Raw genomic sequence first — 55,916 nt, 5'->3', positions numbered from 1 at the left:
GTCACCGACCCGTGGACGGCGCACGCCGCCTCGCTGGACGGTGGCGCCGCGGCGCAGCAGACTTCTCTTTCCGCATCCGACTTCACCCCGGGAGCCCCCAACTGAACGCCGCGCCCGCCGATCAGATCCGCCTGCTCGACGTCCAGGCCCTCGACACGCGCCTGAGCCAGCTCGCGCACAAGCGCACCACCTTGCCCGAGCACGAGGAGATCCAGCGGCTGGAGGCCGACCTCGCCCAGCTGCGCGACCTGCTGGTGGCCGCCCAGACCGAGGTGAGCGACACCGCCCGCGAGCAGACCAAGGCCGAGCAGGACGTCGACCAGGTACGCCAGCGCGCCACCCGGGACCAGGGCCGCCTGGACTCGGGCATGGTCACCAACCCCAAGGACCTGGAGAGCCTCCAGAGCGAGATCGCCTCCCTCGCCAAGCGCCAGGGCGACCTGGAGGAGGTCGTCCTGGAGGTCATGGAGCGCCACGAGTCGGCCCAGGAGCGCGCTGTCGAACTCGGCGGGCGCGTCGAGTCCGTCGGCGCCCGCCTCCAGGAGGCCACCGCGCGCCGGGACGCCGGACTGGAGGAGATCGACGGCGAGCTGGAGCGGGTGCGCAAGGAGCGTGAGACGGTCTCCGGCGCGGTCCCCGAGGACCTCCTCAAGCTCTACGACAAGATCCGCGACCGCGAGAACGGTGTCGGCGCCGCCAAGCTCTACCAGCGCCGCTGCGAGGGCTGCCGCCTGGAGCTGAACATCACCGAGGTCAACGACGTGCGCGCGGCCCCCGCCGACGAGGTGGTGCGCTGCGAGAACTGCCGCCGCATCCTGGTGCGCACCCCGGACTCCGGACTGTGACGGCGGCCCGCCGCGTCTTCGTCGTCGAGGCCGACGGCGGCTCCCGGGGCAACCCGGGCCCCGCCGGTTACGGCGCCGTGGTCAAGGACTCGGCGAGCGGCGAAACCCTGCGCGAGACCGCGGAGTTCATCGGCCGCGCGACCAACAACGTCGCCGAGTACCGGGGCCTGCTGGCGGGCCTGCGCGCCGCCCGCGAGCTGGACCCCGAGGCGGCCGTCCTGGTGCGCATGGACTCCAAGCTCGTGGTCGAGCAGATGTCGGGCCGCTGGAAGATCAAGCACCCCGACATGCGCCCCCTCGCCACGGAGGCCAAGACGGTCTACCCGCCCGAGGCCGTCACCTACGAGTGGATCCCGCGCGCGGAGAACAAGCACGCCGACCGGCTCGCCAACGAGGCGATGGACGCGGGCAAGCGCGGCGAACAGTGGGACCCCGGCTCCTCCAGCGCCGAACTGGCCGCAGGAGCCCCCACGTCGGCCGGATCCGCCGCGGCGGCCGATTCCGCCGCGCCGGCCGCGACCGGCCCCGGCTCCGCATCCGGCTCCGGGCCCGACCCCGCCGCCGAGCGCGAACAGGCCGCGCCCGCGCCCCGCGTGGGCTGGGGACCCGACCTGGGCACCCCCACCACCTTCGTCCTGCTGCGGCACGGCGAGACGCCGTTGACGCCTGAGAAGCGCTTCTCCGGCAGCGGCGGCTCCGACCCCGCACTCTCCGCCGTGGGACGCCGGCAGGCCGCCGCCGTCGCGGAGTCGCTGGCCGCGCGCGGCACCATCCAGGCCGTCGTCGCCTCCCCGCTGCGCCGCTGCCAGGAGACGGCCGCCGCCGTCGCCGAGCGCCTCGGCCTGAGCGTCCGCACGGAAGAGGGCCTGCGCGAGACCGACTTCGGCGCCTGGGAGGGCCTGACCTTCGCCGAGGTCCGCGAGCGCCACCCCGAGGACCTCCAGGCGTGGCTCACCTCCACCGCCGCGCGGCCCACGGGCGGCGGCGAGTCGTTCGAGACGGTCGCCGGACGCGTGGCCCTGGCCCGCGACAAGCTGCTCGCCCGCTACGCGAGCCGCACGGTGCTGGCCGTCACGCATGTGACCCCCGTCAAGACTCTGGTACGCCTCGCGCTCGGCGCGCCGCCCGACTCGCTGTTCCGCATGGAGCTGTCGGCCGCCTCCCTCTCGGCCGTCGCCTACTACGCGGACGGCAACGCTTCTGTGCGGCTGCTCAACGACACGGCACATCTGCGCTCCTAGCGGAACCTGAAACCCGGCCCCGGGTGGGCCTCGCCGCACCCCGGGCCGGGGGTCCGGGGTCCGGCCAGGCCCGGGGTCCGGGTGCTGAACCCCCGCTCCGGTCGCCGCGCGTGACCGTCCGGCTGCCCCGTGTCGCGCGGGTGCGCGTGCTTCCGGCGCCCGGCCCGGCGTCCCCCGGCATCCCGCCCGGCCGCCCTCCGCCCCTCCCGCCACCTGCCCACCTGGCACGCCTCACGCTGCGCGACGGTACGGGCATCCGGCGCGCCCGCCGCCGAGATGCGGGCGCGAGGCGGGCCCCGCACTCTGGATCCCGATGGCCTCCTGAGAGAGGGGCGGCGGAAACAGTGGCGGAAGCGGAAGCGGAAGCGGAGGCGGCGGGCACCCCGGGCGGGAGCCGGCGGGCCACCGGATGGCGCGCACTGGCCGACGAGACCGCGAAGTTCGGCCTCGTGGGCGGCCTCGGCGTCTTCGTGAACTTCGCGGCCTTCGACCTGTGCCGTGCGGTGACCCAGCTGAACGTGCTGGCCTGCGGAGTCGTCGGCACCGCCGTCGCGATCGTCAGCAACTACCTCGGATTCCGGTACTTCACCTACCGGGACCGCGACAAACAGCGCCGGGCACGGGAGTTCACCCTGTTCGTCGCGTTCAGCGCGGCGGGCCTGGTCATCGAGAACGGAACGCTCTACGCCGCGACCTCCGGGCTCGGCTGGCAGGACCCGCTCCGGAGCAACCTCGTCAAAGCCCTGGGCATCACGGCCGCCACCTGCTTCCGCTTCGTCACCTACCGCACCTGGGTCTTCCGCCGGGCCGGGAGCCCCGGCCCGGCGCCGGCCCGCGCCGCCTACCGCGCCCGCGCCCCGGCCGCGCGCGATCCGGACCAGGGGGCCCTGCCCCACCGCGCCGACGATGCGGAACGAGAAGCGGAACGGAGGCAGGAGATGGACGCGGCAAAGGCGACACAGGCGGCGGACGGGGCGCCGGACGCGGCCCCGGTGACCCAGGCGCTGATCCTGGCGGGAGGCCGGGCCACCCGGATGCGCCCGTACACCGACGACATGCCCAAGGCGATGGTCCCGGTGGCCGACTCGCCCATCGTGGCCTACCAACTCGCCTGGCTGGCGCGGCACGGGGTGACGTCCGTGACGATCAGCGGCGGCTACCAGCACGAGATGATCAGGGAGTACACGGGGGACGGCGCCCGCTTCGGCATGGACATCCGCTACGCGATCGAGAGCGAGCCGCTGGGGCGGGGCGGCGGCCTCAAGTTCGCCGCCGCCTCGCTGGCCGACGCCGACGCGCCCTTCTTCGTGCTCAACGGCGATGTGATCACCACGTTCCCCCTCGCCGACCTGTCCCGCTACCACAGCAGCCGGGGCGGGATGGTCACCGTCGCGCTGACCGCCTACCGCTCGCGGTGGGGCGTCGCCGAACTGGACGACGGCGACCGCATCCGCGGCTTCGTCCAGTCGCCCGAGCTGCCGTACTGGATCAACGCCGGGGTCTACGTCTTCGACCCGGAGGTCCTCGGCGAGCTGCCGGAGCGGGGCGACCACGAGGAGCGCACCTTCCCCCAACTGGCCCGCGACGGCGAACTGTTCGGCTACCGGCTGGCGGGCTACTGGCGCGGCATCGACACCGTCAAGGACGTCCAGGAGGCCACCGAGGAAGTCCCCGTCTCGGTCGGCGCGCTGCCGCCCGCGTTCCGCACGGCCCGCCCGCGCGCCTGACGGAGCTGCCATGGCCACGGACTCCACGGCGACCCTGCGCTGGGCCGTCAGACGGTGGGCGGCCCCCGGCCGGGCGCTGTCCGACGCCGTACCGGCCGTCGGCGTCTACGCCGCGATCCGGCTGACCGGCTTCCTCGCGGTGGCGGGCTACGCCTGGGCGGCCGGTGAGGAGCCCAGCCGTCTGCTCGGCCGCACCTGGGACGCACGCTGGTACGCCTCGATCGCCGAACACGGCTACGGGACCACCGCCCGCTCCCAGTTCAGCGACCTGGCCTTCTTCCCCCTCCTGCCCGGCCTGGAGCGCGGCCTGACCGCCCTCTCCCCCCTGGGCACGGCCCAGGCAGGCGTCCTCCTGGGCTGGCTGTCGGCGCTCGCGGCGGCCTGGGGCATCCACGCCGTGGGCCGCCGCGTCTACGACAACCGGACCGCGAACTGGCTGGTCATCCTGTGGGGCCTGTGGCCCAACGCGGTCGTCGAGACCATGGCCTACACCGAATCGATGATGACCGCCTTGTCGGCCTGGGCGCTCTACGCCGTGCTCACCCGCCGATGGCTGTGGGCCGGCTCCCTGGCGCTGCTCGCCGGGCTGTCCCGGCCCAACGGCTTCGCCGCCGCCGCGGCGGTCATCGTCGCCGCAGCCGTGGCGCTGTGGCGCGAGCCCGCCGACCGGCACAACCCCCGGATCTGGGCGGCCCCGGCGCTGGCCCCGCTGGGGTGGCTGGCGTACGTCGCCTGGGTCGGGGCGCGCACCGGCAGTCCCACGGGATACTTCGCGGTGCAGCGGGCGTGGGGCTCGCAATTCGACTTCGGGCTCTACAACCTGATGTTCCTGGTGCGGATCGCGGAGCCGGACCGGGTGGCGTCGCAGTATCTGGCGGCGGCCGTCGTCCTCGCGGCCCCCGTCGCGCTGCTGCTGCTGATCCGGGAACGGCCGCCGCTGCCGCTCGTGGTCTACGGCGTCACGCTGACACTCGTCGCGCTGGGCGGCGCGCACTACTTCGCCTCCCGGCCGCGCTTCCTCATCCCCGCGTTCCCGCTGCTGTTCGTCGCCGCGCGGTGGGCGTCCCGCGCCGGCCCGCGCGCGCTCGCGCCGGTCCTGGTCGGCTGCGCGGGGCTGTCCGCCGTCTACGGCATCTACCTGATCAGCGTGTCCCCCGTGGCCCCCTGACGCCCCGCTCCGGGCGGCGGCTGTCCGGCGGCGGCTATCCGGCGGTGCGCAGCGCCGCGGCCTCGGCCGCCAGCGCGCGGACGCGGTCCCAGTCCCTGGCCGAGAGCGCGTCCGGGGGCAGCATCCATGTGCCGCCCACACAGGCGACGTTGGGCAGCGCCAGGTAGTCGGCCGCGTTGCCCGCGCCGATGCCGCCCGTCGGGCAGAAGCGGGCCCGGGGCAGGGGAGAGGCCAGCGACTTGAGGTAGGGGAGGCCACCGGCGGCCTCCGCCGGGAAGAACTTCATCTCCGTCACCCCGCGCTCCAGCAGCCCCAGCACCTCCGAGGCCGTGGCCACCCCCGGCAGGAACGGCAGGCCCGACCCGCGCAGCGCCGCCAGCAGCGCGTCCGTCCACCCGGGGCTGACGAGGAACCGCGCCCCCGCCTCGGCCGCCGTCCGCACCTGTGCGGCGCCCAGGACCGTACCGGCGCCCACGACCGCCTCGGGAACCTCGGCGGCGATGGCCCGTATCGCCTCGTGCGCGGCCGGCGTCCGCAACGTCACCTCGATCGCCGGCAGCCCCCCGTCCACCAGGGCGCGCGCGAGCGGCACGGCATCCGCCGCGTCCTCCAGGACGACGACGGGGATGACGGGAGCGAGATCGAGCACGGACGGGCCCGGGGCGGCGGAGGCAGTCATGTGCGTATCCTGCCCGCCGGGCAGCAATACCCGCAATGGTGGTTGCGCATATTGCAACGCCTGCGCGCGAAGGGGCGCGACCCGAAGGGGCGCGAGGCTGTGTCATGTATGCGGCTCCGCCGCGTGGGCGTGCCCGGCCTGGGGGTACCTCCCTGCTCGAAGAGTTCGGGAGAGACCCGCACCCCGCCCGGCACAGACAGGGGCACCACTTCCCGAGCGCCACGAAAGAGGGCAGCACAAGGATCTGCCGGACAGGTCGCAGCCGGGACCTGCGGCGGAGCCGCTACAGCTCTGTGACGATGACGTCCAGCGCCGTTGCGCCCGGCTCTCCGTCGCCCTCCACCGCGTATCCCAGCTCGCGCAGCGTCCCGGCCAGCTCCGCCGGGGTCTTCGGGGCCGCGCCCGCCTCCAGCAGGGCGCGCACGATGCGGCCCTTGGTCGCCTTGTTGAAGTGGCTGACCACCGAGCGCTTCTCCACCCCGTCCACCAGCCGCGACTGGAGCACCCGCACCGTCGCCGTCCGCCGCGCCTGCTCGCCCTTCGGCTTCCACATGTTCGCGTACGCCGAGGAGCGCAGATCCAGCACCAGGCCCCCGCCGGCGGCCTCCGGCAACGCCGACTCCAGCGGGCCGCGCCAGTAGGCGCCGAGCGGCCCCGTCCCCGGCAGCTTCACGCCGCCCGACAGCCGGTAGGAGGGGATACGGTCCTTGATCCCGACCGCGCCCCACAGCGCCGAGAAGACCAGCAGCGAGCGCGCCGCGCGGCGCTTGGCCGCCGGACCGAGCGTGGCCAGGCCGAGCGCGTCGTAGAGGACACCGGTGTAGATCTCCCCGGCGGGGCGGGCGGGCGCCGTGCGCAGCGCCGCGTTCTTGACGACTTCGCCGCGCAGCCCCTCGCTCAACCCCAGCACCTCACGGGCCTTGGCCGTATCTTCCGGGGACCCGGCGGGCCCGGGGGCTCCGGCCGCCCCGGAGCACAGGGCCACCAACTCGTCCAGCACCCGCTCGCGCGCCGGCGTCAGCCCCGGCAGCGAGAGCGACGCCAGGTCCAGCGGACGGCCCCGGCCGCCCTCGGCCTTCCCCTCGGACGGCGGCAACAGCACGAGCACGGCGGAACTCCTCGGTACGTACGACGACGGTAGGCGCCCCAGCGTACGGGCCCGGCTCACAGGAAGACGGGGCCGTGGTAAGCGGAGGTCACAGCGTCTGGGGGGTGGCGAAGAGGCGGTCCGGGTCGTAGAGGGCCTTGAGTTTCGTCAGGCGGTCCGCGTTGGCGCCGTAATAGGCGTGCCGCCAATCCCGCAGCGCCGGGTCCGGGTAGTTCTGGTAGGCGCCCGCACCGGCCCAGCCGTGCATCGCCGCGTGGGTGCCATCCAGCCATTCGCGGTGCTCCGCGACGGCGGGGGCCGGTGTGCGGTCCGGCCAGGACGTGAAGTAGCGGGCGAGGAAGCGCGCGTCGCGGTGGACGAACGCCGTCGCGTCCGGCCGCACCCGGCTGACGGCCCCGCCCAGCGCGTCCAGCGCGACCATTCCCGCGCCGCCGCCGCTCAGCCCGGCCAGCCGCTCGACCCGGGCGAGCAGGGCGCGGATTCCGGGGGGCGGGAGCGGGCGGGTGAAGAAGTGCGAGCGCGCCGCGTACGACTCGCGCACCACCCGCCCCCGCTTCGTCCGGCCCGGCAGGGTGCCGCGCTGGTGGGCCTGGGCCAGGGTCCAGCCGGAGACGCCGCCCATCATCTTCATGGCGTCGAGGAACGAGTGCCGCCGCAGCGACACATCGGAGGCCGGTACGCGGATCCGGCCGGCGAGCCGGTCGAGCTGGTTCTCCAGTTCGCGGCGGGCGCCCAGCGACAGCCCGCCCACCCGCACGCTGCCGGGCCTGCCGCCCGCGGGTGCCGTCAGATGGAGGTTGGCGCCGATCTCCTCGGGGGCCATCGGGGCCCAGCGCTGCCATTCGCGCAGCACGGCACCGGCCGTGGACCACGGCCAGTGGAGGAAGAACGTCACGCAGGGGGGCGCCACTTGAGTGCGGAAGTCGAGCGAGGTGACCACGCCGAACTGCGCGTTCCCCCCGCCGCGCAGCGCCCAGAACAAGTCGGCCTCCGCTTCGGCGCCGGCCTCGCGCAGCCTGCCGTCGGCGGTGACGAGCCGGACGCCCGTCACGCTGTCGGACGTCAGCCCGTAGGCGCGCGAGACCGCGCCGATTCCGCCCCCCAGCGCCAGTCCGGAGACCCCGAGGGTGGGACAGGTCCCGGCCGGTACGGTGCGCTTGTGGGCGCTCAACGCGCTGTATACGTCGATGAGTTTGGCGCCCGCGCCGGCCGTCGCCGACCGGCCCGAGGCCGTCACCTTCGCCATCATCTGCACGTCGATGACGAGCCGGTCCCGGCCGCTGGACCAGCCGGCGGGGGAGTGGCCCCCGCTGCGGACGGAGACGGGTATCCCGTGGCCGCGCGCGAAGGCCAGGCACTCGGCTATGTCGCCGGGCCCCGCGCAGTAGGCGACGGCGGCCGGACGCACCGCGTCGAAGCGGGAGTTGAACAGCTTGCGGGCCGCCGTGTAGTCGCGGTCGCCGGGGCGCAGCAGCGTGCCGTCCAGGCCCGAACCGAGCGCGGCCCACGCGGCGCCCTTCGCGTCACCGTATGCCCTGATCCCCGTCATGCCCGCCGTCCCCGCCATACCGGTAGTCCCCGTCATCCCCGTACGCCCCGCCGTCGCTGCCCGTCTCGCCGTGGGCGTCGGTCGCGGCCGTGTGCGCATCGGTGTCCTCGTGTGCGTCGGCATCATCGTGTGTGTCGGCGTCGGCATGTGCGTCCGCCCCTGTCTTGCCCCGGGACAACTGGCGGGCGCCCGCGCCGTGTTCCCGCTGACGTCCGGTCAGGTGTACCCGGTCCGCGGCCCGGGCGCGGTCACCCGGCGCCGCCCCCGGGTGCGGGCTGCGCGAAGCAGGCCGTGGCGGCGGTGCGGAAGCCGTGCCGGGCGTAGAGCTGGGCGGCTCGTTCGTCGTTGGCCGTCAGGAAGACCGTGGTCAGGCCGAGCCGACGCGCCTCGGCGACCAGCGCGGCGGTGACGGCCGCACCCAGCCCGCGACGGCGTACGGCGGGCAGCGTGCCGATGCCGACCAGCTCCGTGGTCCCGCCCAGCGGCAGCAACTGGCCCGCGCACAGGGGCACTCCCGCGTCGTCGAGCGCGGCGGCGACGACGGTGTGACCCGCGCGGACGCGGTCACGGGCGCGGGCCAGCGTCCACGGGGTGACATACAGCCCCACGGCGTCCTCCAGCCGCAGCGGACTGCCGCGTCCGCCGCCGGGCGGCGCCTCGGCGAAGGCGAGATACGGCACGGCCAGCGCACCCGGCAGCGCCGGATCCCCGGCCCCCAGCACCCGCACCACGGCCCCCGGCACCGAGCGGCCGCATCCAGGCACCTCGGTGCCGAGCCCAGGGCCCTCGGCGCCGAGCCCCGGCGGAGCGGCAGCGTGCGCGTCGGCTCCGGCGGTGTCCAACACCATCAACGGCCGCTCCCACACCCGCAGCCCCGCCTTCCCGGCGGCGGCGCGCAGCCCCGGCGCGTGTTCGCCGATCCACTCGAAGCTCTCCGGCACCCCCAGCCGGCGCTGCCGCTCGCGCACCCGCCACACGTCATCAGGGCCGGGGCCGGGGTGTGCGACACGGCCGGGAGCGACCACGGCGGGCCGCGCGCAGTAGGGGAACGGGGCGCCCTCGTCGGCCACGAACAGGGTGAGCGGACCGAAGTCCTCCGCGCGGCCCGACACCCGCGGCACGGCATCCAGATAGGTCTCGACACGGCGCAGCGGATCAACGGCAGACGTCACCCCCGCACCCAACCAGCACCCTCCCGCACCCGCCACTCAATTCCCGGCTCTCCGGTTACAGTCGGCGGCATGACTGATGTGACCGGGTTTTCCGCACGAGGAGATGTGAGCCCGCCCCTGGTGGACGGCGGGGAGAGCGAGACGCTGAGGACCTTCCTCGGCTATCTGAGGGAAGCGGTGATCGCCAAGGCCGCCGGTGTGACGGACGAGGTGGGGCTGACCCCCGGCGTCCCGTCCGGCACCAGCCTGCTCGGGCTGATCAAGCATCTGACGGTGGTGGAGGAGAACTGGTTCGAGTGGGCCTACGCCGGAAAGGGCGAGGGCGGACCCGCCTCCGACAGCGAGCCCCCGGCGCCGGGCGAGACGGCGGCGAGCCTCATCGCCGCCTACCAGGACGCGAGCCGCAGGGCCGACGAGATCGTCGCGGCCTGCGACGACCTCTCCCGGCCCGGCGCCCGTTCGCTCCGTGACAGCCCGCCGCCCTCGCTGCGCTGGGTGCTCGTCCACATGATCGAGGAAACCGCCCGCCACGCGGGCCACGCGGACATCCTCCGCGAACAGACGGACGGGGCCACCGGCCGCTGAGCGGCGCGCCGGGCCCCGCCGTCGCCACCCGCTCGGCGCGCCCCGCGCGCTGTGTGCGCCTTGCGTGCTCCGTATGCCTTGCGCGCTCCGTGTGCCCTGCGCCCGTCGGCGGGTGTCACATCGAACCGAACGTCGGCCGCCCCTCGGGGACGTAGGTGTGCACGGCCACGCCCGCCGGGGTCGTGTCCGACTCCAGCAGGCGCAGGGCCGTGGGCACCGCGCCGTCGGCGAACAGGTGGCGGCCCCTGCCCAGGACCACGGGGTAGACCAGCAGGCGGTACTCGTCGATCAGGTCGTGCTCCATCAGGGAGCGGGCCAGGGCGCCGCTGCCGTGGATCTGCAACTCGTCACCCGGCTGCTCCTTCAGCCGGCGTACGGCCTCCACTGTGTTACGGGTGTCATCGGCGTTCCCGGCGAGGGAGCCGAGCAGCGTCGAGCCCTTCCAGTCCAGGTGGTCCAAGGTGGTGGAGGCGACGTACTTGGGCAGCGAGTTGAGGCGCCGGGCGACCACCGGGTCCTCCTCGTCGCTGACCTGCGGCCAGTACGCCGCGAAGATCTCGTAGGTCACCCGCCCCAGCAGGAAGCCGCCCGCACGGCCGAACCACTCGGCCACCTGCCGCCCCATGGCCTCGTCGGCGTACGGCACCAGCCAGCCACCGAGATCGAACCCGTCGCGGGGATCCTCCTCGGGGCCGCCCGGCCCCTGCATCACGCCGTCCAGCGACAGGAAGGTGGTCAGTGTCAGCTTCGCCATGGTCGTCTCTCCTCGCTCCGCGTCCAGAAGGGCGGGCCCCTTCCGTGCGGACCCCTCCATACGGGTCCGTACGGGGAAGAGACCCGCCCCACGAGCAGAACTCATCGCGCCCGCCGGATCCGGCGGCACGCGCGCGCCGACCGCCGGATTCAGGCGACCGGCGCTCCCTCCTCGGCGGGCAGCGTGTCCATGAAGGAGCTGACGGAGAAGACGGCGCGGCCCGCGCCCGCCGGACCGTATCCGGGCGGCGAGGACAGCCCGTGCCGCTGCATCGCCGAACGGTAGGCGTCCAGCAGCCGGATGTGGTACTCCAGCGGCGCGCCCTGCGGGTTGGTCCTGCCCAGCGGCGTCGTCGGCTCCGGGCACCAGGTGGTGAAGCGGGGCGTGATGCCGTGCGACATGAAGAAGTCCAGGCCCTCGGTGGTGGAGGCGATGGCCTCGTCAACCGTCCCGAAGCCGAACGGCTCGGCCATCTCGATGCCCGCCACGAAGTTCGGGATCACATTGCGCGCGCCGAAGACGTCCGCCGAGTCGAGGATGCGCCGGTGCCACTCCTCGCGGCCGACGTAGCGCTCCTTGCCGGGGCAGTGCAGCTGGAAGAGCCGCTTGTCCCACACCTCGAAGTTCGGGTGGTAGATCTTGATGCCGTAGTCGTGGAAGCGCTTGACGTCCTCCTTGGGCAGCGCCTGCGCGACGACCTTGCCCGTCCAGCGGTCCGGGAAGCGCTCCTCGATGGCCTTGGCGTACTGCCCGTAGAAGTCCGCCTCGTCCTTGCCCTGCACCTGCGAGGTGATCGAGCCGCCGGTGAGGGTGTAGGCGCGGGAGGCGCCGAGGGTGTCGTGGTCGGAGATGATCTGGAGAGCCTCCAGCACCTCCTCGACCGGCTTGACGCCCGTGTACGGCCGTCCGGCCGCCTTGTGCTGGCGCCAGTTGTGGTTGATGTCGCAGTACTGGCACTCCTCCTTGGCGCCGAAGTACTGGCACACCCGGAAGACCGTCAGGTAGATCAGGTAGCCCCACTGGATGGTGGGTGCCACCTCCATCACGGACTTGCCGTTGGCGAGCGTGTGCCGGTAGTAGTCCGGCATCGGCGGCAGGCCGACGTCCGCGATGCGCGTCCCGTCGAGGTAGAGGCCGAGCGAGCCGTCCTCGCCCGCCCGCACGCGGTAAGGCGAGTCCGGGTTGACCCGGACCGAGACCACGGTGCGGCGCAGGTCATAGGCGCCGCCGGTCAGCACGATCTCCTCCGGCGGACGGCGCAGCGCGGCCTCGCCCAGCTCGGGCAGGGTGCGGTGGTCGAAGGAGAAGATGAAGTACGACTTCGGTTTGACGTCGCCGGACGCGGAATCACTGGAGTCGCTGAGAGCCGACTCGTCGAAGGCCATCCCGCCCCGGAGCAGATCCTCCTTGATCACCGCCTCGCGAGGGATGTGCGGGAAGCGCTCCATCAGGTCTTCGATCAGCGCGGTCCGGTTGTCCTGCTGCGTGGACGGCTTTGGCGGCATGGTGTGTCAGGCTCCTCACTTCGCGGCCCTGGGGGGCTCCCACGACGGTACTCCGGCGCCTGACCGAGCCGTACACCTGCCTCCCCCGCCCGCGCCCCCTGGTCCAGGGTCTCTCGTTCGGATCTTCGTGGGTCGGGCCGCGGCGTCGGATGCGGTGCCTCGCAAGGCGGAGGCGCTTCCTCCTACTGGGCGTATTCGGATGCTCCGACAACGCGGCGAGGTGCCGTAGCTGTCGTCGCGGACCCGGAGATCCGGACGAGAGACCCTGGCCCTGGTTCAGCTCCACACTTCCGGGCCGCCGCCCCGCCACTCGATGAGGTTGGGATCGTCGAGCTGGATGTCCGAGAGGTCGAGCCCCGCCCGCCGCAGGAACTCGACCACGTCATCGGGCTTGTGCGCGAATCCCAGGCTCTCGGCATGCGCGGTCACGCGCCGTCCCCCGCTGCCCGACGGTGGGTGTACGACGATCGGTGGAGTCATACCCCCCAGCGTGCGCCCATGGCCAACGCATCGCATCCCCGGGGTCCGCGGGAACCCCCGGGGGCGCGCCGCCGCCGTCTCCCGTTCGGGCGAAGGAGACGAGGGCCGCCCGGGTGAAGCAGCCCCGGCCCCCGAATGCCCACCCCGCCCCCTGGGCAAGCCCGCCCCTGTTCCGCCCGACCCCCGGCCCCGGACCGCCCGCGCCCACCCGGACGCGAACCGGGGCCGAGGACCACCCGACCTCGGGCGCGGCACCTGAGCACGAGATCCGAGTTCCGAGACAAGAGACAAGAGACAAGAGAAAGGCACCCCATGCGCAAGCGCACGGCCCTCGCCGCCGCGGCACTGACCGCCACCGCACTGCTCGCCGCCGCGGGCACCGCGGCGGCCTGCCCCGGCCACGACCACGAACAAGGCCGCGACCAGACCCACAGCGCCACCCCCGCCTCCCCCCACCCCGCGAACGCCCCGGCGAACGCCCCCGCGCAGGGGCCGGCCCAGGGCCCGTCCCTCGGCCAGGCGCCGCCCACGCCGAGCGCCCCGGAGGCCGAGAAGGACCCGTACGACATCCTGCTGGGGGGCTGAGCGCCGGTCTCCTGGACAAGGCAAGACCCGCCTGGCAAGGGCGCGGCCCGCACGTTCCCCGGGGCCGCGCCCTTCGACATGCCCTGGGGGCCGTGCCGGAGCCCTCCGTACCCGCGCACGGGTGGGCCCCGCCTCGACCCCGCCGTCAGGCCCCCCGCCCCCTCCGCCCCCGGCCCCGCCGGACCGAAATCCGCTGGTGCCCGGTGCGGGGCGGGGCTAAAGTCCTGCCCCATGTCCGCCTTCGCCGCGTGCGGGGCAGCCTGCGCTGCCGCTACCGCCTTCATGAGGATCCGCCGCTCCTAGCGGCGGTGCCTCTGTCTCGTTCGTAGAGAAGAGTTCCGCCGCTTCAGCGTGTACGCGCCGGGCGGCGCCTTTGTGCTGCCCGGTTCCTTCCGAAGCAGCGGAGAACCTGTGCCCAGGCACCATGAAGGCCGTCATGAACTCGGCCAGAACTTTCTCGACGACCCCGCCACGATCCGCACGTTCGTGGACCTCGTGGCCCGCACCAGCGGGCCGATCCTGGAGATCGGCAGTGGGGACGGTGCGCTGACCCTGCCCCTGCAACGGCTGGGCAGGACGCTGACCTGCGTGGAGATCGACCGCCGCAGGGCCGCGCGGCTCGACCGGCGGACGGACGCGGCGACCACCGTCGTCGGCGCCGACTTCCTGCGCTACGCGGCCCCGCGCAGCCCCCATGTCCTCGTCGGCAACCTGCCGTTCCACCGCACGACGGCCATGCTCCGCAGGATCCTGCGCGCACCGGGCTGGACCGACGGCGTGCTCCTCGTCCAGTGGGAAGTGGCCCGGCGCCGCGCGGGCGTCGGTGGCGCGACGATGATGACGGCGCAGTGGTGGCCGTGGTACGACTTCACGCTCGTCGCCCGCGTGCCCGCCGCCGCCTTCCGGCCCCGGCCGGGCGTCGATGGCGGTCTGCTGACCCTCACCCGCCGCGTCGAACCGCTCCTCGCGCCCGCGCACCGGGCCGCCTACCAGGACTTCGTCCACCGCGTCTATACGGGCAGGGGCCGTGGCATCGCGCGGATCGTCGCCGCCGCGGCACCCGGCGTGCCCCGCCGCCGGCTCCACACCTGGCTGCGGGATCAGAACCTGCGCCCCACGGATCTCCCCAAGTCTCTGACGGCGCCCCAGTGGGCGGAGCTGTATCTGCTCACGGCCACGGGCGGGGGAGAGGGAAGGCGAGGGGACGGGCGCGCGGCACCGGACGGGGGCGGGGGGCGGAGCGGGGACGTCAGCCGCCGTTGACTGCCCTCGCCGTCGGCTGACCGTCCCTGACCTGCGGTGACGTACGGGCTTCGGGGGATTGTCAGTGGCCGCTGCCAGACTCGCGGTATCCGAATCCATCATGCTGGCTGCGTGTGGACGGAAGGCCCCGCCGACAGCGCGGCGGGGCCGCCACCGCCCCTTCCCCTCCCGGCCCCTTCCCCTCTCCTTCCCGGCCCCTTTCCCCTCCCGGCCCCCGACCCTGGCCCGTCCTGCGCCGTGCCCCCGCTGTATCCCGCCGATCCGGTCGGCCGGGCGCGGGCTTCAAGCGCTACCGTGTGGTTCAAGAGGGCTGTGGTGCGCGGGAGTTGCGCCCGGCCGGGTGTGGGAGAGGACGAGGGAGCAGGCGTATGTCGGGCTGTCGCCGGGTGAAGTTCCGGGCCGTCACGGCTTTCCAGCGGCGGATCCTCAACCCCGTCACCGTACGGATGCCGGGTCAGATCCTGCTGGAGACCACCGGCCGCGTCTCCGGGAAGCCGCGCCGCACCCCGGTCGGCGGGCGCCGCACCGGCGCGGAGTTCTGGCTGGTATCCGAACACGGCGACCAGTCTCACTACGTACGCAACATCAGGGCCGACCCCCGCGTCCGCGTCCGCCTCAAGGGGCGGTGGTACACCGGCACCGCCCACCCGCTCCCCGACGACGACGCCCAGGCCCGCCTCAAGGCCCTCCCGTCCTCCAACAGCGCGGTGGTCCGTGCGGTGGGTACCAGCCTGCTGTCCGTCCGCGTTGACCTCGACGACGCGGAGCCCGGTCCCGGGCGGGAGAGCTGACCCCATGGCTGACCCCCTGCTGACGGGCCGGCAGCCGGCCGGTGGGGGCCGCGTCGTCCCGCTCAGTCGAGGACCGCGGTGGCCTCGACCTCGACCAGGTGCTCGGGTACGTCCAGCGCCGCGACACCGAGCAGCGTGCCCGGCGGTACGGGGGTGCCGCCCAGCTTCGTGGCCGCTCGCGCTACCCCTTCCATGAACTGGGGCATCTTGTCGGGGGTCCAGTCCACGACGTAGACGGTCAGTTTCGCCACGTTGTCGAAGGAGGCGCCCGCCCCGGCCAGTGCGGTGCCTACGTTGAGGTAGCACCGCTCGACCTGTGCGGCGAGGTCACCTTCGCCGACCGTCACCCCTTCGGCATCCCAGGCGACCTGCCCGGCGACGAAGACCAGTTTCGAGCCGCTCGCGACCGATACCTGGTGGTAGGCGCCGACTTCCGGCAGTCCGGCGGGGTTCACCAATGTGAGTGCCATGGTGTCTGTCTCCTCGCGACGGGAGCCCGCGGGCTCACTTCCCCGAGCCGTGAGCGTGCGGCCCGGGGCTTCTTGTGCGTACGGAAAGACCGTAGGAGGGCGGGCGCTGTCCGGGAAGAACGCACTTTTTCGTTACCGGGTCACCTGACGGTGACCCAGCAGCTCGCGGCGGCATCCGCCTGTTCACGGCCGCGCCGGGGGGCCCGACAGGTAGGTGCCGTTCCTGTCGTACGGCCACGGGTTCGCCACGCAGCCGTGCAGCCCCTTGATCTGCTGCATCATCGCGGGAGCGGGCTTGCCCTTGCCGGGGCAGCCCAGGTGCGGGAAGCCGAGGAAGTGGCCGACCTCGTGGTTGACCGTCAGCGCGTGATAGTCGGAGAGGCTGTGCTGGTAGTACGGGTTGGCCAGCAGCCAGCGCTTGATGTTGACGATGACGTTCTTGCCCACCCGGCAGTTGACCTCGCCGCCGGTGTCGAGACCGCCGCGCCCGCACATGCGGTCCACGGTGCCGGGGGTGGCGACGACCACGGTGAAGTCGTGGGACCCGCTGGTGACCTGCTGGAAGGACGCTTCGTTGCGGGCCGTCCAGCCGCGCGGGTCGGCGAGGACCCGGCGGACCTCCTTGGAGACCCCCTCCGGGGTCTGCGCCAGGTTGTCCTCCACGGTGACCTTGTAGCGGAAGAGCCGGCCCGCGCTGCCGATGCGCGTTCCGGAGACGGCCGCCGTGCGGAACTCCCCGGGGCCGTCCGCCGGGTACTTCGCGTCCGGGTCCACGGCGTCGCTGCTGGAAGAGGGGGAGTTGCTCGGTGACGGCTTGTGGGAGGGGCGATCCTTCGGCTTCGGGCTGCTCGACGGTGAGGCGTCCTTCGCCACGTCACCGGATTTACCGGACTCGCCGGATTCGCCGGACGCCGAGGCCGCCACCTTGTCGCCGTTGCCGCCTCCGTCGCCGTGCTCGGGGAGCAGGCCGCTGCCCAGGAGCGCGGCCACGGTGACTGCGGTGATGCCCGTCACGGCAAGAACCACGGAACGTGACCGCGAACGGCGCCGACGGCGGCGTCCGCGTCCCCGCGGCGGCGTTGCGTGCGAGGCCGTCGCATGCCCGCGGGGCCGTGCCCTGCTCATCTCGGCAGCTCGGCGTGGGGTATGAGGCCGGCGGCGGCCACCTGGAGAAACGATCCCGCGCCACCGACCCGCCAAGCGGTTCGCCCGCGCACCCCGGAGGTGCGGGCGGTCCGGTTGTGGCCGTGTTGGTCGTTCATCGTGCTCTGTCCCATCTGCGGAGGGTGCTTCTCCCCCTGCGGAAGGTCAGATGCTCGCACACCCGTAAAAGTTCACGGTGAGTGGTCTCGGATCGGTGCGAGGGCGTGCGGCCCCACACAGAGAGTGATCACTTCGGGGTGGCGGCTGGGCGGGTGAGCTGTCGCGGAACAAGCGGGGGCCCGGCGTAGTCGCCAGGGCATGGATACGCACCCGGGGGCGGCTGCCTCGACCGAAGTGCTGCGCTGCACGGCCTTCTCCGCCGATCCGGACGGCGGCAATCCGGCCGGGGTCGTGCTCGACGCGAGCGCGCTCGACGACGCGGCGCGGCTGGCGGTGGCGGCCGAAGTGGGTTATTCGGAAACGGCGTTCCTGACGCCCGCGCCGGAAGGGGCCGAGGGGGTACCCGAAGGGGCGCCCGAGGGGCGTGCCTTCACGACGCGGTACTTCAGCCCGCTGGACGAGGTCGCCTTGGGGGCACCTCCCGGCCGTAGGCCGGGGGAGGACACACGACGATCGCGACGGCCGTGGCGCTGGGCGAGCGCATAGGCCCCGGTGAACTGCTGTTCCTCACCCCCGCCGGGCCGATCCCCGTCACCGTCACGGCCGACGGCGAGGGCGGCGTGCCGAGAGCGACGCTCAGCAGCGTCGAACCGCACAGCAAGCCCGTCGAGGACGGCGACCTGGCTGAGGCGCTGGCCGCGCCGGGCTGGGCCGAGAGCGACCTGGACCCGGCAATTCCTCCCCGTATCGCCTTCGGCGGCAACGACCACCTGGTGCCCGCCGTCACCACCCGCGAGCGACTGGCCGCGTCGGACTACGACTTCGAGCGGCTGAAGGACCTGATGCTGCGGCTCGGCCTGACCACGCTCCAGCTGGTGTGGCGGGAGTCCGCCGGCGTCTTCCACGTGCGCGACCCCTTCCCCGTGGGCGGCGTACGCGAGGACCCGGCCACGGGCGCGGCGGCGGCCGCCTTCGGCGGGTACGCGCGTGAACTGGGCCTCGTCCCGGCGGAGTCCCGCTTCACCCTGCACCAGGGCGAGGACATGGGCGGCCGCCCCGGCGAGCTGACCGTCGAGTTGCGCGCGGGCGACCCCCGCGTCCACGTCTCGGGCACGGCCGCCCGCATCGGCTGACCCCGGGGAACGGACCCCGCCACCGCCGCCGCCGAGCCCGGAACCCGCACCCGCGCCAGCGCCCGCCCCCGCGAGGTGGACGAGGCCCGGCGGCTGCCTGGGCCGGGGGCCCGCGCAACCGTCCCGGCCGAGACGGAGATCACGTGGTGGGGCGGTCGCGGTGGTGCCCTGCGGGGCGGCGCGCAGCAGGCTGCGGGGCGCGGTGGCGCGGCGCACGCGCCCCGCTGCGCGACCGCAGGCCCTACGCCGAAGGAGCCGCCGCCCCGTGCCTGTGCCCGAGTCCGAGTCCGCGCCTGCCCCCGGCCCCGCCCGCCGGGCCCCCGCCCCGCCGCGGTGAATGTCGCGAACTACCAGAACGAGATCCATCCGCACGGGCTGGAAGGCCGCGTGGCGCCGTTCACCAGCGAGGCGACCGCGCTCGGCGTCTCGGCCCGTGACCACCTGGACGCCGGGGCCCTCGGCTACGTCGCGGGCTCGGCCGGATCCGGGGCCGCCCACCGGGCCACCGCACCCCGGCGGAGCTGACCCCGGACGACCTGTGGCACCGTCCCTGACGCGCCGACGGTACGATGGAGGGCACGGCGGACGAGCCGGCCGGACGGCCGCGTCGGGGGGTGCTTCGCACTCTCCGCCGAGGAAAGTCCGGGCTCCACAGGGCAGGATGGTGGGTAACGCCCACCCGGGGTGACCCGCGGGACAGTGCCACAGAAAACAGACCGCCGGGCCCGTCTTCGGGCGGCGCCCGGTAAGGGTGAAACGGTGGTGTAAGAGACCACCAGCGCCCAGGGTGACCTGGGCGGCTAGGTAAACCCCATCCGGAGCAAGGTCAAGAGGGGCCGTGGCGACGCGGCCCTGCGCGGATGTTCGAGGGCGGCCCGTCCGAGTTCGCGGGTAGACCGCACGAGGCCGGTGGCAACACCGGTCCTAGATGGATGGCCGTCTCCCCGGCCACCGCGAGGTGCCCGGGAGACAGAACCCGGCTTAGAGGCCGACTCGTCCGCCGCCTCACCGCCTCACCGCCTCACCGCCTCGCCGCGCGTTGCGCGCGGTCCGTTCCCGCGCCGGGTCTGCCGGGCCGCCGGGTCCGCTGGGCGTTCTCCCCTCCCGGGTGGGTCAGCCGCGGCCGATGTAGGGCATTTTCGTGGCCAGCACGGTCGCGAACTGCATGTTGGCCTCCAGGGGGAGTTCGGCCATGTGCAAGACGGTGCGGGCCACGTCGGCGGCGTCCATGGTGGGTTCGGGGGCGTGGCCTCCGTCGGCCTGGCGGACACCGTGGGCCATGCGGGCGGTCATGTCCGTCGCGGCGTTGCCGATGTCGATCTGGCCGCAGGCGATGTCGTGGTGGCGGCCGTCCAGGGAGAGGGACTTGGTCAGGCCCGTCAGGGCGTGCTTGGTGGCGGTGTAGGCCGCGGAGTCCGGGCGCGGGGTGTGTGCGGAGAGGGAGCCGTTGTTGATGATCCGGCCGCCGCGCGGCTGTTGCTCCTTCATCAGGCGGAACGCGCCCTGGGCGCACAGGAAGGCGCCGTGCAGGTTGACGTCCACGACGGCACGCCACTCCTCCCAGGCCAGCTCCTCCAGGGGCACGGCGGGGCCGAACCGGCCCGCGTTGTTGAAGAGCAGGTCGAGTCGCCCGTAGCGCTCGCGTACGGCTTCGAAGAGCGCGGTCACCGCCGCCGGGTCGGTCACATCCGTGGGCACGCACAGCACGGACGTCCCGTTCCCCGCCAGTTCGGCGGTGGACTCCAGCGGGCCGGGCGTGCGGCCGGCCAGCACGAGGGACCACCCGGCGTCCGCCAGCGTGAGCGCCACGGCCCGCCCGATCCCGGAGCCGGCCCCCGTCACCAGGGCCGTCCGGATCCGGTGCCGGGACCCTGGGCCCGCTGCCGCCCGCGCCCCGGGCGCCCTGGATGCCTCGGGCCCCTCGGGAACCCCATATGTCTCCTGCGTCATGCGCGCAGCGTACGCGGGCGCCCCGCGCGCCGAGCGGCACACGGACGCCTCGCGCGCGGAGCGGCACACGGACGTGGAGTGCTCGGGCCCGGACGCATGGTTGTCCGCCGACGCCGGCCGCGCGGTGGTGAACCTGGGCTTCCGCCCGGCTGAACACGGGGTGGAGGGGAACAAATGTGTGGGCCGGGGCAGGAATCCCTGGGAGAATGTCCACGCCGCTGACAATCTCCTGGAGAGGTGCATGACCAACCCCGGCCCCCAGCAACCGGCCGCGACAACCGGCGAGAACGCACACCCCGCAACGGATCCCCCCGCGACCCCGCACCCGGGGATACCGAGTCCAGCGGCACCGGACCCGGCGGCACCGGACCCCGCCCCCGGGCGTGAGGCGGACCGGAGCAGTGCCGACGCCGGGCCGGGCAGGGAAGCCCAACCTGCCCCGGGTGAACGGCCGTTGACGCCGCGCGGCCGGGCCGGGCTGCTGGTCACGCTCATCCTCGGCGGGCTCACCGCGCTCCCGCCCCTCTCCATCGACATGTACCTCCCGGCCCTCCCCGAGGTCGGCGGCGCCCTGCACGTGTCGGCTGCCGGGGCGCAGCTCACACTCACCGCCTGCCTGATCGGGCTCGCCGTCGGCCAGCTCGTCGTCGGACCCATGAGCGACCGCTTCGGCCGCCGCAGACCCCTGCTGATCGGCATGAGCGGCTATGTGGTGGCGGGACTCGCCTGCGCGCTGGCGCCCACCGCCGGGACGCTGACCGGGTTCCGGTTCGTCCAGGGCTTCGCGGGTGCCGCCGGCATCGTCATCGCGCGGGCCGTCGTACGCGACCTGTACGACGGCCTCGCCATGGCCCGCTTCTTCTCCACCCTGATGCTGATATCCGGCGTGGCACCGATCCTGGCCCCCGTCCTGGGCGGGCAGGTGCTGCGCTTCACCGACTGGCGCGGGATCTTCTGCATCCTCACCGCCATCGGCGTGCTCCTCATCCTCGTCGTCGTGCGCAAACTGCCCGAAACCCTGCCGCCGGCCGACCGGCACACCGGGGGGCTGCCCGACGCGCTGCGCACCATGCGCGGGCTGCTCGCCGACCGGGTCTTCGCCGGCTACCTGCTGGCCGGCAGCTTCGCCTTCGCCGCGCTCTTCTGCTACGTGTCGGCCTCGCCGTTCGTCGTCCAGGAGATCTACGGCGCCTCGCCGCAGACCTTCAGCCTGCTGTTCATGGTCAACTCCATCGGCCTGGTCCTGTTCGGCCAGCTCAACGGCAAGATCCTGGTCGGCCGGGTCCCACTGGACCGGGTGCTGGGCTTCGGCCTGTGCATGATCGGGCTCGCGGCCCTCGCCCTCCTGCTGATGACCGCCGGAGCGTTCGGACCGGTGGGCCTGGGACCGCTCGCCGCGGGCCTGTGCGCGCTGATGGCCGGCATGGGACTCGTCATGCCGAACGCCAACTCGCTGGCGCTGATGCGCACCCCGCACGCCGCCGGGTCGGCCTCCGCGCTGCTGGGGACCACGCAGTTCCTGGTCGGCGCGCTCGCCGCGCCGCTGGTCGGCGTCGCAGGTGAGCAGACGGCGGTGCCCATGGCCCTGGTCCAGCTCAGCGCGGTGCTGCTCGCCGCGCTCGCCTTCGTGGCACTCTGCCGCCCATGGCGCGCACGCGACTGAGGAGCGCGGCCTCCCTGGACGGCGCCGCGCGCCGCCGCTTCCAGGAGAAGGCCGGGCTCGACGGCGACCACCTGGCGGCACTTGTCGGCGATGCCGACGCGCTGCCCGGCAGCGGCTGGTGCGCGGGCGCCGTCGTACTGGCCGGACGCGGCCCCTGTGTCGCGGTCGAGCACGCCACCGGCTGGGCGCTGCGCTACGCCGCCTACGACCCCGGCACCGGGCGCGGCGTCGAACTGCCGGCCGACCAGTGGCTGCCCATGCGCACCGACACCGTCTTCGACCTGGCCTCCCTCACCAAGCTGTTCACCGCCATCGCCACCGTGCAGCAGGCCGAACGCGGCACCCTCGACCTGGACGCGCCCGCCGCCTTGTACGCCGACCCGCGTGCCGGACTGGTGACCGATCACGGCATCACCGTGCGCCACCTGCTCACCCACACCTCCGGGCTGCGCGCCGAACTGCCCCTGTACGAGCACAACACCGCCGAGCACACCGCGCTGCTGTGGTCCGAGAAGCCGCTGACCGAACCCGGCAGCACCCACCTGTACTCCGACCTCAACCCGCTGCTGCTGGAGCGGATCCTGTGGCAGGCGACGGGCCGGCCGCTCGACGCGCTCATCCGCGAGGGCATCACCACACCACTGGGCATGGAGCGCACCCGCTTCAACCCGCCGCGCACCTGGCGGCCCCGCATCGCCGCGACCGAGGACCAGCGCAGACCCTGGGCCAAACTCAACCGGGGCCTGGTGCACGGGCGCGTCCACGACGAGAACGCCTACGCCATGGGCGGCGCCGCCGGGCACGCCGGGCTCTTCTCCACGGCCCGTGACCTGGCCGTACTGTGCCGCACCCTGCTCTCGGGCGGCGCGTACGGGCCCGCGCGCATCCTGGCGCCCTCGTCCGTGACGATGCTGCTCGCCCCGCCGGGCCTGGGCTTCCAGACCGGCGCCGAGTGGTTCATGGGCGAGCTGGCCGGCCCGGCGGGGCGCGCCGCGGGGCACACCGGCTTCACCGGCACCAGCCTGGTGCTCGACCCGGTGACCGACACGTTCCTGGTACTGCTGGCCAACACGGTCCATCCGGTTCGGCACCCCGCGGGGAGCGCGCCGCGCGCACTGGCCGCCACCCACCTGGCCCGCGCCGTACGGTGACCCGCTCCCCTTCCGCGGTGACGGTGGGACGCGGGACGTCCCGGCCCGGCGGTGCCCCGCCGTGGTTGCCGCCGGAGGTGGGTTCGGCACCGCCGGTGCCGTCGGAGGGGGTGCGCGCCGTCGCGGCGGGAAGAGGTGGGACGGGAACGGGAAGAGGTGGGACGGGAAGAGGCGGGAGGGGACCGGCCGGGTCCCGGGCGGGCGGAGGGCTTTCTAGACTGGTGGGGTGATGGAGCAAGAGCTGCGCGGAGCCCTCGCCGCGCTCGTCGAGGGACTGCCCGCGCGGCAGGCGACAGCCGCCGTGGAGCGGCTGATCGCCAGCTACCGGGGCCGCACCCCCACCGAGTCCCCGGTCCTGCGGCACCGCGCGGACGTGGCGGCGTACGCCGCCTACCGCATGCCCGCCACCTTCGCCGCCGCGTCCGCCGCGCTGCGCGCGCTGGCCTTCCGTATCCCGGGCTGGGCGCCGGGCAGCCACCTGGATGTCGGCGGCGGTACCGGCGCCGCGACCTGGGCGGCGGCCGGGGTGTGGGGGGCGCCGCGCGTCACCACCGTGCTCGACTGGGCCGAGCCGGCGCTCGACCTCGGCCGTGAGCTGGCGGCCCGCGCGCCCGCCGGACCGCTGCCGGACGCGGAGTGGCGCCGTGGCTCGCTGCGCGGCGGCGGCGCCGAGCTGGCGCCCGCCGACCTGGTGACGGTCTCGTACGTGCTGGGCGAGCTGGCCGAGGAGGACCGGCGCGCGGCCGTGGACGCCGCCGTGGGCGCGGCGCGGCACGCGGTCGTTCTCGTCGAGCCGGGGACGCCGGAGGGGTACGCGCGCGTCATCGAGGCCCGGCGTGCGCTCATCGCCGCCGGGCTGCGGGTTCTCGCGCCGTGCCCGCACGACGGGGCCTGCCCGATCGTCCCGGGCGAGGACTGGTGTCACTTCTCCGTACGAGTCAGCCGTTCTTCTCTGCACCGCCGCGTGAAGGGCGGCGAACTGCCTTACGAGGACGAGAAGTTCAGCTATGTCGCGGCGGTGCGCGACTTGGGGGGCGCCCCGGGTGTCCCGGCGCCCGCGCGGATCGTCCGCAAGCCGCAGCTGCGCAAGGGCCAGGTCCTCCTGGACCTGTGCGAGCGGGAGGGCTCCCTCGCCCGCCGCACGGTCACCAAACGTGAGGGCCCGCGCTACCGCGAGGCCCGCAAGGCCGACTGGGGCGACCCCTGGCCCCCGGAGCCGGGGGATGCTGCGGCGGACTGAGGGGGCGGCGCGGGCGCCGGGCGTCGCGCGGGTGTCAGGTGCGCAGTTCCGCCGTCACGCACTTGACGCTGCCGCCGCCTTTGAGGAGTTCGGTCAAGTCGATGGGGACCGGGTCGTAGCCGCGCGAGCGGAGCGGGACGAGGAGGCCGGTCGCGGCCTGGGGGAGCAGGACGTGGTGGCCGTCGCTGACGGCGTTGAGGCCCAGCGCCGCCGCGTCCTGTTCCTCCGCCAGCAGCGCCTGGGGGAACAGCCGGGCGAGGACGGCCCGGCTGCCGGGGGAGAAGGCGGGCGGGTAGTACATGACGTCCTCCCGCTCGGGGTCGAGGACGCACAGCGCCGTGTCCAGGTGGTAGTAGCGCGGGTCGATCAGGTCGAGGCCGATGACGGGACGGCCGAAGAACTCCTGGGCCTCGCCGTGGGAGAGCGGGCTGCTGCGGAAGCCGCGCCCGGCCAGCAGCCACTGCCCGGTGACGGCGAAGTCGCCTTCGCCTTCGTTGATGTGCACAGGCTCGGTGACCTCGCCGAACCCGTGCGCGCGGTACCAGGCGCGGTGTGCCGCCGCCTCGTCCGCGCGCTCGGGATGCGCGAACCGGGCGCCCAGGACCTGGCCTTGGACGACGGTGGCGCCGTTGGCTGCGTACACCATGTCGGGCAGGCCCTGGACGGGGTCGAGGATCTCGACGGTGTGCCCGAGCGCGCGGTAGCGGTCGCGCAGGTCTTCCCACTGAGCGTGTGCGAGCCGCAGATCCACCGGCTTGCCGGGGTCCATCCAGGGGTTGATGGAGTAGGTGACGCGGAAGTGAGCCGGGGGGCACATCAGATAGCGGCGAGCTGCGTACAACGAAGGCTCCTCACGGGGTCGGTGCGCCTGTGCGGCCCATAGTCCTCCGGGAGGAGCCTTTTCGGGCGGAATTTGGCTGGATTATGGCGACCTCCCCGAGGGAGGAGCGCTCGTTCCCGCAACTCCGGCGATTGCTGTGATTACTGTGATTTCCGCGTGGGCTGTGTTGTCGGCGGCTTCGGTGTTCTAGGCGTTCTAGGCGTTCTAGGTGTTCTAGGTGTTCTAGGTGTTCTAGGTGTTTTCGGTGTTTTCGGTGTTTTGCAGCGCATCGCGCGACTCCCGCAGTCTGCGCAGGAGTTCGCGCTTCTGGGCGGCCGGATCGGCGCCGCCGCCGGGGCCGTGCCCGTCGTCCTGCCGCCCGCCCCGCAGGGCCTTGCGCGACATCCGCGTGCGTGTGCCGCCGACGCCCAGCATGTTTCCCGCACGTCCCTTGACCATGGGGTCTCCTCTCCTCGCTGCTTTCGGTTGCCGGTGCCGCCGGTCTTCCGGCCGGCAGGGTGATGCGCACCGAGACGGTTCGTCTCGTATGCGGTGTCGCCAGCATGCGCGAGATGCCTCGTTCAGTCAAGACGGTTCGTCTCGTCTCAGGCCCCTGTTAGATTCGGGGCATGTCCTCCACGCCTCAGTCACCCCGGGCCGCCCGGGCCCCCCGAGCCAAGGTTCCCGACACCACGCGCCGCAGCGCGCGCTCCCGCGCGGCGATCCTCGACGCCAGCATGGAACTGGTCGGTGAGGTCGGCTACAGCCGGCTGACCATCGAGGCCATCGCCGCCCGCGCCGGGGTGGGCAAGCAGACGATCTACCGCTGGTGGCCGTCCAAGGCGGCCGTGCTGCTCGACGCGCTGACCGCCGTGGTGGACGACGACGGGTACGCCGCGGCCCTCCCCGACACCGGGGACCTGGCGGCCGACTTGAAGGAGGTACTGCGCGCCACCGTCGATGAGTTCACCGATGCCGCCTTCGAGGCGCCCTACCGCGCGCTGGCCATCGCCTCGGCCGCCGACGCCCAACTGGCCGCCCAGTTCAACGAGCGGCTCCAGGAGCCGGGGCTGGCGGTCTACGCCGCACGGCTGCGCGCCGCTCAGCGGGCGGGCCAGATCGACGCCGACCTCGATGTGGGCCTGGCCGTCGAGATGCTGCTCGGCCCCTTCCAGCAGCGCTGGCTCGCCCGTTCGGGCCCGCTGACCTACGAGTTCACCGACCGGCTGGTCGAGATGTGCCTGCGCGCCTTCACGCCGCGCGGCACCCCCTGACGCCCGGCGTGCCGGTCCTCCCGAGGCGCCCGCCCCGGCAGCCCGCGCCGCCCCGCCCCCCGCGCCGCCCCTGGCACTCCGCGCCGGGCCCCGTGCGCCGTGCGCGCCCCGCCCCGCCCCGACTGCGGGAGTCCACCCCGACCGAGCGCGACGCGCGCTCCGTGCCGTACTCCTGCCGTGCCCGGAGCCGGCCGCCTCCGCCCCGCCCTCCGGCCGCTCGGCCCGCCCCCGCGCCGCTCAACCCCGCCCCCGGCCCGTCAGCTTGCCCGGCGCGTCCGTGACGATGCCCTTGAAGCCGAGTCGCAGCATCCGGTCGCGCGCGGCACGGGTGTTGACCGTGTGTGACCACACGTACCGGATGCCCGACGTCACTGCCTTGCGGGCATTCCGGTCCGACGTGCGGTAGTCGACGCTCAGCATGGTGACGTACCGCCTCCAGCGGTCCGGGTGGTCGCTCTTGAGCTGGCGGGGCGAGCGCCACACCGCCGTGCGCAGCCCCAGCCGGTGGGACGCGGCGGCCAGGGGCAGCCTGTTGGTCTCCAGGAGCACCGAGCGGGTCAGCTTCCGCTCGCGCAGCATCCGGTGCAGCCGCGTCAGTCCTGCCGGGTCCTTGAGTTCCAGCATCAGCGCGGTGCGCCCGCCGAAGCGGTCCAGGATCTCCGCGACGGTCGGCGGACGCTCGGCCCGCCAGCGGCCCGGCAGCCCGCGCGGGGGCCGCAGCCGTACGCGGTTCCAGCCCGCGCGGTCGAGCGCGGCGACCGGGCCGTGCCGGTTGGTGGTGCGATCGAGGGTCGCGTCGTGCATCGCGACGAGTGTGCCGTCCCGCAGCATCCGGATGTCCACGTCCAATACCGGCGCGTAACGCTTGGCGTAGGTGGCCGCCAGCCCCTGCATGCTGTTCTCGGGCACTTCGAGCGCGCCGCCCCGGTGCGCGGTGTAGGCGATCGGGGGCAGCCGGTCGAGCAGCGGGGCACCCCGGGGGGCGGCGCGCGAGGAGCCGGCTCTGGAATCCGCCGATGCGGCGGAGCGCGCGGCGGTGTGTGCGGGGGCTGCGTGCGCCGGGGCCGCGGGGGAGACGAGGGTCAGCGACATCAGTGGGACGAGAAGCGCCTTGGTGACCATGGCCACCAAGCTAAAGGCGCATATGCGGATGTGCCGGGCGGATCGTCCGCACGAGTGGCACGGTGGAGTGACGCGGAGGACCCCGCGTACCGGATCGCCCGCGAGGGGGCGCAGGATAGAGCAGAGACATCCGTGATCCGTGGATTCCGGCCTCAGCGCGCCTCGTAGCTGCGTACCCTCGGTATTCACGGTTCCCGGTCGCGGAGTGAGGCGGTAGATGGAACGCGAGAGCAGGATCGCCCAGTGGTTGCGCCGGAAGGCCGCGCGGCCTTCCACGGCCAAGGGCAAGGGGACCCGCAGGTGGGGTGCGCGCGGCGACCGGCCCGCAGCGCTCGCCGAGGCGGCCCGCGACCGAGAGTCCCTCCTGCTCACCGCCGCCGAGGCCGGATTCCCGCTGGCCCCCGCGGCCCACCCGTCCGGATACGGCTGTTCCTGCGTCCGGATCGGCTGCCCCACCCCGGGCCGGCACCCCGTCTCCTTCGCCTGGCAGACGCAGGCCACCACCGACCGGGCCCAGATCGAGCGCTGGCTGCACGCCGAGCCGCAGGCGAACTTCATCACCGCCACCGGCCGCTCCCACGACGTGCTCGACGTCCCCACCGAAGCCGGGTACGCCGCGCTGGACCGCCTCGAAGAGCTGGAGAAGACCGCCGATCCCGGGGAGCCGGCGCTCGGCCCCGTCGCGCTCGTGGGGGAGGACAGGATGCTGTTCTTCACCGCCACGCGCGGCACCCCGGAGGACGAGGACGAGTGGTGGCCCTGCGAGCTGGACTGCCACCCCGAGACGATGGACGAGCACCCCGGGCTGCGCTGGCACTGCCGGGGCAGCTATGTGCTGCTGCCCCCGGCCCGGCTGCCCGACTACCCCGACGACGAGACCGGGGTGCGCTGGCTGCGTCCTCCCGAGCCCGGTGCGGTGCTGCCCGAGCCGCTGGTGCTGCTGGAGACGCTGACCGACGCCTGCGTGGAGTACGCCATCAGCATCGAGGGCCGGGAAGAGGCCGCGCCCTGGCCCGTCCGCTGAGCCCGGTCGCCTCTCGGCGGCCCGTCCGCTGCGCCCGGCTCCGCCTCGGCGCTGAGCCTGCCCCGCCTTGCGGCGTGACGGGCTCAGCTGCCCCGGGCCGCCGTCAGGCCCTCGATGCGGCTCAGGAAGGCGATCTTGCCGTTGGACTTCTTCGGGGGGACCTTGACCGCCTGTTCGGAGATCCGCATGAACGTCACCGACTGCTTCGGTGTGCCCGACATCAACGCCTTGACCAGCGGCTCTTTGATCTTCGGATGGTAGCCGCGCGGCAGCGTCTGCTTGTGGTGGTGGCGGGAGGTGAAGAAGGCCAGCGCGCCGCCGTCCGCCGTGCGCAGCCCGAACGGCGCGAACTGCGGTGCCTCGGCCGTCTGTTCCGCGAACTCGTTGCGCACGTCCGTGCGCTTGCCCAGCTCGACGCGCCGCTCCCGCAGCCGGGTGGTGTGCACCCCGGAGGTGAAGTCGTCGCCCGCGCCGTCCTGGAGGTAGCGCGTGTAGGTCCTGCTCAGCTTGTCCGGCGCCAGCGTCAGCCCGGAGGCGCTGCCGGTCGGTACGGCCTCGACGTTGCCGTCCTTGTCGCGTGCGAACCGGGGCAGCGCGCGGGGGGCCACCACCGCCAGGTAGGACGCCTTCCACGGGCCCTGGGCGCGATCGCGCTGGAAGACGAACAGCCAGCGGCCGGGCCCCTGGCGGTTGCTCCGGGAGTCGGTGACGAAGAACTTCGGCCAGCCCGCCTGCTTCGGGATCAGATAGCGGGTGTCGGTCAGCTTCAGCGGCCGGTAGTCCGGGTTGCCCTTGGGGTGGACTTCCTTGCGGGACTTGAGGCCCGCCTGGTCGATGGCGCCGAGCGCGCCGGTCTCGATCGAGGCGTTCAGCTTCGTGTCGTACGCGGTGTTGGCCCGGTTGTTCTTGACCGTGAAGGTCTCCAGGATCTTCACGGCCTCGCCCTTGCTGACGGCCGGGATGACCGCGTCCTCGCCGTGCACCGTGACACAGCCGGTGAGCGAGGCGAGCAGCGCCCCGGTTGTCAGCGCAGCGGCCAGCGGTATGCGCGGGGCCTTACCGGCCCTCATCCCCTTCACCTGGTTCCACCCTCCCCGACTGTCGGCGAAGGCACCCTACCCTGCGTGGTCTGGCGCGCGGCGCGGCGGCTGGGCACAGTAGGCGCGGCGGGCGGGGCCGGAGGCCCAGTCGGGACCACGGGTACGAAGGTGCGAAGCGGTCGAGTGGCCGAGTGGCGAGGGAAGGGCGAGGGGCCTCATGGGGCAGGGGAGCGGATCCGGTACGAGTGGGTCCGGTTCGGGCGGATCCGGTACCGGCGGGTCCGGTGCGAACGGATACCGGGCAGCGCTGCGGGAATTACGCGGCGCGCAGAAGACGGCGAAGGGCGTCTCGCTCTACTCGCGCCACATCAACCGGCCGTTGGGCCGCGTGTTCGCGGCGGCGGCGCACCGCGTCGGGCTCGGGCCGAACCAGGTCACGCTGCTGAGCGCGGCGTTCAGCTTCGCGGGCGTCACGGCCGTGGCGCTCGTGCGGCCCTCCTGGACGCTGGGGGTGTGCGTCTACGCCGCGCTCGTCGTCGGCTTCGCGCTGGACTCGGCCGACGGGCAGCTCGCTCGGCTGCGCGGCGGCGGCAGTCCGGCGGGGGAGTGGCTGGACCATGTCGTGGACTGCGCCAAGATCGTGGCCCTGCACTCCGCCGTGCTGATCTCCTTCCACCGCTTCGCCGCGCTGCCGGGCGAGGGCTGGCTGCTGCTGCCGCTCGGCTTCCAGCTGGTCGCGGTGCTGATCTTCTTCGGCGGGCTGCTCACCGACAAACTGCGCCCGCGTCCGTCCGCCCCACCGCCCGCCGCGGGGGGCCCCGACGCCGTCCCGGGCAGCCCGGGCCCCTCCCGGCTGCGGGCGGTCGCGCTGCTGCCGGTCGACTACGGCGTCTTCTGCGCCGTCTTCCTGCTGCTGGGCGGCCCGGGGCCCTTCCGGGCCGCCTACGCGGCGCTGTTCGGGTGCTACGCGCTCTTCCTGGCCGCGTTCTGCGTCAAATGGTTCCGGGAACTGTCCCGCGGCTGACGGACTCGGGCGGCGCCAGCGTGTCCAGCACGCGGCGCAGCTGAGTGCTGGAGGTATGCACGGTGTACGGGAAGTAGACGACTTCCACGCCCACCGTACGGAAGTCGGCCTCCAGCCGGTCACCTTTGGGCGTACCCCGCCAGTCGTCGCCCTTGAAGAGGACGTCGAAGCGGACCTGCTGCCAGGTCTCCAGCTTGTCGGGCACCGTCTCCACGAACGCGCCGTCCACGAAGCGGATGCTGCGCACGATCTGGAGCCGTTCCACGAGCGGGATCACCGGCGGGCGGCCCTTGGCGCGCTCGGCCATCTCGTCCGAGACCACACCCGCCACCAGGTAGTCGCAGTGGGCGCGGGCGTGCCGCAGCAGGTTCAGATGGCCGACGTGGAACAGGTCGTAGGCACCGGGCGCGTAGCCGACGGTGTGGGCCGTACGGGTCATACAAGTCCCCCCAGGACATGAGCCGTTGACGTACGCGTCGGCCCTCCCCAGGCCGTCGCGTCGCTGAATGCAACCACAACGAGGCGAAAACGGGGACATGTTGGGGAAATGATGTACGACAGGCGTTAGGCTGCGCGAGGGGAATCAAGGGGACGTATGGGGGGATCCATGGGGAAGCGCAGCGGTGTGCCCGCACGCCGTGTGGTGCTCGTGTCGACCAACTACGCACCGGAGCGGGCCGGAATCGGCCCGTACGCCGCCCAGCTGGCCGAACACTGGGCGGCCCGGGGTGACTTGGACGTCCATGTGCTCGCCGGGATGCCGCACTACCCCGCCTGGCGCACCGATCCGGCCTACCGGGGCCGCTGGCGGCTCACCGAGGAGCGCGCCGGGGTGCGCGTGCACCGCCGCAGGCACACCGTCCCCGCCCGGCAGAGCGCGCTGCGCCGGGTGCTGTACGAGGCGTCCATCCTGGGCCACGGTCTGCTCGCGCCGCCCCGCACCGGCGGCCCGCCCGACCTGGTCGCCGCCCAACTGCCCAGCCTCGCAGGGGGGATACTGGCCGCGCGCCTGGCCCGCGCGGCGAAGGTGCCGTTCGTGCCCGTCGTCCAGGACCTCATGGGCGCGGCGGCGGCCCAGAGCGGCATCCGGGGCGGCGACCGGGCCGCCGCCCTGGCGGCCTCCGTCGAGCGGCGGGTGCTGACCTCCGCGACCCTCGTCGGTGTCATCCACGAGAGCTTCGTCGAGCGCGTCACCGCGCTGGGCGTGCCGCGCTCCCGCGTGCGCACCGTCCCCAACTGGTCCCACATCGCGCCCCCCACGCGCCCGCGCGCCGAGACCCGCGCCCGCCTCGGCTGGGCCGAGGGCGAGACCGTCGTGCTGCACTCGGGCAACATGGGCCTCAAGCAGGGCCTGGAGGTGCTGGTCGAGGCTGCCCGCCTCGATCCCGGGCTGCGCGTCGTCCTGATGGGCGACGGCAACCAGCGACGGCAGCTCGCCGCGCTGGCGGCGCCGCTGCCCAACGTCGCACTGTTGCCCCCCGTGCCCGAGGGCGAGTTCCCCGAGGTGCTGGCCGCCGCCGATGTGCTGGCCGTCACCCAGCGCGCCGCCGTCCTCGACATGAGCGTCCCCTCCAAGCTCACCTCCTACTTCGCCGCCGGCCGCCCCGTGATCGGCTCGGTCGCCGAAGGCGGCGGCACGGCAGGGGAGTTACGCCGCTCGGGCGCCGCGCTGCTCGTCCCGCCCGAGGACCCGCGCGCACTGGCCGACGGCATACGCACCCTGGCCGCCGACCCCGCGCACGCCGCGGCGCTCGGCGAGACGGGCCGCGCCTACGCCACCGAGCGCCTCGGCAGCGCGGCCGGACTCGCCCGGCTCACCGCCCTGCTGGACGAGGCGCTGGCCGCCCCCGGCCAGGGGCCCGCCCCCGGCGCGGGCCCCGCGTTCCGGGGGGCTCGCGCATGAGCGCGGGTGCCGCGGCGGCGCCGGGCGGGGCGCGTTCGGCTCCCGCGCCCGCCCCTGCCCATGACGAGCCCGACCTGCTGCGCGACCAGTTCCGCCAACTGCTGCGCTACCGCTGGCTGATCCTCCTCGGCGTGCTCCTCGGCGTCCTGGGCGGCGGCTGGCTCGGCGTCAGCGGCGGCGACTCCTACACCGCGACCACCGAGATCACCGTGCGGCTCCTGCCGACCGACGGCGCGGGCGAGGACCGGCCGCGCGGCGAGATCAGCATGGGCTCCGAGCGGCGCACCGCGCTCAGCAGCGTCGTCGCCGAGCGCGCGGCCCGCGACCTGAAGACCCGTACGGACCCGGGCGAGCTCGCAGCGCCGCTCCAGGTCACCAACCCGCCCGAGACCCAGATGCTGCGCTTCGCCTACACCGCCGCCGACCCGAAGACGGCGGCCCGCGACGCCAACGCCTTCGCGCAGGCGTACCTCGGCAACCGCGAGTCCGACGCCGCCGCCGGTCTCGGCCGCATCGTCCACGCCTACGAGAAGCAGCTCGAACCGCTCGTCAAGGAGCGCGACCGGCTCGCCGACGAGATCGCCGGGGCCGGCGAGCGCGGCGCCCTGGACGGCACCGTCTCCGCGCACTCCTCGGCCGTCACCCGCATCGCGGAACTGAGCAGCAGCATCAGTTCGCTGCGCGCCCAGGACACCACCCCCGGCCGGATCGTCACCAAGGCCACCCCGCCCGCCGCACCCGCCGGGCCCGGACTCGCGCTGATGCTCGGCCTCGGGGCCGCCGTGGGCATCGGCCTCGGGCTGCTCGCCGCCTGGGTACGTCTCGTCTTCGACCCGGCGGTACGCACCCCCGGCGACGTCGTACGCGCCCTGCACGCGCCCGTGCTGGGCACACTGCCGCGCCCGCGCCGCTTCGCGCGCCTCGCACGCGGCGCGCGCGCGGACCGGGACCGTGACGGGGGCCGGGACGGGGGGCGTCCCGGCGGCCCGCCGCGTGGCCGCCCCGCGCGCGGCTCGCTGCTCGCGGACGGGCGGCGGGCCGAGGAGTACCGGTCGGTCGCCTTCCGGCTGGCCTACGACGAGACGTTCGCGCGCCGCCGCCGGATCCTCATCGTCTCGCCGCGCGGCAGCATCGCCACGGCGCTCGCCACCTCCGTCAACCTGTCGGCCTCGTTCGCGGAGATGGGCAAGGACGTGCTGCTCGTCGAGGCCGACCTGCGCACACCCTCGCTCACCGAGCGGCTCCAGCAGGCCGACGGTGTCCGGCCCGGGTGGGCCCGCCCGCCCGGCCACGGCACCATCGGCTGGCCCGCCGGGCTGCGCGTGCCCATCGACGCGGGGGAGTCGGGCGTCTTCGACCTCGTGCCCGGCCACCGCGTCAGCAAGGTGCCCCGCGCGCTCACCTCCTCGGCCGCCACCCAGCTGCTCGCGCACGCCGACCAGGGCGGCTCGGTCGTCGTCGTGCTGGCCCCCGCCGTGCTGTCCTACGCGGACGCCATCGCGCTGATCGACCGCGTGGACTGCGTGCTGATCGTGTGCGACCCCAGGGAGGTGCGCCGCGACGAGCTGGTGCGGGTACGGGAATTGGTGGTGGGGGCCGGGGGCGTGGTGCTCGGCGCGCTGCTGCACTCGCACGGCGCCGCGAAGAGCCGACCGCCCAAGAGCCGTTCGCCCAGAGGGCGTTCGGCCAAGGGGAGTTCGGCCGACGGGCGGGCCGAGCCGCCGCTCCCGCCGTCCCGGGCGGCCCCGCCCGGCCTGCATGTGATGGACCGGTGACGGTCCCCGCACCACCCCCGGCCACCCTCACCGGGGTACGGGTCGCGGAAACGGCACCGCGCGCGGTCCTCTCGCGCGCGCTGACCGTACCGCTGGTCCTCGGCCTGGTGGCCGTCCTGCCCGGCGCTGTCGCCACCGCGCCGGGGCCGGGCCCGCACGACACCGCCTACTGGCTCCAGTTGGCGACCTGCGCCTACGCCGGTACCCGGCTGGCTGCCATGGTGCTGACGGCCCGGCGCCGGCTGATCCAGAGCGCCTTCTGGCTGTTCGTCTACATCGCCATGGGCATCGCCCCGCTCGCCCAGACCGTGCTGGACGCCACCCCCACACCCGTGGTGGGCCCCCGGGCCGACACGGTGCTGGCGACGGCGCTGGTGCTGGCGGGGCTCGTCGCGTTCGATGTGGGCGCCGTGCTGGCGCGGCACCGGCCGCCGCTGCGCAGCAGGCTGCACGAGCGGCACCGTCCGGCCGCCACCGTGCACCGGCCGCGCCTCTACCTCCTGGTGGCCGTGGCACTGGTGGGCAGCGGACTGCTGGTCGTGCGACTGGGCGGGCCCGCCGTCTTCTTCAGCAACCGGCAGGAGATCAGCGAGAGCGTCGCGGGTGCGACCGCCGGGGCGGGCGCGGAGGCGGCGTCCGAGGCGGGCTCCGCGTTCTTGCGCGGGTTCGGTACGGTGCCCGCGCTGCTGGCGCTGCTCTTCCTCACCCGGTGGCTGGTCACCTCGCGCGCGGCCCGCCGCCGTCCGCTGGTGCCGCTGCTGTGGCTGGCGATGTTCGGACTGAACGCCGTCGTCAACAACCCGGTGTCCAACCCGCGTTACTGGTTCCTGACCGTACTGTTCTCGCTGCTGTTCACGGCGTTCCCGCGCAGCCCGGTGATGTACCGCGCCGCGCTCGCGCTGGGGGTGGCGATCGCGCTGGTGGTCTTCCCGTTCGCGGACAAGTTCCGCTACGAGGAGGGCGCAGACCGGCCCCAGCCCAGCGGCTCGCTGCTGGAACCGCTGACGATGAAGGACTACGACCAGACGGGCATGCTGGCCAACACCATCACCTTCGTCGGCTCGGGCGAGGGCCACAGCTACGGCAGGCAGCTCACCGGGACCGTGCTGTTCTTCGTGCCCCGCTCGGTGTGGACGGGCAAGCCGCACGATCCGGGCACGCGGGTCGGGCAGTGGATGGGCATGCCCTACCCCAACCTCTCCTCCCCGCTGTGGGCCGAACTGTGGCTGGACTTCGGCCCGTTGGGCATGGCGCTGGGCTTCGCCGGGGTGGGCTACGCCGCCGCCCGCGCGGACCGCCGCTACGCGCGGCGCACGGAGGAGGAGGGCGCGGCCCGGGACGCGGGAGAGGCCGGGAAATCCGGGGGCCCTGACGGTTCGGGCGGACCCGGCGGGCCGGTGGAGGGGCCGGGCAGTGTGCTGGCCGTCGTGGTGCCGCTCGTGGCCGGTTACAGCTTCATCCTGTTGCGCGGCTCTCTGCTCCAGGGGATGGGCAGGGTGGGCATCGCGGTGGTGTGCGTGCTGCTCGTCACGACGTTCCGCCGGGGCCGGGAGTCGCAGCCGCGCTGAGCCCGCCGCCGTCGTCGGCCGTGCGGCCTTGACCGAGGGTGCCGCCTTCGCCGGCCGCGCTGCTTTCGCCGGCCGCGCCGCTTTCGCCGACGGTGCTGCTTTCGCCGAGGGGGCCTCCTTCGCTCACCGAGCCGCCTTCGGCCGCGTCGGCCTCGCCTGCCCCGTCGGTCTCGCCTGCCCCGTCGTCCGCCGGCTCCGGTGTACGCAGCACCCGCGCGGCCCGCAGCCAGCTCGCCGCGCACTTGGCGGCCGAGCCCAGGCACAGGCCCCACGCGGCGCCCAGCACTCCGCCGAGCGCGTACCCCGTCAGCATGCAGCCCACCGACATCAGCGAGAAGACGAGCTGGATCGGCAAGGTGGTGCGCGGGCGCAGTACCCGCAGTGTCAGCAACCCGCAGGTGCCCAGCGCCATCGCCGCGTACTGGCTGCCGGTGGCGGGCAGCAGATGCGCGGCCGGGCCCCAGGTCTCACCCAGCAGGGCGCGGCCGTAGCGGTCCGGCAGCAGCACCAGCACCCCGGTCCACCCGGCCGCGATCCCGGCCAGCACGCCGCCCGCAGTGAACGCGGCCCGCGCCGCCCGGCGTTGGCCGGGAAGGCGGTTCAAGAGGGGCGGGCCGAAGCCGGTCGCGGCGTTGAACAGCACGTTCATGGGGCCGTAGAGCGTGCCGGCGCCGCGCAGCGCGCCCACCGCCAGCGGGTTGGCGATCAGCCCGAGCCCGATGACGGCGAGCTGGGTGCCCGCGTTGCCCACCCCGAACTCCACCGCGAACCTGCGCCCCAGGTGGCCCCGCCGCAGATAGCGGCCCGCGCCCGGACCCGCCGCCTCGTCCGCATCCGCCGCCCCCGCCTCGGCGGTTCGGCCGTGCAGCAGCCACAGGGCCAGGCCCAGCGCGGGGAGCGCCGACAGGCCCCAGACGGCGATCAGCCGCGCCGCGCCCGCGCCGTGCGGTTGCGCCGCGAGCGCGGGGAGGACGGCGGCCATGCGCAACAGGTCGGCGCTGAGCGCGTGGTGGGGCAGCCGCAGGGTCGAGAAGGCGTAGCGGGTGGTGTCCTGGGTGAGCACGATCGGCAGCATCAGAGCGAGGGCGGCCAGGCCCGTCGGGGTCTCCCCGCCCACCGCCCACAGCGCGGCGGCGGCCGGGAGCCCCACGGCGGTGGCGGCCGTCGCGGTGAAGGTCACCGCCGACCGGCACGCGCGCGCGACGGCGGCGGGGGAGCCGTTCTCCAGCACGAGGACCTGGCCGACGAAGGCGACGGTCAGGCCGAGCAGCACCGTGAAGACGGTGTAGACGACGGAGAAGGTGGCGAAGGCCGCCGCGCTGGATTGCCGGGCGGCGACGACGAGTACGGCGATGTTCGTCGCGGCGGCCACTCCTTGGTCGGCGACGGAGCTGAGGACGGCCGCCTTGCGCCCCCGCCCCGCCCGGCGTCCCGCCGGGCGTCCCGGCGTGCCCCTCATGTGCGTACACCCCCCGCCGCCCCTGTCGCCGTCCCGGTCGTCCTCGTCCCCGTTCCTGTCCCTGTCCCTGTCCCCGTCCCCGTCCCCGTTCCCGTCTCCGGGGGCGGGAACAGAACCGAACAGGGCACGTTTTTCGGGATATCAGCTACTATTCCCCCCACGCGCCCGGCCAGGGCGCACTCGTGAGGGGGGCTCACCATGAGGGCGCTGCACGTCGTCACGCTGCATACGCCGACACACGATTTCGGGGGGCCCACCAGGGTCGCCCTCAACCTGTGCGGGGGTCTGCGCGCGGCGGGGGAGCAGGCGGCGCTGGTCGCGTTGGGGGACGGGTTCCCCGCCGGGCCGCTCCCGCGCGAGGTGGACGGCGTTCCGGCGCGGCTCTTCCCGGCGCGCCATGTGCTGCCGCGCTTCGAGGTGAGCGGCATCACCTCCCCGTCGATGCTGGCCGGTGCTCCCGCGCTGCTGCGCTCGGCGGATGTCGTCCATGTGCACCTGATGCGCGATCTGGTGACGCTTCCGATGGCGTTGCTGGCCGCGCGGATGGGCCGCCCGCTGGTGCTCCAGACGCACGGCATGATCGATCCGACCCACAACCGGGTCGCGCGTGCCGTGGACGTGCTGGGTCTGCGGTGGGTGCTCAAGCACGCGGACGCGGTGCTGCATCTCACCGACACGGAGCGGGAGTTGACCCGCGCGGTGGTGGGACCCCCGGCGACGGCCCCCGCGATGGCCCCGGCGTACCGCCTCGTCAACGGCGTCGCGCCGCAGGCCATGCGCCCCCCGGCACCGGCCGGACGGCCGCCGACGGTGCTGTACTGCGCGCGGATCCAGGAGGGCAAGCGGCCCCAGGACTTCGTGGCCGCGATGCCGACGGTGCTGGCGAAGTACCCCCACGCCCGCTTCGTCATGGCGGGCCCGGACACCGGCGCGCTGGCCGGCGACATGCTGGCGCTGGCCCGTTCGCTGGGCGTGGGGCACGCACTGGAGTACATCGGGGCGCTCGACCACGCGGGGGTGCTGGCGCGGCTGCGCTCCAGCGATGTGTACGTACTGCCCTCCGTCAAGGACGCCTTCTCCGTCTCGGTACTGGAAGCGCTGTCCGTGGGTCTGCCCGTGGTGGTCACCCGCACCAACGGCCTGGCGCCGGAGATCGCGGCCTCCGGCGCCGGGCGGCTGGTGGACAGCGCGCCCGGCGACCCGGAGAACGGGACCCGGGTGGGCCGGGCGGTACTGGAACTGCTGGACCCGGCCGCCTCGGCCGCCGCCTCCGAGGCGGCCTGGCGGCTGGCCCGGGCCAGCTTCACCCTCGACGCGGTGGTGGACACGCTGCGCGGACTGTACGAGCGGGTCAGCGGCCCTCACCTCCCCGGCCCCCGCCGGACGCGGCCCGCGCGGGGGCTTCGTCCGGGGCGGCGGCCGAGCGCAGCTCGCGCGTCTTGAGTCCGATCTGCCAGCGGTAGAAGCTCATGGCCAGCGCGTAGTCCAGCCCGGCCCGGCCGTCGAGGAAGCCGCGCTTGTAGAGGTAGGCGTAGCCGAAGGAGACCAGCGGCTTGAGCGGTGCCCGGTGGAAGAGGCGGCCCTGCCGGGTCTTGGCCTGCCGGATCTGCTCCCGTACGGCGGGGTGGTGCTCCAGCCATGCCTCCCAGTCCGAGTAGCGGTTGTGCCGCTCGAACCAGGTGCGCACCGGGTCCAGGTCCCGGTGTTCGAGGGGCGCCGTCAGCCGCACCACCGGGTCGGCGAGCGGCTGGTAGTGGCCCTCCTGCTCGCCCATGCCGGGGGCGGCCAGATCATCGGGCTCGGGGAAGCGGCAGCGCGTGCGGTCCAGCAGGACGCGCTTGACGATGGTGTAGCCGTGCCGCAGCCGCCGCCCCGCGAACCAGTACCCGAGCGGGATGTCGAAGGCGGCGGGGCGCACCGTACGCCCCGGCACCGGGGTGAAGATCCGGCGTATCTCCGCGAGGAGTTCGGGGCTGGGCGTCTCGTCCCCGTCGAGGAAGAACAGCCAGTCGGTGTCGGGGTACACGTGCTCCAGGCACCACTGCTTCTTCTTCGGGTACGCGCCGTCCCAGGTGTACGGGACCACCTCGGCGCCCTCGGCCTTGGCGAGCGCCCGGGTGTCGTCCGTGCTGTCGGAGTCGACGACCACCACCCGCTCGAAGTGGTCGATGACCGACCGTACGGTCGTCACGATGTTCTCGGCCTCGTTCTTGGTCGGGATCGCGACGACCACCGGCAGCTTTTCCACGCTGGACCTCTCCGTTGCGTTCGTGTGTCGTTGTCGGGCCCTCGGCCTTCGGCGCCGTTCAGTCCTTGCCCGCGGCCTTGAGCAGCGGGGCGAACTTCGGGCACAGGTGCTTGACGGCGGGCCCCGCGCTGTCGATCTCGCCCGCCTTCAGCGCGCTGATGGCGTCCTTCTCGCTGGCTTTCGCCGTTGTGCGGATGCGGGCGCACGCGTTCTCGCCCGCCTCCAGGACCGCGGCGGGGTCCATGCCCCGGGGGACCCGCCGGGTCAGATAGTCCTTCTCCTTCTCGGTGAAGGAGCCGGTGGCCGGGGTCAGCCGGGCGCGGGGCAGCTTGGGTGTGCCCTTGTCCCCGACGGCCCGTTCGCCGCCGCCGTCCGCGGCCCGTTCGCCGCTGCCGTCCTTGCCCGGGGAGGCGGGCGCGGTGGCGCCGGGCGGGGCACTGTGGCCGTCCTTTCCGGCGCCGCCTCTCCCGCCCCCGCCAGGCCCGTTGTCGTCCCCGCCGCCTGCCCCGCATCCGGAGGCGAGCGCCACGGCGGCCGTCAGCATGACGGCCGCCACGGCGCTCACGGGGCCGCGCCCGCTCACGGCTTCCCGTAGGTCAGGGTGAGCCGGGGGCCGGTGCCCCCGTTCTCCCGCGCCCACAGCCACAGGCTGTCGGTGCCTGAGCTGGTCAGCGCGACATCGAGCGTGCCGCCCACCGAGCTGTTGACTGCGCTGACGCTCAGCGGGATGTCGTAGGCGGTGTTGCCGTCCGGCGCGCCTTCGAGTGAGCCGAGGGTGCCGGAGCCGAGCGTGGGCCGCTCGGCGAAGGTGACCTCTGCTTCCGACCAGTTCCCGGTCACCGGGACGACGTCGACCGTGTCGTCGGTCGCCGCGTGGGGATCGCTGCTGGTGGTGACGGTGAGCTTGGCGTCCTTGAGCACCATGCCCCGGGGCGCGGCGGGCACCCCGAAGCGCAGATAGCTCAGATACGCCGAGGAGCCGCGCACCGCGAGCTGCTGGTGGGTGCCGTAGGTGCTGCTGGTGGCCGCGCCGTTGACGTACGCGTCCGCGCTCGCTGCGCGCTCCAGCGTCGTCTCCGTCGGGGTGCCGGGGCGGGTGACCGACGCGGATTCCGAGCGGGCGCTGGTGTTGGCGTCGTCCGCGTCGCTGGCCGTCACCCGGTACGAGTAGGTGGTGCCGGCCCGTACGTCGGTGTCCGTGAAGGTGACGGTCGGCCTGTCCCAGAAGACGGAGTTCGCCCGCACGGTGTACACGGGCTGGGACGAGCCGTTGCGGTAGACGCGGTAGGTGAGCGCGCTGTCGTCCAGGTCGGTGCTGGCCGGCCAGCTGACTCGCACCGAGTTGCTGTAGTTGGTGGCCGTCACCGGGTCGGGCACGGTGGGCGCCCGGGTGTCGGGCCCGGTGGTGAAGCGGGTCAGGCCCTGCTGGGGCTTGTTGCCGCTGCTCTGGATACGGGAGAAGGCGCCGCCCACCCACAGGTAGTCGGCGCCGCCGCGCGAGGAGACGGTCATGACGCGGGGCCCGACCTGCTCGACGTTCGAGGGGCCGTCGTCCGTGTCGGGGAACCACGACAGCAGCGGCGTCGGGTTGTCCACCGACTGCGCCAACAGGTGCTGACGTTCATTCAGCTCGCCGAACTCGCCCATGCTGCGGCAGTTGTGCGCGTGCGAGCTGCTGTAGAGCACCCTCTTGTAGACGACCAGATCCTGGGTGGCGCCCAGGCAGGTGTCCCGCCAGCGCTGCCCGAAGCCGTCGAGGTCCAGTGCTATCCGGCCGTCGAACACGCCGCCGCCGGTGCCTTCGTGGGCGGTGTAGATGCCGGTCTCATCGACGTAGATGCCCTTGATCGCGGAGTTGCGCGGTACGAAGTACCTCGGGTAGCTGCGCTTGAGCGCGCCCGAGTCCGCGTCCACCACGGCCAGGGCGTGCGAGTCGGCGCCCCGGACGCGGTTGAAGTCGCCGCCGAGCACGACGCTCTTCCCGTCCGGCGTCACTTCCACGGCCGAGCCCGTCGAATCCGCGTCCGCCGCCCACGGCTTGAGGTCACCGCCCCGGGTGACCGCCGCGAACCTCTCGCGGTCCTCGCCCTCGATGGAGGTGAAGTCCCCGCCCAGGTAGACGGTGTCGTCGGTGACGGCGAGCGCGTGCACGGTCGAGGACACCGACATGCTGAAGCCCGGCTCGACCTTGCACGAGGAGATGTCGATCGCCGCGACCCGGCTGACGCTGGTGCCGTTGACGGCGGCGAAGTTGCCGCCCACGTACAGGGTGTCGCCGTCCGGGGAGACGGCCAGCGCCCGGACCGTCGCCAGGCCGCTGCCCACCGTGAAGTCGAGGCGGCAGTCGGCCGGCTCGCCCGTCGCCGCGTTGAACGCGGCGAAGTTGACGGCCCGCCGCTCGTCGGCGCCCGGCGCGGAGCCGGGCGGGCGGATGGTGGAGAAGGTGCCGCCCACGAAGACGACGCCTTCGGACTGGGCCATGGCCCACACGACGCCGTTCGTCTGCCAGGTGGACAGATCATCGGCGGTCATCGCCACCGGCGGCGTGACCGCCTCGGCCTTGTGTGCCCCGTGCCCGGTGAGGGCGGGGCCGCCCCAGGTGGCGGCGGTCATCGCCAGCACCGCCGCGAGCCCCGCGACCTTGCGCAGGGTGTTCTTTCTTTTCACTGCCTCCCCCAATTTTGTCGAAGTGGTGCGATTCCGGGAGCGGAGCCCCTCGAAGAGGCGGGCGCCGAGCCCGCCGGGAGGGGAGCCCCCGGAAGAGGAGGGGAGGGGCGGAGCCTGGGAAGAGTCACCGGCGGTCCACCCGCACCGTCGCACCCGCCATCTCCGCGTCCAGCGCGGAGATGTCCGCCTCGACCATGATCCGGGCCAGCTCGGGCCACATCACCCGCGGCTTCCAGCCGAGCCGCTCCTCGGCCCGCGCCGCGTCCCCGATGAGGGCGTCCACTTCGCTGGGCCGCTCGTATTTCGCGTCGAAGCGCACGTGGGCCGTCCAGTCGAGCCCGGCGGAGGAGAACGCGGCGGCGAGGAAGTCGCGTACGGTCGCCGCGGTGCCGGTCGCCACCACGTAGTCGTCGGGGACGTCGCGTTGCAGCATGAGCCACATCGCCTCGACGTATTCGGGGGCGTATCCCCAGTCCCGTACCGCGTCCAGGTTGCCCAGGTACAGGTGTTCCTGGAGCCCGGCGCGGATCCGGGCGACAGCGCGGGTGATCTTGCGGGTCACGAAGGTCTCGCCACGGCGCGGGGACTCGTGGTTGAAGAGGATGCCGTTGACGGCGAACAGGTCGTACGCCTCGCGGTAGTTGACCGTGGACCAGTAGCTGAAGACCTTCGCGCAGCCGTAGGGGCTGCGTGGGTGGAAGCCGGTCGCCTCGTTCTGCGGCGGCGGCGCGGCGCCGAACATCTCGGAGGAGGACGCCTGGTAGATGCGGGTGTCGATGCCGCTGGCGCGGATCGCCTCCAGCAGCCGGAGCGTGCCCATGCCGGTCACGTCCCCCGTGTAGAGGGGGGAGTCGAAGGAGACCCGTACATGGGACTGGGCGCCCAGGTTGTAGACCTCGTCGGGGCGCAGGTCGCGGAGCAGGTTGACGAGGGCGACGCCGTCGGCGAGGTCGGCGTGGTGCAGCACCAGGGAGCGCTCGCGCTGATGCGGGTCCTCGTACAGGTGGTCTATGCGTGCTGTGTTGAAGGACGAGGAACGGCGTATCAGGCCGTGCACCGTGTAGCCCTTGTCCAGCAGCAGTTCGGTCAGGTACGAGCCGTCCTGGCCGGTGATGCCGGTGATCAGTGCGCTCTTGGTCACGAGCCGTCCCCGTTCGGTGAGTGGGTCGAGTGTGCGGTGCGGGCCGAATGTGCTCGGTGCGTCGAGCGTGCTGGGTGCGCCGAGTCTGCTGCGGTATATGAACCGAAGGCCGTTACAGGCTTTTTGTCGGCAACCTCCCCGAACGGGCGGACGCGCTGGCACAATCCGAGGACATGACGCCTCCTCAGAACACGCAGACCGGGCCTGCCGCGCCGCACGGGACCGCCGCGCACGCCCCCGCGCCGTCTTCCGAAGCGGGCGCGGCAGCGCCCCTGCTGCCGCCCGGTGCCCGGGTCTTCGTCGCGGGGCATCGGGGCCTCGTCGGCTCCGCGGTCGCCCGCCGGCTGGCCGAGGAGGGATACGAGGTGCGCACCCGCGACCGCGCGGACCTCGACCTGCGCGACGCGGACCGGACCGAGAGCCTGCTGCGCGCCGAGCGGCCCGACGCGGTCGTCCTCGCGGCGGCGAAGGTCGGCGGCATCATGGCCAACAAGACCTTCCCCGTGCCCTTCTTGGAGGACAACCTCCGCATCCAGCTCAGCGTCCTCGCGGGGGCGCACGCCGCCGGGGTCGGGCGGCTGCTGTTCCTGGGGTCCTCGTGCATCTACCCCAAGCACGCCCCGCAGCCGATATCCGAGGAGGCCCTGCTCACCGGCCCGCTGGAGCCGACCAACGAGCCGTACGCGCTGGCGAAGATCGCGGGCATCGCGCAGGTGCGGGCCTACCGGGAGCAGTACGGCCGTTCCTACATCTCCGCCATGCCCACCAACCTCTACGGGCCGGGCGACACCTTCGACCTGCAGACCTCCCACGTCCTGCCCGCGCTCATCCGCCGCTTCCACGAGGCGAAGCGCGACGGGAGCCGGCAGGTCGTGCTGTGGGGAAGCGGCACGCCCCGGCGGGAGTTCCTGCACGTGGACGACCTGGCGCGGGCGTGCGTCCTGCTGCTGCGGGAATACGACGAGGCCACGCCGGTCAACGTCGGCTGCGGCGAGGACCTGACGATCGCCGCGCTCGCCGAGACGGTGCGCGAGGTGGTCGGCTTCGGCGGCGGCATCGGCTGGGACACCAGCCGCCCGGACGGCACCCCGCGCAAACTCCTCGATGTCACCCGGCTGTTCAAACTGGGCTTCCGCCCGGAGATTCCGCTGCGGGAGGGCATCGAGGGCACCTACGCCTGGTGGCGGGACCAGGAGTAACGGCGGGCCGGTGGGCCGGGCGCGATCCGGTGCGGACATCAGTACGCCCCCCGCCCGTCCACCACGGCCCGGAACGTGCGGGCCAGCAGGCCGAGATCGGTCGTCAGCGACCAGTTGTCCGCGTAGCGCAGGTCCAGGGCCAGGCTCTCGTCCCAGGACAGGTCGGACCGGCCGCTGACCTGCCACGGCCCGGTGAGCCCCGGCTTGACCAGCAGCCGCCGCAGCGCGGGCCCCTCATAGGTGCTGACCTCGTCCGGCAGCGGCGGCCGGGGTCCGACCAGGGACATCTCCCCGCGCAGTACGTTCACCAGCTGCGGCAGCTCATCGAGCGAGGTGCGCCGCAGCAGCCGTCCGAGGCGGGTCACGCGCGGGTCGGCGCGCATCTTGAACAGCGGCCCGTCCATGTCGTTCGCCGAGGTGAGGTGCGGGCGCAGCCGGTCGGCGTCCACGGCCATGGAGCGGAACTTCCACATGGTGAAGTGCTCCCCCCGGTGCCCTACCCGGGTCTGGCGGTAGAGCGCGGGACCGTCCGAGTCGAGCCGTACCGCCAGCGCCAGCAGCACGAACAGCGGGGCGAGCAGGGCGAGTCCGAGTGCCGCGCCGGCCCGGTCGAGTGCCGACTTGAGGAGGAGCTGCGGGCCGCGCCGCACGGGCGGGTCCACGTGCAGCAGGTGCAGCCCGGCGGCCGTCGAGGGCCGCACCCTGCGCAGGGCGACATCGGCCAGCCCCGAGGCGATGACCAGCGGCAGCCCGGCGTCGTGCACCGTCCACGACAGGGCACGCAGCCGCTCGCCGTACAGCAGCGAGCCGGGCGCGACCAGCACGGTCTCCGCGCCGTGGCGCCGTGCGGCGGCCAGCACGGCCTGCCCGTCGTCCCCGCGGTCGGCTCCGGCCAGCTGTCCCGCCTCCGGGATGCCGCTGCGCGGCACGGACTCGCCGACGGGTACGGCGCCGATGACCACGTACGGGTGGTCCGTACGGCTGGCCAACTGCTCCACCACCCGGTCCACGGCGCGCGCTTCCCCGACGACCAGCGCGCGGTGCACGGCGCGTGCCTGGCGGCGCTGCGCCTTCAGGTGACGGTGCGTCAGAGAGCGGCACAGGGCCGTCAGAACGGGTGCCGGTGTCACCGCGAGCAGCGCGACGGCGGGCGGCGAACTCTCGCTGGACAGCACGCGGACGACGGCGAGCAGGCCGACCAGCGTCAGCCAGTCGTGCAGCGTGGTCACCAGCCCGCGGGACTCGCCCAGGAAGCGGAGCCCGTAGCGCTGGTGCCCGGTGAGCACGCATAACCACGCCACGCAGACGGCGGCGGTGGCCGTCACGACGTGTGGCTGCCCGGCCTGCTGGAAGACGAACGCGACGGGCACCGTGGCCCCGGCCGTGTCCGCCACGAGCGCGGCCGGCCGGTACCAGAGCGGCTTCTCCTCGCCGCCGCCGACGCCGACACCGCCGGTCCCGGCGCCGCTGACGTGCCGCGCGGGCAGGCGCGCGCTTTTCAGCCCGGTACTTCCGGCACCGCCGGGTCTTCTGATGTCCCCCGGTCTCCCCGGTCTCCCGGGTCTCCCGGGTCTCTTGGGTCCTCCAGGTCTTCCGGGCCTCCCGGGTCTCTCTGGTTTCCCCTCATCGGACACGATCGCAGAGTCGCGCCGCATGAACCCCCCCAGGTACGCGGAACCCCCCATGGCACACGGTCCCCCGCCCCCACGGGGGGTGCGCCGACATTGCCCTGACCTTAAGACATGTGAGCGAGACTCGTCGCCATTCGTTCACTTTCCGGCTGGAAGTGCGGAGAGTGCGGTGAGGGTTGTATGTCAGCGCGCGTATATTCCGGGCGATTCCACGAGGAAGATACCCTTCCCCGGGGTTTCGGCGCCCTGTCCGGACGGCCCGAACACGCCTGCCCGGGGTGCGGATTTATCGTCACCGGTTGAGGTGGTGACGGTTCGCGCGGGAGGTACCCGGGCCGGGATCCCGGACGGACAGGGCCTCCGGGGCATCCCCGGCCGACGACAAGCGCCCGCCCCTGTGCTGCGACCATGGCAGGCGATGTACGCAGACGAAGACGCCGCTGGGAGGGTCGAAATCCCGGCCTCGGGGTGGCCGGACGTGCCGGGCGACACCGCGTTCACCCTCAAGGTCCCGGCCGCCGACGCACTGGTCCGGGCCGGGTTCCCGGCCCACGTGAGCGTGCTCTACCCGTTCCTGCACGAGAGCCGTATCGACGTCGCGACCGACCGTGAACTGACCGGCCTCTTCGCCGGACACGAGGCGTTCACCCTCGATTTCGACACCTTCGGACGCTTCCCCGGAGTGCTCTACCTCGACCCGTGGCCACCCGGCCCCGTGACCGCGCTGACGAAGGACCTCACCCGGCGCCGGCCCGAGGCGGTCCCCTACCGGGGGGTCTTCGGCGCCGGACTCGCCCCGCACCTGACGGTCGCCAACAACGAAGGCCCCGCCACCCAGGACGCCGCCTACGACGCGGTGCAGGCCGAACTGACCCCCCAGCTGCCACTGAGCTGCCACGTGCGGTCGGTGCACCTCATCACCTGGGACGGAACGCGCTGGCAAGACCGTGCCGAATACCGTCTGGCGCCCCGCCGCTGAGATACACCGAACCGGCGCTTCAGCCCTTCACGCAGACAACCTGCTTCAGCTTCGCCACGACCTCCACCAGATCCCGCTGCTGGTCGATCACCCGCTCGATCGGCTTGTAGGCGCCGGGGATCTCGTCCACCACCCCGGCGTCCTTGCGGCACTCCACCCCCTGCGTCTGCTCGGCCAGATCCCGCTCCGAGAAACGCTTCCTGGCCGCGTTCCGGCTCATGCGCCGGCCGGCGCCGTGCGAGGCGGAGTTGAAGGAGGCCGCGTTGCCCAGGCCCTTGACGATGTACGAGCCGGTGCCCATCGAGCCCGGGATGATGCCGAACTCGCCGCCGCCGGCGCGGATCGCGCCCTTCCGGGTGACCAGCAGGTCCATGCCGTCGTAGCGCTCCTCGGCGACATAGTTGTGGTGGCAGGAGATGGTGTCCTCGAAGACGGGCTTCGCCTTCTTGAACTCCTTGCGCACCACGTCCTTCAACAGGCCCATCATCAGCGCCCTGTTGTGCTTGGCGTACTCCTGCGCCCAGAACAGGTCATGGCGGTAGGCCGCCATCTGCGGGGTGTCCTTGACGAAGACCGCCAGGTCCCGGTCCACAAGGCCCTGGTTGTGCGGCAGGTCGCGGGCGATACCGATGTGGTGGTCGGCCAGTTCCTTGCCGATGTTGCGCGAGCCGGAGTGCAGCATCAGCCACACCGCGCCCGTGGTGTCCAGGCACACCTCGATGAAGTGGTTGCCGCCGCCGAGCGACGCCATCTGCCTGAGGGCCCGCTCCCGCCGGAAGCGCACCGACTCGGCCACCCCGTCGAAGCGCGACCAGAAGTCGTCCCAGCCGGCGGTCGGCAGCCCGTGCATTCCGCCCGGCTCCACCGGCTCGTCGTGCATGCCCCGCCCGACGGGAATGGCCCGCTCGATCCGGGACCGGAGCCGCGAGAGGTCGCCGGGCAGGTCGTTCGCGCTCAGCGAGGTCCGTACGGCGGACATGCCGCAGCCGATATCGACGCCCACGGCCGCCGGGCACACGGCCCCGTGCATCGCGATGACGGAGCCGACCGTCGCGCCCTTTCCGTAGTGCACGTCGGGCATCACGGCGAGCCCCTTGATCCAGGGGAGCGTCGCCACGTTCCGCAGTTGCTGGAGCGCGGCCTCCTCCACCGTGGACGGGTCCGCCCACATCCGGATGGGCACCCGGGCACCGGGCATCTCGGTATGAGACATGCTGGATCAACTCCCCCGCAAACAAGCAAATAAGATCCGGAATGCCGTGCTGCTGCGCCGACTTCCGGGATGTCATTGTGCGCCGCGGTGCACCCGCTACCGCAAAGGGATTTTCCCGTGCCCCTGCCTGCGGACGAAGCGGAGATCGCGGACTTCGGTTGTCAAGGAGCGGCCGAGATACGTAGCGTGACGTGAAGATGTTCATTCAACAGCGCGTGTGTGTCTGTACTTGTGTACGTCTGTACGGGGGAGGAGCACCGATGTCCTGGGCCGAATGGGACCACGCGAAGGCCAACGCGACGGCGGGCGAAGGCGGTACGCGCATGCGGCTGAACGGCTACACCGCCGCCGACCACCCCGGCGACGGGCCCCGCCGCGATCTCGACCTGGTGGTCCACGACGACGAACTGGGCAAGCTCGGCAACATGGCCCACGGCCTGCGCAAACAGCTCGGCACCGACGGCAAGCACGCGCAGAAGGCGACCAGCGACGCGGCCGGCGATCTGGCAGCCGACGGCTTCGACATGGGCGACGCCCTCTCCGAACTGCACGGCGCCTGGGAGACGAAGGTCAAAACACTCCAGGACGCGTGCGGCCAGATCTCCGACCACCTCGACTACACGCGCGGCGCGCACTCCGAGGACGAGGGAAAGATCAAGGGCGCGATGTCGTCCATCGCGACACTGGACAAGCGGATCAAGTAGGGGGGCGGACACCACATGGGCAAGCTCGACATGCCGACCGTCCAGGAACTGCGCGATCTGCGCCTGGGCAAGCTGAACACCGCGATAACGGACTGGAAGGAAACGCACCGCCGGCTCGCCGAACTGACCGAAGGCGGACAGGGCGGTGCTGGTGGCGGCAAGGGCGAGCAGGGGTCCGCCGCCGAGTTCGCCGCCGCGACGCGGAACGCCGACTGGTCCGGCAAGAACGCCACCGCCGTGCGCGGCTTCGTCACCAAGACGGCCGCCCAGTTCCCCGAACTGGTGAAGGAGGCGGCGGACGTCCTGGGGCTGCTCAAGACCGCGCGCCGGGCCTTCCTCGACCACAAGTCCGACCTGGAGAAGGTCGTCGACGACGTCGCGAAGGACAACATCTACATCAACGACACAGGCGGCGCGGTCAAGTCCATCCCCCCGCCGGGCGTGGCCGGTGACGCCAAGATCAAAGAACCGTCCGACGCCGATCTGGAAGCCGCCGAGAAACGCGTGCGGCGCGTGCTGTGGGAAGCGCACGAGACCGATCGCATCACCGCCCGCGAACTCCGGGCCATCGCCCGCAACAAGTACGACTTCTCAGGGGCCGCCGCCGACAGCGTCAAGGCGGCCGACGCCCGGCAGGGCAAGGCGGACGCCGAATACTGGGCCAAGAAGCTGAAGGACGGCGACACCAAGGTCTGGGAACTGGACCAGAAGCAACTGGAGAAGTTCAACGAGACGCTGCGCAACCAGCGGGACAACAAGGACTTCACCACGACGTTCGCCACCCGCATGGGTGGCGAGGGCACCCTGCGGTTCTGGCGCGACCTGGCCGACCCCGGCCACGGCGACACCCCCACGGGCGCCCGCGCCGAACTCCTCGACCACATCCAGGGCAACCTCAGCATGAGCCTGGCGAACGCCACCCGTCAGGACACCCCGGCGATGCACACCTGGGAGAACGACGTCATCAAGGCCGGCACCAAGCAGTTCGGCCACGAGGGCATCATGGCCAAGCCCTACGGCTTCCAGATCATGAGCAGCCTCATGGGCAAGGGGAAGTTCGGCGACGGCTTCCTCGACCGGTACGGCGACGCGCTCTACAAGTTCGAGAAGAGCAAGCCGGACGCCCCCTCCGCATGGGGTCTGGTCGGCATGGGCACCGACCTCGACCCGGGCAACAAGAGCACCGGCGCCGACCCGATGACCGGCTACCTCAAGGCCCTCAGCCACAACCCCGACGCCTCCACCGCCGTCTTCAACGACGACGAGCGGGCCGACTACCTGCTGAAGGACCGCGTCTACTTCGACGAGGACGCCCCCGACAGCACCGGCCCCGACGACGGCGTGAAGCTTCCCTCCCGAGAGGCCCTGGGCGACGCCCTGTTCGCCGCGGGCAGCGGCATGAACCCGGACGACCCGGCGGCGGAGTACGTCAAGCACACGGGCGCGCACGACCAGGTGCTGGACGGCGCACTGGAACGGCTCGCGAGTCAGAAGGACGACATGCCGCCCGAACTCCGCGACGACATGGCGAAGTTGCTGGGGAACCACGGCACGGACACGCACATGACGATGGGAGGTTCGCCGAAGGAGCAGGTGCTGGACCGGCCGGACCTGCTGGAAGTCTCCAAGCAGATTTCCCGGGATCCGGAGAGCTACCAGGTTCTCAACCAGTCCATGGACGCCGCGATGGTCCACGACATCGGTACGGAGAAGAAGGACCCGGAAGACAGCCTCAGCCGCGCGGGCCGCACGGTGGGTTTCCTCGAAGAAGCCCGCTACCAGGCGATCGGTGACAAGAAGGCCGAGGACCTGAAGGCGGCGGGCTGGGGCGCCACCGGCACGGGTGGCTATCTGGTCTTCGCCGAGGCGACGTCGTTCCTGCCTGGCGGGGGCCATATGGCCAATGCGGCGTTCGGGCTCAGCAAGTTTTTGACGGAGGACGAGAACGCGCGCATCGAGGCCGGGGCCACCGACGACAACATGGACGTTTCCGCGCGTCAGAGCCGCCGCGTCCAGGGGCTCGTAGACGAGTGGCACCAGACCAATTCCAGGTGGGCAGACCACCACACCGGATTCTCCGAGGACCACGGCGCCTGGGACAAGATCGACGCCGCCGCCAACGACGGCAAGCACAACGCCCGCGAGGAGTGGGGAAAGCAGTGATGCCGCGCACCACCCGACGAGTGGGGGCCGCCGCGCTGGCCGCCGTCGCGTTCGCTGCCGTCACCGGGTGCTCTCAGCAAGGGCGCCAGTACGCAGTCCCGAAGAAGATCTGCGATGTCAGGGTCTCCGAGGACGCCCTCGAACCACTCCTTCCGGACGGCGAGAAGCTGAATCAGTCCCAGCGGCCGATCGGCGAATCCCAGACCGCCTGCGTGGTGAATGTCGCGGACGGGCCCTACGCCTTGAACATCGACATCATCGAGCTGGACAAGCCACTCACCGCCGATGACAAGCGGGTGTCCCTGAAGTCCCTGAAGCATGCGAAGAGCGTGCGCGTCCCGGATGCGCATTGGGCTGTGCAGGGGGACAACCATTTCCACCTGTCCACCTCGTGCGGCACCGACTGGGCCGATTCGCTGGCCTTCAGGTTCACCTTCGGCAAGGGCGAGAAGGGCGTCGAGGCCAGCCGGGGTAACGCCCTTCGCTTCGTCAAGGAATTCGTCCGCGGTGAGAAAGAGGAGGAGGGCTGCACCGCGCGCTGAGCGGTGGCGCGGCGCAGCCCTCCCAGGGCAACAACGGGCATCAAGCGTCAGCTGTCACGCGCTGAGCCGGAACTGCGCTCCCAGCGCACGCAGCACATCGATGTTCAGCGCGTAAGCGTGCCTGCTCTCTTCCACGACCCGCTGCTTTTCCAGGTCGTCGCACGGCAGTGCGTCCAGCAGGGCGCGGTATTCGCGCTTGAACGCCGCGGGGTTGGGGATGGCGTCGAAGACGTAGAAGCGGACGCCGTCGCCCTTGCGGTCGAAGCCCCAGGTCTTCTCCGCCGTGCCCCGGACGATCTGGCCGCCGGAGAGGTCGCCGAGGTAGCGGGTGTAGTGGTGGGCGACGTAGCCGGCGGGCCAGTCGTGGGCCACGGCGGCGATCCGGTCCGCGTACGCGGAGGTGGCGGGCAGCGCCGCGAGCGTCTCGCGCCAGCCGTCGCCGCCGTGCAGATGGGTGAGGTCCCGCTCCAGTGCGGGCAGCCGGAAGAGTTCGCCCCGCACGAAGGGGCCCGCGACGGGGTCGTCCTCCAGTGCGGCGGCGGCCTCTTCGAGCGCGCGGTAGATGAACCAGAGCTGCTCGGTGTAGTGGGTGTAGGCGTCCAGGCCGAGTCTGCCGCCGAGCAGTTCGCTCATGAACGCCGACCCGTGGGCCTCGGCGTGCTGCTCGCGGGAGGCGGTGCGGATGAGGGTGGAGAAGGCCGTGTCCGACACTGACGAGGTCACATCTGGCTCCCGGGGGTGCGGAGGCGGTACGCGCGAGCGCCGACGGGGCGCCGCGCGGTAGCCTTGATCCTGGTACTTAGGCTTACCTAAGTCAAGAGGTTGCCGACGCCCTGTCGGGAAACGCCTACCCGCTGATCCGCCACCGAAGCGGATCCCCCGAGCCGCCCGTTACGGCAGCGTCAGGATCTCCGCACCCGACTCGGTCACCACCAGCGTGTGCTCGAACTGTGCCGTGCGCCTGCGGTCCTTGGTGACGACGGTCCAGCCGTCCTCCCACATGTCCCACTCATGGGTACCGAGGGTCAGCATCGGCTCGATGGTGAAGGTCATCCCGGGGCGCATCACGGTCGTCGCCCGTGGGTCGTCGTAGTGCGGGACGATCAGGCCCGAGTGGAAGGAGCGGTTGATGCCGTGACCGGTGAAGTCGCGGACCACGCCGTAGCCGAAGCGCTTGGCGTACGACTCGATGACCCGGCCGACGATGTTGATCTGCCGGCCCGGCTTGACCGCCTTGATGGCCCGGTTGAGGGACTCCCGCGTCCGCTCCACCAGCAGCCGCGACTCCTCGTCCACCTCGCCGCACAGGTAGGTGGCGTTGTTGTCGCCGTGTACGCCGTCGAGGTACGCGGTCACATCGAGGTTCACGATGTCGCCGTCGCGCAGCACCGTCGAGTCGGGGATGCCGTGGCAGATGACCTCGTTGACCGAGGTGCACAGCGACTTGGGGAACTCCCGGTAGCCCAGCGTCGAGGGGTAGGCCCCGTGTTCGACCATGTAGGCGTGCGCCACCTCGTCCAGCTTGTCGGTGGTGACGCCCGGCGCGATGTGCTTCGCGGCCTCCTCCATCGCCCGCGCCGCGACCCGGCCAGCGGCCCGCATCTTCTCCACCGTCTCGGCGTCCTGCACCTCGGGCCCGTCGTAGGGGGTGGGCGCGGGCTTGCCGACGTACTCGGGGCGCGGGATGGCGGCGGGCACCGACCGGGGCGGGGAGAGGGTGCCGGGGACGAGAAGAGACTGGCCAGACATGGCGGCGAGTGTAGTCAAGGCCCCGGCCGGATGGGCCCCGGCCGGGGTGCTGCGCCCGCATGCGTGGTGCGCGACCATGGGCGCATGGCTCTGTTCAAGCGCAAGACGGTCGGCAGGCCCGGCGAGTGGTTCTTCAACGTCGAGGACGGCAAGGTCGAGGAGGGCCCGCAGTCGCCCGGCAAGGACCGCATGGGCCCCTACGCCACCCGAGAGGAGGCCGAGCACGCACTGGAGACCGCCCGGGAGCGGACCTCCCAGTGGGAGAACGACCCCCGCTGGCGCGACGGCTCCACACGGGGCGGCTCCACGCCCGACGACTCCACGCGGGACGGTTCCGAGCCGGGTGACTCCACGCGGGCCGACGGCCAGGAGTGACCGCGCGGGGGTGACCCTGCGGGGCGATCCGCGGAGGTGAGCGGGCCCGAGCACTGCGGACCCGTGCACTGCGGACCCGCTCGGTGTGGGCCCGTCCGGTGTGGGCCCGTCCGGTGTGGGCCCGCTCCCTCGGAGCGGATGCGGCGGAACCCGGAACCCGGGACGCGGCGGTTCCGGTGGGTCCAGGACGCGGGTTCCGGAAGGCTCAGGAAGCGGAACCCCAGGTCACCGCCCACAGCGCGAGCGCGAGACAGCTGAACGCGGCGCCCAGCGCGCACGGCGCCCCAGCCGGCCACGGCGTAGAGGGCGGTCGCGGCCAGGGCCCCGGCGACACCGCCGTCCACAAAGTCTCCGGGCGGTGAACCGAGCCGGGGCTCTCCCGGGTCCTCCCGGCCCGGGCCGGGCCGGTGAAGGTGAGTACAGGGCGAATGGGCTCAACTGTCAGCCGATCTCCTTATTTCACCCTGTAAAGGCGCAATGTCCGAATGAAGGGGCCTTGGCGGTCTCTTGGGCCGCTCTGTGGCCGGAAACACACCGAGGCCCGCCGAGGTGGCGGCGCGGGGAAGTGCGCTGAGTCACCCAGGCGTCAAAGTGCCTATTTTCGCGGGCTCTTCGAAAGAATGGGCATTGCGCCTCTCTCACGCTCAGAAAATGATCCACAGCATAGCGTGGATAAACTCGGTGATCATTTCCGTGGCGCGGCGATGATCAAAATTCCCCACCTTGCTCCCGGAAAACCATTGTGTTTCCGTGTCCTCGCTCCCGGCCCTATGAGCGGCGGGAGTTCCTCTACCGGTGCGCCGAATCCTGCCACCCGGTGCGGGAAATACATACGACAAGAAAGCGGCAGGAGCGGGGGAACCAGGTAAGTGCCGAGTCGCACGGTGCGGCCGGCTAGGGGTGAAGCCATGCCCTTTGTGCCTTCGGGTGCGGGAATGGCCGGGCAACTCCAGCCCGAATCCGACAGCTCACCTCGCAGGCGCTAGGAGAGGACACCCCCATGTCTCACGGCCGCCAGCGCAGCCTGCTTCATGCCTTCAATTTCCGTCGTGTTTCCCGTATTTCCGTCGTGCTCGCGGCCGGCGGTGCGGGAATCGCCGCTCCGCTGCTCACCGCGGGCAGCGCGCACGCCGCGTCCGCCCCCGCCTCGACGCACGCGAAGGCCCCGGCCGCCGCCGCGCAGAGCCCCGCCATCAAGGCCGCCCAGCAGCCGAAGGGCGAGCAGGGCTCCGGCGCGTCGGGTTCGTACGTGGTCGTCGGCGGGGACAGCCTGTACCGCATCGCCACCGACCACGACGTCAAGGGCGGCTGGTCCGCTCTCTACGACGCCAACAAGAAGACCGTCGGCGGCGACCCGGACCTGATCAAGCCCGGCCAGAAGCTGACCCTGCCCTCCGCCTCGGCCGGTGCCGAGAAGCGCTCCGTGCCGAGCGAGGCGGGCAAGACCTCCGCCGAGCAGTCCAGCGACAGCCGGCCGACCCAGCAGACCCAGGCGCCGCGGACCCAGTCCGACAACCTGGACGGCTGGATCAACGAGGCGCTGGGTGTCATGAAGCAGCACGGCATTCCCGGCACCTACGAGGGCATCCACCGCAACATCATGCGGGAGTCCGGCGGTAACCCGGACATCGCGAACAACTGGGACATCAACGCCCAGAACGGGACGCCGTCCATCGGTCTGCTGCAGGTCATCCAGCCGACCTTCGACACGTACCACGTCGAGGGCACGGCCAACGACCTGCGCGACCCGGTCGCGAACATCGTCGCCGCCTGCAACTACGCGGCCAAGACGTACGGTTCGATCGACAACGTCAACGGCCCGTACTGAGCGAGCCCGCGGCCGGGCACGCGACCAGCGCGCCCCGGCCGTGTGACCCCGGCTGCCCGTCACCCTTCGGTGGCGGGCAGCCGTCGTCTCCGGGGCCCCCCCCCCCCCCCCCCCCCCCCCCCCCCCCCCCCCCCCCCCCCCCCCCC

General features: G+C 72.9%; 51 protein-coding genes, 1 other RNA gene, 1 pseudogene and 1 riboswitch (1 of these 54 running past the window's edge). Of the genes and pseudogenes, 29 read left to right on the top strand and 24 right to left on the bottom strand.

Annotated elements, in window-relative coordinates:
- The 5 genes from ABD339_RS02615 to ABD339_RS02595 all read left to right on the top strand — a co-directional run.
- Positions 1-105, top strand: the 3' end of a protein-coding gene (locus ABD339_RS02615) for a Nif3-like dinuclear metal center hexameric protein (protein ID WP_344561712.1). 807 nt of this gene lie to the left of the window's left edge; 105 of the gene's 912 nt are visible here — the last part of the coding sequence; its start codon lies off the left edge, out of view; it ends in the stop codon at positions 103-105.
- Positions 102-845: a zinc ribbon domain-containing protein gene (locus ABD339_RS02610; RefSeq protein ID WP_344562298.1), complete on the top strand. Its 744-nt coding sequence runs from the start codon at positions 102-104 to the stop codon at positions 843-845. The genes ABD339_RS02615 and ABD339_RS02610 overlap by 4 nt, the downstream gene beginning before the upstream one ends.
- Positions 842-2,086, top strand: coding sequence for a bifunctional RNase H/acid phosphatase (locus ABD339_RS02605; RefSeq protein WP_344561710.1), 1,245 nt, complete (start codon positions 842-844; stop codon positions 2,084-2,086). Before ABD339_RS02610 ends, ABD339_RS02605 begins: the two co-directional genes overlap by 4 nt.
- A gap of 344 nt (positions 2,087-2,430) precedes the next feature.
- A complete protein-coding gene (locus ABD339_RS02600) occupies positions 2,431-3,813 on the top strand; it encodes a sugar phosphate nucleotidyltransferase (protein ID WP_344561708.1) in 1,383 nt (460 codons plus the stop codon).
- 10 nt (positions 3,814-3,823) lie between these two features.
- On the top strand, positions 3,824-4,981 hold the full coding sequence (locus tag ABD339_RS02595; RefSeq protein WP_344561706.1) for a hypothetical protein: 1,158 nt from the start codon (positions 3,824-3,826) through the stop codon (positions 4,979-4,981).
- Between the two features lie 34 nt (positions 4,982-5,015).
- Here ABD339_RS02595 and eda read toward each other — a convergent pair whose 3' ends face one another.
- From eda to ABD339_RS02575, 4 genes are all read right to left on the bottom strand, one after another.
- The gene (gene eda, locus ABD339_RS02590; RefSeq protein WP_344561704.1) at positions 5,016-5,660 is read right to left on the bottom strand and encodes a bifunctional 4-hydroxy-2-oxoglutarate aldolase/2-dehydro-3-deoxy-phosphogluconate aldolase; all 645 of its coding nucleotides are present in this window, start codon (positions 5,658-5,660) and stop codon (positions 5,016-5,018) included.
- Between the two features lie 283 nt (positions 5,661-5,943).
- Complete coding sequence (yaaA, locus tag ABD339_RS02585; RefSeq protein WP_344561702.1) at positions 5,944-6,768, bottom strand: peroxide stress protein YaaA; 825 nt, start codon at positions 6,766-6,768, stop codon at positions 5,944-5,946.
- An 88-nt stretch (positions 6,769-6,856) separates the two neighbouring features.
- On the bottom strand, positions 6,857-8,317 hold the full coding sequence (locus ABD339_RS02580) for an FAD-binding oxidoreductase (RefSeq protein WP_344561700.1): 1,461 nt from the start codon (positions 8,315-8,317) through the stop codon (positions 6,857-6,859).
- Between the two features lie 248 nt (positions 8,318-8,565).
- Positions 8,566-9,489: a GNAT family N-acetyltransferase gene (locus ABD339_RS02575; RefSeq protein ID WP_344561698.1), complete on the bottom strand. Its 924-nt coding sequence runs from the start codon at positions 9,487-9,489 to the stop codon at positions 8,566-8,568.
- Positions 9,490-9,558: 69 nt separating this feature from the next.
- Here ABD339_RS02575 and ABD339_RS02570 point away from each other — a divergent pair, with 69 nt between their 5' ends.
- The gene (locus ABD339_RS02570; RefSeq protein WP_344561696.1) at positions 9,559-10,074 is read left to right on the top strand and encodes a DinB family protein; all 516 of its coding nucleotides are present in this window, start codon (positions 9,559-9,561) and stop codon (positions 10,072-10,074) included.
- Between the two features lie 115 nt (positions 10,075-10,189).
- Here ABD339_RS02570 and ABD339_RS02565 read toward each other — a convergent pair whose 3' ends face one another.
- The 3 genes from ABD339_RS02565 to ABD339_RS02555 all read right to left on the bottom strand — a co-directional run bounded on the left by ABD339_RS02565 (position 10,190) and on the right by ABD339_RS02555 (position 12,813).
- Entirely contained in the window at positions 10,190-10,828 is a 639-nt protein-coding gene (locus tag ABD339_RS02565) for a dihydrofolate reductase family protein (RefSeq protein WP_344561694.1), read from the bottom strand.
- 149 nt (positions 10,829-10,977) lie between these two features.
- On the bottom strand, positions 10,978-12,333 hold the full coding sequence (locus ABD339_RS02560; protein ID WP_344561693.1) for a radical SAM protein: 1,356 nt from the start codon (positions 12,331-12,333) through the stop codon (positions 10,978-10,980).
- Positions 12,334-12,609: 276 nt separating this feature from the next.
- Positions 12,610-12,813, bottom strand: a complete 204-nt coding sequence (locus ABD339_RS02555) for a hypothetical protein (RefSeq protein WP_344561692.1) — start codon at positions 12,811-12,813, stop codon at positions 12,610-12,612.
- A gap of 312 nt (positions 12,814-13,125) precedes the next feature.
- On the opposite strand from ABD339_RS02555, the gene ABD339_RS02550 reads away from it, so the two are divergent.
- The 3 genes from ABD339_RS02550 (at position 13,126) to ABD339_RS02540 (ending at position 15,452) form a co-directional block, all read left to right on the top strand.
- Positions 13,126-13,398, top strand: a complete 273-nt coding sequence (locus ABD339_RS02550) for a hypothetical protein (RefSeq protein WP_344561691.1) — start codon at positions 13,126-13,128, stop codon at positions 13,396-13,398.
- Between the two features lie 411 nt (positions 13,399-13,809).
- The gene (erm, locus tag ABD339_RS02545) at positions 13,810-14,661 is read left to right on the top strand and encodes a 23S ribosomal RNA methyltransferase Erm (RefSeq protein ID WP_344561689.1); all 852 of its coding nucleotides are present in this window, start codon (positions 13,810-13,812) and stop codon (positions 14,659-14,661) included.
- Positions 14,662-15,029: 368 nt separating this feature from the next.
- A complete protein-coding gene (locus ABD339_RS02540; protein WP_344561687.1) occupies positions 15,030-15,452 on the top strand; it encodes a nitroreductase/quinone reductase family protein in 423 nt (140 codons plus the stop codon).
- Positions 15,453-15,514: 62 nt separating this feature from the next.
- On the opposite strand, the gene ABD339_RS02535 is transcribed toward ABD339_RS02540, so the two are convergent.
- Together ABD339_RS02535 and ABD339_RS02530 are read right to left on the bottom strand one after the other, a co-directional pair.
- On the bottom strand, positions 15,515-15,922 hold the full coding sequence (locus ABD339_RS02535) for a RidA family protein (RefSeq protein ID WP_344561686.1): 408 nt from the start codon (positions 15,920-15,922) through the stop codon (positions 15,515-15,517).
- A 183-nt stretch (positions 15,923-16,105) separates the two neighbouring features.
- Complete coding sequence (locus ABD339_RS02530; RefSeq protein WP_344561684.1) at positions 16,106-16,936, bottom strand: DUF3152 domain-containing protein; 831 nt, start codon at positions 16,934-16,936, stop codon at positions 16,106-16,108.
- Between the two features lie 447 nt (positions 16,937-17,383).
- Here ABD339_RS02530 and ABD339_RS02525 point away from each other — a divergent pair.
- The 3 genes and pseudogenes from ABD339_RS02525 to rnpB all read left to right on the top strand — a co-directional run bounded on the left by ABD339_RS02525 (position 17,384) and on the right by rnpB (position 19,318).
- Positions 17,384-18,318: pseudogene (locus ABD339_RS02525) on the top strand (PhzF family phenazine biosynthesis protein).
- Positions 18,319-18,651: 333 nt separating this feature from the next.
- A complete protein-coding gene (locus ABD339_RS02520; protein WP_344561682.1) occupies positions 18,652-18,843 on the top strand; it encodes a hypothetical protein in 192 nt (63 codons plus the stop codon).
- Between the two features lie 61 nt (positions 18,844-18,904).
- Positions 18,905-19,318, top strand: an RNA gene (rnpB, locus tag ABD339_RS02515) — RNase P RNA component class A.
- Positions 19,319-19,431: 113 nt separating this feature from the next.
- Here rnpB and ABD339_RS02510 read toward each other — a convergent pair.
- Positions 19,432-20,268: an SDR family oxidoreductase gene (locus ABD339_RS02510; protein ID WP_344561680.1), complete on the bottom strand. Its 837-nt coding sequence runs from the start codon at positions 20,266-20,268 to the stop codon at positions 19,432-19,434.
- Positions 20,269-20,509: 241 nt separating this feature from the next.
- On the opposite strand from ABD339_RS02510, the gene ABD339_RS02505 reads away from it, so the two are divergent.
- The 3 genes from ABD339_RS02505 (at position 20,510) to ABD339_RS02495 (ending at position 24,322) form a co-directional block, all read left to right on the top strand.
- Positions 20,510-21,931, top strand: coding sequence for a multidrug effflux MFS transporter (locus ABD339_RS02505; RefSeq protein ID WP_344562296.1), 1,422 nt, complete (start codon positions 20,510-20,512; stop codon positions 21,929-21,931).
- On the top strand, positions 21,913-23,082 hold the full coding sequence (locus ABD339_RS02500; protein WP_344561676.1) for a serine hydrolase domain-containing protein: 1,170 nt from the start codon (positions 21,913-21,915) through the stop codon (positions 23,080-23,082). Before ABD339_RS02505 ends, ABD339_RS02500 begins: the two co-directional genes overlap by 19 nt.
- 229 nt (positions 23,083-23,311) lie before the next feature.
- Positions 23,312-24,322 (top strand): small ribosomal subunit Rsm22 family protein, encoded by a 1,011-nt coding sequence (locus tag ABD339_RS02495; protein ID WP_344562294.1) that lies wholly within the window; start codon positions 23,312-23,314, stop codon positions 24,320-24,322.
- Positions 24,323-24,356: 34 nt separating this feature from the next.
- On the opposite strand, the gene ddaH is transcribed toward ABD339_RS02495, so the two are convergent.
- Both ddaH and ABD339_RS02485 read right to left on the bottom strand, forming a co-directional pair.
- Positions 24,357-25,163, bottom strand: a complete 807-nt coding sequence (gene ddaH / locus ABD339_RS02490) for a dimethylargininase (RefSeq protein ID WP_425575860.1) — start codon at positions 25,161-25,163, stop codon at positions 24,357-24,359.
- A gap of 231 nt (positions 25,164-25,394) precedes the next feature.
- A complete protein-coding gene (locus ABD339_RS02485; RefSeq protein WP_344561674.1) occupies positions 25,395-25,601 on the bottom strand; it encodes a DUF6243 family protein in 207 nt (68 codons plus the stop codon).
- Positions 25,602-25,771: 170 nt separating this feature from the next.
- Here ABD339_RS02485 and ABD339_RS02480 point away from each other — a divergent pair, with 170 nt between their 5' ends.
- Complete coding sequence (locus ABD339_RS02480) at positions 25,772-26,416, top strand: TetR/AcrR family transcriptional regulator (RefSeq protein WP_344561672.1); 645 nt, start codon at positions 25,772-25,774, stop codon at positions 26,414-26,416.
- 237 nt (positions 26,417-26,653) lie between these two features.
- Here ABD339_RS02480 and ABD339_RS02475 read toward each other — a convergent pair whose 3' ends face one another.
- Complete coding sequence (locus ABD339_RS02475) at positions 26,654-27,538, bottom strand: glycerophosphodiester phosphodiesterase (RefSeq protein WP_344561670.1); 885 nt, start codon at positions 27,536-27,538, stop codon at positions 26,654-26,656.
- 217 nt (positions 27,539-27,755) lie between these two features.
- Between ABD339_RS02475 and ABD339_RS02470 the strand changes: the two genes are divergently transcribed.
- Complete coding sequence (locus tag ABD339_RS02470) at positions 27,756-28,562, top strand: bifunctional DNA primase/polymerase (RefSeq protein WP_344561668.1); 807 nt, start codon at positions 27,756-27,758, stop codon at positions 28,560-28,562.
- 83 nt (positions 28,563-28,645) lie between these two features.
- On the opposite strand, the gene ABD339_RS02465 is transcribed toward ABD339_RS02470, so the two are convergent.
- Complete coding sequence (locus ABD339_RS02465; protein WP_344561666.1) at positions 28,646-29,632, bottom strand: SCO2278 family lipoprotein; 987 nt, start codon at positions 29,630-29,632, stop codon at positions 28,646-28,648.
- A gap of 187 nt (positions 29,633-29,819) precedes the next feature.
- Here ABD339_RS02465 and ABD339_RS02460 point away from each other — a divergent pair, with 187 nt between their 5' ends.
- Positions 29,820-30,626 carry a CDP-alcohol phosphatidyltransferase family protein gene (locus tag ABD339_RS02460; RefSeq protein WP_344561664.1) on the top strand — a complete coding sequence of 269 codons (807 nt, stop codon included), beginning with the start codon at positions 29,820-29,822 and terminating at the stop codon, positions 30,624-30,626.
- Here ABD339_RS02460 and ABD339_RS02455 read toward each other — a convergent pair.
- Complete coding sequence (locus ABD339_RS02455; RefSeq protein WP_344561662.1) at positions 30,595-31,065, bottom strand: FAD synthase family protein; 471 nt, start codon at positions 31,063-31,065, stop codon at positions 30,595-30,597. The genes ABD339_RS02460 and ABD339_RS02455 overlap by 32 nt on opposite strands.
- Positions 31,066-31,233: 168 nt before the next feature.
- Here ABD339_RS02455 and ABD339_RS02450 point away from each other — a divergent pair, with 168 nt between their 5' ends.
- From ABD339_RS02450 to ABD339_RS02440, 3 genes are read left to right on the top strand one after another with little or no spacing between them, the layout of a single operon-like run.
- The gene (locus ABD339_RS02450; RefSeq protein WP_344561660.1) at positions 31,234-32,529 is read left to right on the top strand and encodes a glycosyltransferase family 4 protein; all 1,296 of its coding nucleotides are present in this window, start codon (positions 31,234-31,236) and stop codon (positions 32,527-32,529) included.
- Complete coding sequence (locus ABD339_RS02445) at positions 32,526-34,304, top strand: lipopolysaccharide biosynthesis protein (RefSeq protein WP_344561658.1); 1,779 nt, start codon at positions 32,526-32,528, stop codon at positions 34,302-34,304. Before ABD339_RS02450 ends, ABD339_RS02445 begins: the two co-directional genes overlap by 4 nt.
- Positions 34,301-35,872, top strand: coding sequence for an O-antigen polymerase (locus tag ABD339_RS02440; RefSeq protein WP_344561656.1), 1,572 nt, complete (start codon positions 34,301-34,303; stop codon positions 35,870-35,872). Before ABD339_RS02445 ends, ABD339_RS02440 begins: the two co-directional genes overlap by 4 nt.
- On the opposite strand, the gene ABD339_RS02435 is transcribed toward ABD339_RS02440, so the two are convergent.
- On the bottom strand, positions 35,832-37,331 hold the full coding sequence (locus tag ABD339_RS02435) for an MATE family efflux transporter (RefSeq protein WP_344561654.1): 1,500 nt from the start codon (positions 37,329-37,331) through the stop codon (positions 35,832-35,834). The genes ABD339_RS02440 and ABD339_RS02435 overlap by 41 nt on opposite strands.
- A gap of 198 nt (positions 37,332-37,529) precedes the next feature.
- Between ABD339_RS02435 and ABD339_RS02430 the strand changes: the two genes are divergently transcribed.
- Positions 37,530-38,774, top strand: a complete 1,245-nt coding sequence (locus ABD339_RS02430; protein ID WP_344561652.1) for a glycosyltransferase — start codon at positions 37,530-37,532, stop codon at positions 38,772-38,774.
- Here the strand turns inward: ABD339_RS02430 and ABD339_RS02425 are convergent.
- The 4 genes from ABD339_RS02425 to gmd all read right to left on the bottom strand — a co-directional run bounded on the left by ABD339_RS02425 (position 38,683) and on the right by gmd (position 43,387).
- Positions 38,683-39,579, bottom strand: a complete 897-nt coding sequence (locus ABD339_RS02425; protein WP_344561649.1) for a glycosyltransferase family 2 protein — start codon at positions 39,577-39,579, stop codon at positions 38,683-38,685. The two genes, ABD339_RS02430 and ABD339_RS02425, sit on opposite strands and share 92 nt — an antisense overlap.
- A gap of 58 nt (positions 39,580-39,637) precedes the next feature.
- A complete protein-coding gene (locus ABD339_RS02420; protein ID WP_344561647.1) occupies positions 39,638-40,144 on the bottom strand; it encodes a hypothetical protein in 507 nt (168 codons plus the stop codon).
- A gap of 14 nt (positions 40,145-40,158) precedes the next feature.
- The gene (locus tag ABD339_RS02415) at positions 40,159-42,192 is read right to left on the bottom strand and encodes a CBM96 family carbohydrate-binding protein (RefSeq protein ID WP_344562288.1); all 2,034 of its coding nucleotides are present in this window, start codon (positions 42,190-42,192) and stop codon (positions 40,159-40,161) included.
- Positions 42,193-42,370: 178 nt separating this feature from the next.
- The gene (gene gmd, locus ABD339_RS02410; RefSeq protein ID WP_344561646.1) at positions 42,371-43,387 is read right to left on the bottom strand and encodes a GDP-mannose 4,6-dehydratase; all 1,017 of its coding nucleotides are present in this window, start codon (positions 43,385-43,387) and stop codon (positions 42,371-42,373) included.
- A 173-nt stretch (positions 43,388-43,560) separates the two neighbouring features.
- Here gmd and ABD339_RS02405 point away from each other — a divergent pair, with 173 nt between their 5' ends.
- Complete coding sequence (locus ABD339_RS02405) at positions 43,561-44,586, top strand: GDP-L-fucose synthase family protein (protein WP_344561645.1); 1,026 nt, start codon at positions 43,561-43,563, stop codon at positions 44,584-44,586.
- A 38-nt stretch (positions 44,587-44,624) separates the two neighbouring features.
- Here ABD339_RS02405 and ABD339_RS02400 read toward each other — a convergent pair whose 3' ends face one another.
- Positions 44,625-45,980, bottom strand: a complete 1,356-nt coding sequence (locus ABD339_RS02400; protein WP_344561644.1) for a sugar transferase — start codon at positions 45,978-45,980, stop codon at positions 44,625-44,627.
- 655 nt (positions 45,981-46,635) lie between these two features.
- Between ABD339_RS02400 and ABD339_RS02395 the strand changes: the two genes are divergently transcribed.
- The gene (locus ABD339_RS02395; protein WP_344561642.1) at positions 46,636-47,196 is read left to right on the top strand and encodes a 2'-5' RNA ligase family protein; all 561 of its coding nucleotides are present in this window, start codon (positions 46,636-46,638) and stop codon (positions 47,194-47,196) included.
- Positions 47,197-47,215: 19 nt separating this feature from the next.
- On the opposite strand, the gene ABD339_RS02390 is transcribed toward ABD339_RS02395, so the two are convergent.
- Positions 47,216-48,409: an RtcB family protein gene (locus ABD339_RS02390; protein ID WP_344561640.1), complete on the bottom strand. Its 1,194-nt coding sequence runs from the start codon at positions 48,407-48,409 to the stop codon at positions 47,216-47,218.
- Positions 48,410-48,669: 260 nt separating this feature from the next.
- On the opposite strand from ABD339_RS02390, the gene ABD339_RS02385 reads away from it, so the two are divergent.
- Genes ABD339_RS02385 through ABD339_RS02375 form a run of 3 tightly spaced genes read left to right on the top strand, consistent with a single transcriptional unit; the run spans position 48,670 to position 51,818 of the window.
- Entirely contained in the window at positions 48,670-49,113 is a 444-nt protein-coding gene (locus ABD339_RS02385; RefSeq protein ID WP_344561638.1) for a hypothetical protein, read from the top strand.
- 15 nt (positions 49,114-49,128) lie between these two features.
- Positions 49,129-51,276: a hypothetical protein gene (locus ABD339_RS02380; RefSeq protein WP_344561636.1), complete on the top strand. Its 2,148-nt coding sequence runs from the start codon at positions 49,129-49,131 to the stop codon at positions 51,274-51,276.
- On the top strand, positions 51,276-51,818 hold the full coding sequence (locus ABD339_RS02375) for a hypothetical protein (protein ID WP_344561634.1): 543 nt from the start codon (positions 51,276-51,278) through the stop codon (positions 51,816-51,818). Before ABD339_RS02380 ends, ABD339_RS02375 begins: the two co-directional genes overlap by 1 nt.
- Positions 51,819-51,872: 54 nt before the next feature.
- On the opposite strand, the gene ABD339_RS02370 is transcribed toward ABD339_RS02375, so the two are convergent.
- Positions 51,873-52,541 (bottom strand): biliverdin-producing heme oxygenase, encoded by a 669-nt coding sequence (locus ABD339_RS02370; RefSeq protein ID WP_344561632.1) that lies wholly within the window; start codon positions 52,539-52,541, stop codon positions 51,873-51,875.
- Between the two features lie 168 nt (positions 52,542-52,709).
- Positions 52,710-53,567 carry a type I methionyl aminopeptidase gene (gene map, locus ABD339_RS02365; protein WP_344561630.1) on the bottom strand — a complete coding sequence of 286 codons (858 nt, stop codon included), beginning with the start codon at positions 53,565-53,567 and terminating at the stop codon, positions 52,710-52,712.
- 84 nt (positions 53,568-53,651) lie between these two features.
- Here map and ABD339_RS02360 point away from each other — a divergent pair, with 84 nt between their 5' ends.
- Together ABD339_RS02360 and ABD339_RS02355 are read left to right on the top strand one after the other, a co-directional pair.
- Positions 53,652-53,942 (top strand): hypothetical protein, encoded by a 291-nt coding sequence (locus ABD339_RS02360; RefSeq protein WP_344561628.1) that lies wholly within the window; start codon positions 53,652-53,654, stop codon positions 53,940-53,942.
- An 823-nt stretch (positions 53,943-54,765) separates the two neighbouring features.
- Positions 54,766-54,938, top strand: a riboswitch (cyclic di-AMP (ydaO/yuaA leader).
- A gap of 4 nt (positions 54,939-54,942) precedes the next feature.
- Positions 54,943-55,770, top strand: coding sequence for a transglycosylase SLT domain-containing protein (locus ABD339_RS02355; protein WP_344561626.1), 828 nt, complete (start codon positions 54,943-54,945; stop codon positions 55,768-55,770).
- Positions 55,771-55,916: the final 146 nt, after the last annotated feature.

It is taken from the genome of Streptomyces axinellae (genome assembly GCF_039532135.1).
Classification (GTDB): Bacteria; Actinomycetota; Actinomycetes; order Streptomycetales; family Streptomycetaceae; genus Streptomyces; species Streptomyces axinellae.
The sequence above is the reverse complement of the archived record's forward strand: the minus strand, read 5'-3'. Positions and strand labels throughout refer to the sequence as shown.

Bases quoted from the DNA above. Each gene is read 5' to 3' on its own strand.
- ABD339_RS02595 (WP_344561706.1), top strand. From the start codon at position 3,824: ATGGCCACGGACTCCACGGCGACCCTGCGCTGGGCCGTCAGACGGTGG.
- eda (WP_344561704.1), bottom strand. From the start codon at position 5,660: ATGACTGCCTCCGCCGCCCCGGGCCCGTCCGTGCTCGATCTCGCTCCC.
- ABD339_RS02580 (WP_344561700.1), bottom strand. From the start codon at position 8,317: ATGACGGGGATCAGGGCATACGGTGACGCGAAGGGCGCCGCGTGGGCC.
- ABD339_RS02570 (WP_344561696.1), top strand. From the start codon at position 9,559: ATGACTGATGTGACCGGGTTTTCCGCACGAGGAGATGTGAGCCCGCCC.
- ABD339_RS02565 (WP_344561694.1), bottom strand. From the start codon at position 10,828: ATGGCGAAGCTGACACTGACCACCTTCCTGTCGCTGGACGGCGTGATG.
- ABD339_RS02560 (WP_344561693.1), bottom strand. From the start codon at position 12,333: ATGCCGCCAAAGCCGTCCACGCAGCAGGACAACCGGACCGCGCTGATC.
- ABD339_RS02555 (WP_344561692.1), bottom strand. From the start codon at position 12,813: ATGACTCCACCGATCGTCGTACACCCACCGTCGGGCAGCGGGGGACGG.
- ABD339_RS02550 (WP_344561691.1), top strand. From the start codon at position 13,126: ATGCGCAAGCGCACGGCCCTCGCCGCCGCGGCACTGACCGCCACCGCA.
- ABD339_RS02540 (WP_344561687.1), top strand. From the start codon at position 15,030: ATGTCGGGCTGTCGCCGGGTGAAGTTCCGGGCCGTCACGGCTTTCCAG.
- ABD339_RS02535 (WP_344561686.1), bottom strand. From the start codon at position 15,922: ATGGCACTCACATTGGTGAACCCCGCCGGACTGCCGGAAGTCGGCGCC.
- ABD339_RS02510 (WP_344561680.1), bottom strand. From the start codon at position 20,268: ATGACGCAGGAGACATATGGGGTTCCCGAGGGGCCCGAGGCATCCAGG.
- ABD339_RS02505 (WP_344562296.1), top strand. From the start codon at position 20,510: ATGACCAACCCCGGCCCCCAGCAACCGGCCGCGACAACCGGCGAGAAC.
- ABD339_RS02500 (WP_344561676.1), top strand. From the start codon at position 21,913: ATGGCGCGCACGCGACTGAGGAGCGCGGCCTCCCTGGACGGCGCCGCG.
- ABD339_RS02495 (WP_344562294.1), top strand. From the start codon at position 23,312: ATGGAGCAAGAGCTGCGCGGAGCCCTCGCCGCGCTCGTCGAGGGACTG.
- ABD339_RS02485 (WP_344561674.1), bottom strand. From the start codon at position 25,601: ATGGTCAAGGGACGTGCGGGAAACATGCTGGGCGTCGGCGGCACACGC.
- ABD339_RS02480 (WP_344561672.1), top strand. From the start codon at position 25,772: ATGTCCTCCACGCCTCAGTCACCCCGGGCCGCCCGGGCCCCCCGAGCC.
- ABD339_RS02475 (WP_344561670.1), bottom strand. From the start codon at position 27,538: ATGGTCACCAAGGCGCTTCTCGTCCCACTGATGTCGCTGACCCTCGTC.
- ABD339_RS02470 (WP_344561668.1), top strand. From the start codon at position 27,756: ATGGAACGCGAGAGCAGGATCGCCCAGTGGTTGCGCCGGAAGGCCGCG.
- ABD339_RS02465 (WP_344561666.1), bottom strand. From the start codon at position 29,632: ATGAGGGCCGGTAAGGCCCCGCGCATACCGCTGGCCGCTGCGCTGACA.
- ABD339_RS02460 (WP_344561664.1), top strand. From the start codon at position 29,820: ATGGGGCAGGGGAGCGGATCCGGTACGAGTGGGTCCGGTTCGGGCGGA.
- ABD339_RS02455 (WP_344561662.1), bottom strand. From the start codon at position 31,065: ATGACCCGTACGGCCCACACCGTCGGCTACGCGCCCGGTGCCTACGAC.
- ABD339_RS02450 (WP_344561660.1), top strand. From the start codon at position 31,234: ATGGGGAAGCGCAGCGGTGTGCCCGCACGCCGTGTGGTGCTCGTGTCG.
- ABD339_RS02445 (WP_344561658.1), top strand. From the start codon at position 32,526: ATGAGCGCGGGTGCCGCGGCGGCGCCGGGCGGGGCGCGTTCGGCTCCC.
- ABD339_RS02435 (WP_344561654.1), bottom strand. From the start codon at position 37,331: ATGAGGGGCACGCCGGGACGCCCGGCGGGACGCCGGGCGGGGCGGGGG.
- ABD339_RS02430 (WP_344561652.1), top strand. From the start codon at position 37,530: ATGAGGGCGCTGCACGTCGTCACGCTGCATACGCCGACACACGATTTC.
- ABD339_RS02415 (WP_344562288.1), bottom strand. From the start codon at position 42,192: ATGACCGCCGCCACCTGGGGCGGCCCCGCCCTCACCGGGCACGGGGCA.
- ABD339_RS02405 (WP_344561645.1), top strand. From the start codon at position 43,561: ATGACGCCTCCTCAGAACACGCAGACCGGGCCTGCCGCGCCGCACGGG.
- ABD339_RS02395 (WP_344561642.1), top strand. From the start codon at position 46,636: ATGTACGCAGACGAAGACGCCGCTGGGAGGGTCGAAATCCCGGCCTCG.
- ABD339_RS02390 (WP_344561640.1), bottom strand. From the start codon at position 48,409: ATGTCTCATACCGAGATGCCCGGTGCCCGGGTGCCCATCCGGATGTGG.
- ABD339_RS02385 (WP_344561638.1), top strand. From the start codon at position 48,670: ATGTCCTGGGCCGAATGGGACCACGCGAAGGCCAACGCGACGGCGGGC.
- ABD339_RS02380 (WP_344561636.1), top strand. From the start codon at position 49,129: ATGGGCAAGCTCGACATGCCGACCGTCCAGGAACTGCGCGATCTGCGC.
- ABD339_RS02375 (WP_344561634.1), top strand. From the start codon at position 51,276: ATGCCGCGCACCACCCGACGAGTGGGGGCCGCCGCGCTGGCCGCCGTC.
- map (WP_344561630.1), bottom strand. From the start codon at position 53,567: ATGTCTGGCCAGTCTCTTCTCGTCCCCGGCACCCTCTCCCCGCCCCGG.
- ABD339_RS02360 (WP_344561628.1), top strand. From the start codon at position 53,652: ATGGCTCTGTTCAAGCGCAAGACGGTCGGCAGGCCCGGCGAGTGGTTC.
- ABD339_RS02355 (WP_344561626.1), top strand. From the start codon at position 54,943: ATGTCTCACGGCCGCCAGCGCAGCCTGCTTCATGCCTTCAATTTCCGT.